Source organism: Pseudoalteromonas sp. S1727 (assembly GCF_005886375.1).
GTDB classification, from domain to species: Bacteria; Pseudomonadota; Gammaproteobacteria; order Enterobacterales; family Alteromonadaceae; genus Pseudoalteromonas; species Pseudoalteromonas haloplanktis.
The window spans coordinates 1-56,251 of record NZ_PNDT01000053.1 but is presented as its reverse complement, the minus strand read 5'-3'; the positions used below and the strand labels follow the sequence as shown (position 1 = coordinate 56,251).

The 56,251-nt window shown below is 40.9% G+C and carries 46 protein-coding genes and 1 pseudogene; 24 read left to right on the top strand and 23 right to left on the bottom strand.

The window, feature by feature from the left end; all coding sequences use genetic code 11:
- The 5 genes from CWB85_RS22970 to proB all read right to left on the bottom strand — a co-directional run.
- Positions 1 to 5,133: S8 family serine peptidase (locus CWB85_RS22970; protein ID WP_138555158.1), on the bottom strand; the 5,133-nt coding region annotated here is incomplete at its 3' end.
- A 431-nt stretch (positions 5,134 to 5,564) separates the two neighbouring features.
- Entirely contained in the window at positions 5,565 to 7,049 is a 1,485-nt protein-coding gene (gene gltX, locus CWB85_RS13375) for a glutamate--tRNA ligase (protein WP_138555157.1), read from the bottom strand.
- 83 nt (positions 7,050 to 7,132) lie between these two features.
- Positions 7,133 to 7,492: a glutaredoxin family protein gene (locus CWB85_RS13370; RefSeq protein WP_138555156.1), complete on the bottom strand. Its 360-nt coding sequence runs from the start codon at positions 7,490 to 7,492 to the stop codon at positions 7,133 to 7,135.
- A gap of 68 nt (positions 7,493 to 7,560) precedes the next feature.
- A complete protein-coding gene (locus tag CWB85_RS13365) occupies positions 7,561 to 8,535 on the bottom strand; it encodes a GGDEF domain-containing protein (protein WP_138555155.1) in 975 nt (324 codons plus the stop codon).
- Between the two features lie 68 nt (positions 8,536 to 8,603).
- Positions 8,604 to 9,707, bottom strand: a complete 1,104-nt coding sequence (gene proB, locus CWB85_RS13360; RefSeq protein WP_138555154.1) for a glutamate 5-kinase — start codon at positions 9,705 to 9,707, stop codon at positions 8,604 to 8,606.
- Positions 9,708 to 9,819: 112 nt separating this feature from the next.
- Between proB and CWB85_RS13355 the strand changes: the two genes are divergently transcribed.
- Positions 9,820 to 10,797, top strand: coding sequence for a DMT family transporter (locus CWB85_RS13355; RefSeq protein WP_138555153.1), 978 nt, complete (start codon positions 9,820 to 9,822; stop codon positions 10,795 to 10,797).
- Here the strand turns inward: CWB85_RS13355 and CWB85_RS13350 are convergent.
- From CWB85_RS13350 to pdsO, 3 genes and pseudogenes are all read right to left on the bottom strand, one after another.
- Positions 10,797 to 11,216: pseudogene (locus CWB85_RS13350) on the bottom strand (class GN sortase); the annotation flags it as partial. The gene CWB85_RS13355 and the pseudogene CWB85_RS13350 overlap by 1 nt on opposite strands.
- A 62-nt stretch (positions 11,217 to 11,278) precedes the next feature.
- Entirely contained in the window at positions 11,279 to 13,291 is a 2,013-nt protein-coding gene (locus CWB85_RS13345) for a marine proteobacterial sortase target protein (RefSeq protein ID WP_138555152.1), read from the bottom strand.
- Between the two features lie 39 nt (positions 13,292 to 13,330).
- Complete coding sequence (gene pdsO / locus CWB85_RS13340; RefSeq protein ID WP_138555151.1) at positions 13,331 to 14,068, bottom strand: sortase-associated OmpA-like protein PdsO; 738 nt, start codon at positions 14,066 to 14,068, stop codon at positions 13,331 to 13,333.
- A 227-nt stretch (positions 14,069 to 14,295) separates the two neighbouring features.
- On the opposite strand from pdsO, the gene pdsR reads away from it, so the two are divergent.
- From pdsR to CWB85_RS13325, 4 genes are all read left to right on the top strand, one after another.
- Positions 14,296 to 14,985, top strand: coding sequence for a proteobacterial dedicated sortase system response regulator (gene pdsR / locus CWB85_RS13335; RefSeq protein WP_016708576.1), 690 nt, complete (start codon positions 14,296 to 14,298; stop codon positions 14,983 to 14,985).
- Positions 14,985 to 17,117, top strand: a complete 2,133-nt coding sequence (pdsS, locus tag CWB85_RS13330) for a proteobacterial dedicated sortase system histidine kinase (protein ID WP_138555150.1) — start codon at positions 14,985 to 14,987, stop codon at positions 17,115 to 17,117. Before pdsR ends, pdsS begins: the two co-directional genes overlap by 1 nt.
- Before the next feature lie 107 nt (positions 17,118 to 17,224).
- Positions 17,225 to 17,383, top strand: coding sequence for a hypothetical protein (locus CWB85_RS22490; protein WP_016708574.1), 159 nt, complete (start codon positions 17,225 to 17,227; stop codon positions 17,381 to 17,383).
- A gap of 50 nt (positions 17,384 to 17,433) precedes the next feature.
- A complete protein-coding gene (locus CWB85_RS13325) occupies positions 17,434 to 17,667 on the top strand; it encodes a hypothetical protein (RefSeq protein ID WP_016708573.1) in 234 nt (77 codons plus the stop codon).
- Positions 17,668 to 17,688: 21 nt separating this feature from the next.
- Here the strand turns inward: CWB85_RS13325 and CWB85_RS13320 are convergent, their stop codons facing one another.
- The 4 genes from CWB85_RS13320 to CWB85_RS13305 are packed head-to-tail and all read right to left on the bottom strand — an operon-like array spanning position 17,689 to position 21,560.
- Complete coding sequence (locus CWB85_RS13320; protein ID WP_016708572.1) at positions 17,689 to 18,189, bottom strand: DUF1543 domain-containing protein; 501 nt, start codon at positions 18,187 to 18,189, stop codon at positions 17,689 to 17,691.
- 8 nt (positions 18,190 to 18,197) lie between these two features.
- Entirely contained in the window at positions 18,198 to 19,547 is a 1,350-nt protein-coding gene (locus CWB85_RS13315) for a sigma 54-interacting transcriptional regulator (RefSeq protein ID WP_016708571.1), read from the bottom strand.
- 2 nt (positions 19,548 to 19,549) lie between these two features.
- On the bottom strand, positions 19,550 to 20,092 hold the full coding sequence (locus tag CWB85_RS13310; protein WP_016708570.1) for a hypothetical protein: 543 nt from the start codon (positions 20,090 to 20,092) through the stop codon (positions 19,550 to 19,552).
- Position 20,093: 1 nt separating this feature from the next.
- Complete coding sequence (locus CWB85_RS13305; RefSeq protein ID WP_138555149.1) at positions 20,094 to 21,560, bottom strand: sensor histidine kinase; 1,467 nt, start codon at positions 21,558 to 21,560, stop codon at positions 20,094 to 20,096.
- Between the two features lie 318 nt (positions 21,561 to 21,878).
- On the opposite strand from CWB85_RS13305, the gene CWB85_RS13300 reads away from it, so the two are divergent.
- From CWB85_RS13300 to CWB85_RS13285, 4 genes are all read left to right on the top strand, one after another.
- A complete protein-coding gene (locus CWB85_RS13300; RefSeq protein ID WP_138555148.1) occupies positions 21,879 to 22,106 on the top strand; it encodes an EF-hand domain-containing protein in 228 nt (75 codons plus the stop codon).
- Positions 22,107 to 22,129: 23 nt separating this feature from the next.
- Complete coding sequence (locus tag CWB85_RS13295; RefSeq protein ID WP_016708567.1) at positions 22,130 to 22,357, top strand: hypothetical protein; 228 nt, start codon at positions 22,130 to 22,132, stop codon at positions 22,355 to 22,357.
- Positions 22,358 to 22,489: 132 nt separating this feature from the next.
- Positions 22,490 to 22,726, top strand: coding sequence for an EF-hand domain-containing protein (locus tag CWB85_RS13290; protein WP_016708566.1), 237 nt, complete (start codon positions 22,490 to 22,492; stop codon positions 22,724 to 22,726).
- Between the two features lie 12 nt (positions 22,727 to 22,738).
- A complete protein-coding gene (locus CWB85_RS13285; protein ID WP_016708565.1) occupies positions 22,739 to 22,975 on the top strand; it encodes an EF-hand domain-containing protein in 237 nt (78 codons plus the stop codon).
- A gap of 26 nt (positions 22,976 to 23,001) precedes the next feature.
- Here the strand turns inward: CWB85_RS13285 and CWB85_RS13280 are convergent, their stop codons facing one another.
- Entirely contained in the window at positions 23,002 to 24,633 is a 1,632-nt protein-coding gene (locus CWB85_RS13280; RefSeq protein WP_016708564.1) for a methyl-accepting chemotaxis protein, read from the bottom strand.
- 150 nt (positions 24,634 to 24,783) lie between these two features.
- On the opposite strand from CWB85_RS13280, the gene CWB85_RS13275 reads away from it, so the two are divergent.
- On the top strand, positions 24,784 to 26,442 hold the full coding sequence (locus CWB85_RS13275; protein WP_138555147.1) for an amidohydrolase: 1,659 nt from the start codon (positions 24,784 to 24,786) through the stop codon (positions 26,440 to 26,442).
- Positions 26,443 to 26,461: 19 nt separating this feature from the next.
- Here the strand turns inward: CWB85_RS13275 and CWB85_RS13270 are convergent, their stop codons facing one another.
- On the bottom strand, positions 26,462 to 26,686 hold the full coding sequence (locus tag CWB85_RS13270; RefSeq protein ID WP_249314868.1) for a uroporphyrinogen decarboxylase: 225 nt from the start codon (positions 26,684 to 26,686) through the stop codon (positions 26,462 to 26,464).
- Between the two features lie 269 nt (positions 26,687 to 26,955).
- Between CWB85_RS13270 and CWB85_RS13265 the strand changes: the two genes are divergently transcribed.
- The 3 genes from CWB85_RS13265 (at position 26,956) to CWB85_RS13255 (ending at position 32,180) form a co-directional block, all read left to right on the top strand.
- Complete coding sequence (locus CWB85_RS13265) at positions 26,956 to 27,612, top strand: Crp/Fnr family transcriptional regulator (RefSeq protein WP_016708561.1); 657 nt, start codon at positions 26,956 to 26,958, stop codon at positions 27,610 to 27,612.
- Between the two features lie 354 nt (positions 27,613 to 27,966).
- Positions 27,967 to 29,880 carry a hypothetical protein gene (locus CWB85_RS13260; protein WP_016708559.1) on the top strand — a complete coding sequence of 638 codons (1,914 nt, stop codon included), beginning with the start codon at positions 27,967 to 27,969 and terminating at the stop codon, positions 29,878 to 29,880.
- A 155-nt stretch (positions 29,881 to 30,035) separates the two neighbouring features.
- On the top strand, positions 30,036 to 32,180 hold the full coding sequence (locus tag CWB85_RS13255; protein WP_016708558.1) for a YjbH domain-containing protein: 2,145 nt from the start codon (positions 30,036 to 30,038) through the stop codon (positions 32,178 to 32,180).
- 208 nt (positions 32,181 to 32,388) lie between these two features.
- On the opposite strand, the gene CWB85_RS13250 is transcribed toward CWB85_RS13255, so the two are convergent.
- On the bottom strand, positions 32,389 to 32,955 hold the full coding sequence (locus tag CWB85_RS13250; protein ID WP_016708557.1) for a phosphoribosyltransferase: 567 nt from the start codon (positions 32,953 to 32,955) through the stop codon (positions 32,389 to 32,391).
- A 192-nt stretch (positions 32,956 to 33,147) separates the two neighbouring features.
- Positions 33,148 to 34,443 carry an aminopeptidase PepB gene (pepB, locus tag CWB85_RS13245; RefSeq protein ID WP_016708556.1) on the bottom strand — a complete coding sequence of 432 codons (1,296 nt, stop codon included), beginning with the start codon at positions 34,441 to 34,443 and terminating at the stop codon, positions 33,148 to 33,150.
- An 80-nt stretch (positions 34,444 to 34,523) separates the two neighbouring features.
- On the opposite strand from pepB, the gene sfsA reads away from it, so the two are divergent.
- Complete coding sequence (sfsA, locus tag CWB85_RS13240; RefSeq protein WP_138555145.1) at positions 34,524 to 35,243, top strand: DNA/RNA nuclease SfsA; 720 nt, start codon at positions 34,524 to 34,526, stop codon at positions 35,241 to 35,243.
- Here the strand turns inward: sfsA and CWB85_RS13235 are convergent.
- Positions 35,233 to 37,779, bottom strand: a complete 2,547-nt coding sequence (locus CWB85_RS13235) for a penicillin acylase family protein (protein WP_138555144.1) — start codon at positions 37,777 to 37,779, stop codon at positions 35,233 to 35,235. The two genes, sfsA and CWB85_RS13235, sit on opposite strands and share 11 nt — an antisense overlap.
- A gap of 144 nt (positions 37,780 to 37,923) precedes the next feature.
- Here CWB85_RS13235 and CWB85_RS13230 point away from each other — a divergent pair, with 144 nt between their 5' ends.
- The 10 genes from CWB85_RS13230 to mdoH all read left to right on the top strand — a co-directional run bounded on the left by CWB85_RS13230 (position 37,924) and on the right by mdoH (position 48,755).
- Positions 37,924 to 38,925 (top strand): AraC family transcriptional regulator, encoded by a 1,002-nt coding sequence (locus CWB85_RS13230; protein ID WP_138555143.1) that lies wholly within the window; start codon positions 37,924 to 37,926, stop codon positions 38,923 to 38,925.
- A gap of 273 nt (positions 38,926 to 39,198) precedes the next feature.
- Positions 39,199 to 39,642 (top strand): RNA polymerase-binding protein DksA, encoded by a 444-nt coding sequence (dksA, locus tag CWB85_RS13225; protein ID WP_016708552.1) that lies wholly within the window; start codon positions 39,199 to 39,201, stop codon positions 39,640 to 39,642.
- A gap of 16 nt (positions 39,643 to 39,658) precedes the next feature.
- Entirely contained in the window at positions 39,659 to 40,606 is a 948-nt protein-coding gene (gluQRS, locus tag CWB85_RS13220) for a tRNA glutamyl-Q(34) synthetase GluQRS (protein WP_138555142.1), read from the top strand.
- 390 nt (positions 40,607 to 40,996) lie between these two features.
- Positions 40,997 to 42,355 carry a polynucleotide adenylyltransferase PcnB gene (pcnB, locus tag CWB85_RS13215; RefSeq protein ID WP_232321854.1) on the top strand — a complete coding sequence of 453 codons (1,359 nt, stop codon included), beginning with the start codon at positions 40,997 to 40,999 and terminating at the stop codon, positions 42,353 to 42,355.
- 2 nt (positions 42,356 to 42,357) lie between these two features.
- Positions 42,358 to 42,843, top strand: a complete 486-nt coding sequence (gene folK, locus CWB85_RS13210; RefSeq protein ID WP_029216123.1) for a 2-amino-4-hydroxy-6-hydroxymethyldihydropteridine diphosphokinase — start codon at positions 42,358 to 42,360, stop codon at positions 42,841 to 42,843.
- Positions 42,844 to 42,874: 31 nt separating this feature from the next.
- The gene (gene panB / locus CWB85_RS13205; protein ID WP_016708547.1) at positions 42,875 to 43,669 is read left to right on the top strand and encodes a 3-methyl-2-oxobutanoate hydroxymethyltransferase; all 795 of its coding nucleotides are present in this window, start codon (positions 42,875 to 42,877) and stop codon (positions 43,667 to 43,669) included.
- Complete coding sequence (panC, locus tag CWB85_RS13200; protein WP_016708546.1) at positions 43,669 to 44,520, top strand: pantoate--beta-alanine ligase; 852 nt, start codon at positions 43,669 to 43,671, stop codon at positions 44,518 to 44,520. The genes panB and panC overlap by 1 nt, the downstream gene beginning before the upstream one ends.
- An 18-nt stretch (positions 44,521 to 44,538) precedes the next feature.
- The gene (locus CWB85_RS13195) at positions 44,539 to 44,778 is read left to right on the top strand and encodes a hypothetical protein (protein ID WP_016708545.1); all 240 of its coding nucleotides are present in this window, start codon (positions 44,539 to 44,541) and stop codon (positions 44,776 to 44,778) included.
- A 334-nt stretch (positions 44,779 to 45,112) separates the two neighbouring features.
- Entirely contained in the window at positions 45,113 to 46,804 is a 1,692-nt protein-coding gene (locus tag CWB85_RS13190; protein ID WP_138555141.1) for an OpgD/OpgG family glucan biosynthesis protein, read from the top strand.
- Positions 46,776 to 48,755: a glucans biosynthesis glucosyltransferase MdoH gene (mdoH, locus tag CWB85_RS13185; RefSeq protein WP_016708543.1), complete on the top strand. Its 1,980-nt coding sequence runs from the start codon at positions 46,776 to 46,778 to the stop codon at positions 48,753 to 48,755. The genes CWB85_RS13190 and mdoH overlap by 29 nt, the downstream gene beginning before the upstream one ends.
- Positions 48,756 to 48,839: 84 nt before the next feature.
- Here mdoH and CWB85_RS13180 read toward each other — a convergent pair whose 3' ends face one another.
- The 6 genes from CWB85_RS13180 to epd form a co-directional block, all read right to left on the bottom strand.
- Positions 48,840 to 49,808, bottom strand: a complete 969-nt coding sequence (locus CWB85_RS13180) for a PstS family phosphate ABC transporter substrate-binding protein (protein WP_016708542.1) — start codon at positions 49,806 to 49,808, stop codon at positions 48,840 to 48,842.
- A 98-nt stretch (positions 49,809 to 49,906) separates the two neighbouring features.
- The gene (gene phoR, locus CWB85_RS13175; protein WP_016708541.1) at positions 49,907 to 51,229 is read right to left on the bottom strand and encodes a phosphate regulon sensor histidine kinase PhoR; all 1,323 of its coding nucleotides are present in this window, start codon (positions 51,227 to 51,229) and stop codon (positions 49,907 to 49,909) included.
- A 44-nt stretch (positions 51,230 to 51,273) separates the two neighbouring features.
- Positions 51,274 to 51,963, bottom strand: a complete 690-nt coding sequence (gene phoB / locus CWB85_RS13170) for a phosphate regulon transcriptional regulator PhoB (protein ID WP_016708540.1) — start codon at positions 51,961 to 51,963, stop codon at positions 51,274 to 51,276.
- A gap of 664 nt (positions 51,964 to 52,627) precedes the next feature.
- The gene (gene fba, locus CWB85_RS13165; RefSeq protein WP_016708539.1) at positions 52,628 to 53,692 is read right to left on the bottom strand and encodes a class II fructose-bisphosphate aldolase; all 1,065 of its coding nucleotides are present in this window, start codon (positions 53,690 to 53,692) and stop codon (positions 52,628 to 52,630) included.
- A 213-nt stretch (positions 53,693 to 53,905) separates the two neighbouring features.
- Positions 53,906 to 55,081 (bottom strand): phosphoglycerate kinase, encoded by a 1,176-nt coding sequence (locus CWB85_RS13160; protein ID WP_016708538.1) that lies wholly within the window; start codon positions 55,079 to 55,081, stop codon positions 53,906 to 53,908.
- Positions 55,082 to 55,149: 68 nt separating this feature from the next.
- The gene (gene epd / locus CWB85_RS13155) at positions 55,150 to 56,166 is read right to left on the bottom strand and encodes an erythrose-4-phosphate dehydrogenase (protein ID WP_138555140.1); all 1,017 of its coding nucleotides are present in this window, start codon (positions 56,164 to 56,166) and stop codon (positions 55,150 to 55,152) included.
- Positions 56,167 to 56,251: the final 85 nt, after the last annotated feature.

Sequence of the window (56,251 nt, the reverse complement as noted above, 5' to 3'; positions counted from 1 at the left end):
ACCGGCTGTTAAGCCTGTTACTGTTGTTTTTGCTGCGCTGCTATCTGCAATAACACCATTGCCTGACCACATGAAAGTAATTTCATCACCATCTGCATCCATTGAGTTTGATGCATCTAAGGTAATAACCTCGCCTTCAGTGATAATCATTTCAGTTGTTGCAACGTTAACTGTTGGTGCATCGCTTTCATTAACCACTGTTAGTGTAAATGTGGTGCTTGCTGCATCAGTTGGGTTTTCAATATCCGAGACCACAACTTGAACTTCGATCTCACCAAAGAAATCTTCCGCTGGAGTTAACGTCACTGTATCGCCATTAACTACATAACTGACATTATCAGCCACAATCGATACTTGGTTTTTCGAGTTAACTTCATCAATGTAGTTAACATCAAAGGTGACCGCTGTTTCTTCTGTGGTGGTCATATCTGCAAGTGGCGCTACGGTAATGTTACCTGGAACCACAATGTCTTTAGTAATCACTTTATCAGCCATTCCAGACATAGATGTTGTAGCTGTAACGGCTAGGGTTTGTCCTGCTGCTGCTGGTAATACCTCAGCCCATGCTGTTACTTCAAACTGCGATGATTCAGGACCTACGTAATCCATACATACAATGTAGCCATCTTTGACAACTTCGTCGATGTTGTTATAAGCAAGATCAACACCTAATGGACCATTTAAAGCTCCAAATGTACCAACCAGACCTTTATAACCTTGTAATCCAATACTGCCATGGTTACCTGTACTACCGAAGTCAACATTATCGTAAGCGTAATAAATTTCGTGTTCATTTTTACCAAAACGAGTATTTACATTAAATACAACTTCGAAGTCAAAACTATTATCGCGTTTGGTGTAAACATTCTTTCTAAGGTCATAGTCATAAGTTTTATCACCATAGTCAGACGCATTATCCCACTCGATAATAGCCCAACCAGACGATGTACTTGCTAATGAGATACCTTCAGAAGCAGATAAACCTACATTCAACTCATCTTTAAGTATTGATTCTTGAGTTACATCATAGCCACGCCATAATGGTGCCAGTAACTCTGGCGGATAAGATTCTAACGGGAACTGCATATGTTGCGGCTGTAAGAAGCGCGCTGGAACAGGGCCAACTGTACCCATGCCTTTGATTTGCAAATGACCTGTTGACACATTTGATACATCGCCATTGTTATAGAGAGCGTAAGAATCATATTGCCCATTAAATAACGCATTGATAGATATTGAGTAGCCGAACCGATAGTTAGTCTCACCATTTTCTTCAAAGCCAGATAACAGCGGTAAAATACCAAACTCAGAAAGGTTAATATAACCACCTGGGTTACTATTGCCAAGGTTTGGTAATCGACACATTTCGTCCGTAATGTTATTAGTTACAATGTAATCAGGTGTTACTAAGCTAGTATCTTTTTGCGTACCAGAAATAATAACTTTACCATCTTGCACATCAATATTTACCCCTTCATCAGTTGAAGCTAGCACTGTATCTGGACGAATACTTAGACCTTCAGGGATAGCTAATTCAAATGAATAATCACGGTCATAACCTGAGTTATTCGCTAACACTTCAAATGTTAATGGCACAACTTCGCCAATTTTTGTTTTTGAGACCGGAATATCCACATTGATGCTATCAACACCACGATCTAAACGCAGTGGGATAGAACCGATATTGTCAGGATTTACACTTGAAGTTCCTAAGTCTATCAATGAATAATAAACCTCATCTTGCTTCATCGCCATATCCCAATTAAGAGTCATGTCAACAGGATCTCCGCCATTACTCGTAGGTAAAGATACACTTATATCACTTGCTGCTTCGTCTGTTACTACTGCAAATGCCACATCAAATGTTTCTTCCAAGCCTAAATGACCAGATACTCGCGCGTTATACACTATAGCCCAGTAGTCACCCTCTTCTGGATTGTTAATATTACAGAAGTTATTTGCAACAGGATGACTTGACGCACATAAAATTTCATCTTGAGGCTGAATAATGCCATCATTATTATAATCTTTACCTATATATAGATAAGGGTTACCTTTATTTGAAGTACCTTCAAGTTCCGATTCTGCATCTAAGACTTCAACAGTAAAGCGTTTAGCATTTGCAGGCACATGAGTGAACTTTGTAAATACAGCTTCATCTAACACTTCACCCGCAGCCAAATCACCTTCAGATGCACCAAGCATCCATGGGTAAGTACGATCATCATCTTTCGGAATTACAACTGTTTTAACGTCTGCTTTTACTGGTTTGTAAACTTTACCTACTGGCGCTGTGGTGTTCGGCAGCTGTAAACCTTTTGCAATATAGGTATCTTGATCAGAGTGGGCAATAACTGTCATTGATGAAGGTAAATCGGCACGTTCATATTTAAACACAACTGGCCAATGTGCTTCAGGTAGCTGACCGCCTTCTGGTGTGAAAATCAAATTACTGTGTAGCTCAACCTCTGAATTACTAGCATGGTCTTGCGTATCCATAATTGATGCTTTAACAATGATGGTTTGCGTCTCACCTTTTTTCAGGCTGAACGTGCTTGGCGTAACTTCAATATTAACGCCATTTTGTGCTGACTGGTTATTTACATCGTAATTCCAATTTACAACATCACCATGACTAACTGTCCAAGTACCATCTTCGGTTGCTTTGATAGTACGGATCCACTGACATTCTGGCTTACATGAAAAGTTAACTAAGTTCGGTAAATTTAACTTATGCGGTGTACCACCGTTGTCAGGGTTAGCAGCTAAGAAGTTTTCTGCTGTTTCATCCATTACAAAACCGATTTTAGCAGCATTTTCTACGTTGATACGACCTGTCCCAGCGCGATATATTTCTGCCGTATCAAGTGTATCAGATTCATTATTTTGACGATGATATTTAACAACATTATCAGCCGTCATTAGCAATGCTGATTGTATTTCTGCTGGTGTCCAAGTTGGGTGAATTTGACGCAACAACGCCATTGAGCCAGCAACATGTGGAGACGCCATTGAAGTACCACTGATAGACGCAAAATCTTGGCCATTTGGTACAGCGGCAAATACCTGCTCATCAGAGTACGCTGCTAGAATATTAACACCCGGAGCAGCCACTGCTGGCGCAAGTATTTCAACATTTGAAAATGACGGACCACGCGATGAAAAAGCAGCTAACCAGTCAGCATCTTCGCTATTTACACGACGCTCAATTAGTGTTGGCTTAATGGTGATCATATGACCTTTTTCACTTGAGCTATCAACCCAATCTTCTAAGCCTTGCGTAGTAGAAACACCGTTCCACTGTGCAGCAGTAAAATGAACACCTGGTAAAGAGTAGCTTTCAGGTACAGTCGCTTGCGCTGTATCTTTGTTATACATGATGAAACCATCAGCACCACCTGCTTTAACATTATCAACTTTTGCAGTACGTGCATTCGCCGCCGGATCTGTTGCAGTGTGACGCTGACAAACAACGATTACATTAGTCGTGCCTTCTGCAGCACCAGGAATTTCAGTACCGTCTTTAAAGAAATCAAATGTCGCCGTAGGAAATTCTGCTGTACAGTAGCCATTGCTATCTTTTAGGCCATTAACATCTTCATAGTCTTTCGCCCAAACAACTACACCAGTAATTTCGTCAGTATTAATTGAACCGCCTATAAGACCCGTCTCTGCCCATTGTGGTACTTCTGAACCAAATGATGGGTCTATAAAGCCAGCATATTCAACTGCGGTTTCAACTGCAACCGTACGTCCATGTGTAGTCGCAGCAACTTGAGCAAGCCAAGGTGACGAGTTATCTAAATAACCAAAGCACTCTGCTGCACCACACGCTTGGCCACTGTTACCTGCAGCCGCAGCAACATTGATACCCGCTTCACGAGCAGCCAAGAAAGCTAACTGAACCGGATCAGCCCAGATATTTGAGTCAGCACCGCCGATTGAGAAGTTGATTACATCAACGCCATCTGAAATTGCATCTTCGATACCTGCAATAAGTGCTTCACCAGGACAGCCAGCATATTGTTCGCTATTTGGGTAACAAACTTGATACGCAATAATGTTGGCATGCGGAGCCACACCAGAAATTTGTGGAAATAGTGCTTCTTTTAAGACCACACCATCCATTTGATCGCCAGTTCCAGCAACCATGTAAGGAACATCATAAAGTACGTTACCAGCAGCAGTCGATGCAACATGAGAGCCGTGCCCCTGGTAATCTTCACCAATCGCAGGCCAACCTGGGATCATTGCAGAGTATGAATCAGTGATCACATCATACGAACGTACACCGATTAATTTATTATTACATTGGATATAATCAGCATCCTCAACACAATCCCCCACATAGTTACCATCTCCAAATGGGTTTACATGTGCGTAGCCGTCATCACCAACAGCGGCAAACGATGGGTGATCTGAGTTAATACCGGTATCAATTATACCAACGATTTGCCCTTCACCTTTACCTTTAATACCGCTTGGTACACTGCTACCATCCCAGATTTTATCTGCGCCAATATGTGTTGGGCCTTCGTCTGAGAGTAGATCGTAATTTTTTGAACGCATTACAGATGTAACTGTACCAAGCGCAGCAACTCGTTCAGCTTCTGCTTCAGTCATTTTTACAGAGAAACCATTTAATGCTTTAGTAAATTGGTGGCGCATCTCTGTACGGCCCGTTACATTTGTAACTGACTGCATTACTGTATTTTGTTTAGTTAATAATTTATTTTGATATGCAACAACCTCAGCTGTCGCAGCTTGACCTTTTTCAAAAATTTTGTTTACACCTTGGCTACGAAGTGTACGCGCTAACGGTGAATCAAAACTTTGTGCTTCTAACGCTACAGAATTATCATTTAATTTGACGATGTAGACATGTTCACCATCAAGTCCTTCAGCTTTAAATTTATTATTTTGAGAATTTAGCTGCACGTTCAAGCCATCATTTTGCATCATAGTTGATGAACTAGACTCTTGAATTTTTTTAGTTAATGCTTTTACTTCTGCAAAAGTCGTATTAGCAGCTTGCGGTGTATCAGCCGTATTCACCTTAACATTTGCTGCATGTAATGCACTTGCACTGTACAAGGCTGCAACGACTGCAACCGATATTGTTTTCATTTTCATAACTTTCCCCAAGGATGTTTTTGCGAATTATAAATATTCAATAAATGTGAATATCCATTTCAACACTTAGGGGAATTCAACCACAATTTAAGTTAAATAAAACCCACAAACATGTAGCATTTTGTACACCCCAACAACATTAAAGTAACAGTTTAAACATAACAAACTCTAAAGTTATTGTAAGTTATTGAAGAAATTAAAAATCACTACCGAACAACAGATACGAAATAAAAAATTCCATAAAGTAAAATTACAATCAAGAAATGAATACGAAGGACATTAATAGTAAGAATTACAAAAACGAAGAATTAGATAATGAAAACCTGATCGCGAAGATAAATAGTGTGTTACTTAAAGCAATAATAAATAAAAAACCGAACGTTACGTTAGTAAGGTTCGGTTTTTTCTGTAAGTAACAGAGAATAGTTTAACTATGCAGCTGGGTACTCGCGATAAGCACGCTCAATATTTTTGGCTTGCTTTTTAGACATACCTAAATGTGCAAGCGCAACACGTAAGCGAGCGCGTGATAGGTCAGATCCTAGAATTTCCATAGCATCAAGTACAGATGTAGAAGACGTTTTGCCAGTAATAGCGACAAAAATCGGCTCTAAAAAGTCTTTTATCTTCAACTCATGGAAGGTTGCAACGGCTTTAGCAATGGCAAATATTTCTGGTTTCTCCCAGCTACGTAAACCTTCAAGCTGCCAGATAAAGAATTGTAATGCCTGACGAATAACATCTTCATCCGCCTTACCCGCAGTTAGTAGTGCAGGATCGTAAGTTGGAATGCCGCCAACAAAGTGCCCTGCTAAATCAACCATATCTGATAGTGTATTTATACGCGTTTTTGCTTCAGGTAACACTTTAGCAAGCATTTCACCGTTAAACTTCCAATCAACAAAGCGCTGGATTAACTCTGCATCAGTTAAGTTTTCGCGGATCCACATGCCGTTTAACCAGCTTAGTTTATCTACGTCAAAGACCGGGCCACCCAGTGATACACGTTTCATATCAAAGTGTTCAATCATTTCAGCAAGGGTGAATTTTTCACGCTCATCAGGCATTGACCATCCCATGCGACCAAGGTAATTAAGTACCGCTTCTGGTAGGTAACCCATTTCTTTATAGTAATTAATTGACGTTGGATTTTTACGCTTTGATAGCTTAGATTTATCAGGGTTACGTAACAATGGTAAGTGACCAAGTACTGGAGCTTGCCAGCCAAAATCTTCATAAAGCTTTAATAACTTAGGTGCTGAGTTGATCCACTCTTCTCCACGGAAAATATGGCTAATTTCCATGTGGTGATCATCAACTACATTAGCTAAAAAGTAAGTAGGGAAACCATCAGCTTTGAGAAGCACTTGCATGTCCACGTTTTCCCACGGGATCTCAATTTCACCACGTAAGTAATCGTTAAACTTAAAGGTACCCTCACTTGGAATATTCATACGAATAACATAAGGCTTGCCAGCGGCTAAGTTTGCTTTAACTTCGTCATCGCTCAGTTTTAAACCGCGGCCATCGTATTTAGGGCGCAGACCTTGTGCCATTTGCTCTTCACGCATTTGATCCAGCTCTTCACTGGTCGCGAAACAGTAAAATGCTTTACCATCGTCAACAAGTTGGTGAGCATATTTTTTATATAAGTCGCTACGTTCTGACTGACGGTAAGGGCCAAACTCACCACCTACATCAGGACCATGATCCCATTCAAGTCCTAACCAGCGTAAGCTATCCATGATCGCTTGCTCTGATTCTGAAGTGCTACGCACTTGGTCAGTATCTTCAATACGAAGTACAAATTCACCACCTTGTTGCTTAGCAAAGCAATAGTTGAACAGGGCAATGTAAGCGGTGCCAAGATGCGGGTCACCAGTGGGTGACGGAGCAACACGAGTACGGATTGTCATGGGTATATTCTCTTTAAAAAAGGACTATAAAAGTTGCCCAAATGCTAGCACAGCATGGGCTATTTTCGAAATGGTTGCGCGCTTTATACCGCGACTTTATCTAAGTAAGCAATAATGTCGTTTGATTCGTATAACCAAGTAACTTGGTTATCTTTTTCAATACGTAAGCATGGGACTTTTATTTTGCCACCTTGCTCTAACAACTCTTGGCGGTACTGCGGGTTATTTTTAGCGTCGCGAGTTTCAATTTTTAAGCCTTCACGTTTAATTGCACGGCGAACTTTTACGCAAAAAGGGCACGCTTTGAATTGATACAATTTAAATTGAGCTGTGAGTAGATCTAGCTGTTGTTGCTCATCCGCAGGACGTTTTTTACTGCGAGGGGTAAACACAAAATCAAAAAAAAGTATTAAAGAACCTAATAACCAACGAACTAATTTCATTAACTGAGCCCTGTTTACAACGATTTAAGGGCGTGGATTTTAGCACAGTTAAAGCAACTGCAAAAGATTCAAAAAAGCTCAATATCATCATCATTAGCGATATCATCAACGAGACCAAGATCACTATAAGCAGTCACTAGATTACGACCATTATTTTTCGATTCATACAATGCTAAATCGGCTTTATGTACTAAAGATGCAACCATATCAACATAGCTGAGTTCTAAAAATCCCGCACTAACAGTTAAGTTGCCTACTTGTGGAAAAGGGTATTCAGCGATATTCGCACGTAAACAATTTAACTTCTGTCGAGCCGCTACTTTATCGTAACTTTGAAACAATACGGCAAACTCTTCACCACCATAGCGAAATACATAGTCCTTAAAGCGGAAGTTATCTTTTAATAATCGTGATACCAACAAAATAACTTCGTCACCAATAACGTGACCAAAATTATCATTCACCCGTTTAAAATGATCAATATCGATAATCGCTAAATACCAACTTTGATTTTCAGTGGAGATCTCACCTTTGCCAGAAAAGTCCTCTTCGGAAAGTATTTCAATCACTTTTTTATCAAATGTTTGTCGATTAAGTAACTCTGTTAATGGGTCTAGTCGTGATTTATGGATCAAGGCGAGCTGATTAGCATAAACATTTAAAATATGTCGTGCTAACATCCCCACGTCTTCAGGTAATTCACCCTTTGATTCAACTATTAACAAGCCAATGACGGTGCCTAAATAATACATAGGGACATAGGTTGTCACACCAGCGAAAGCACAGCTTACACGTATTTTATTTTTGCTTACTTTCTCTAGTAGATGCATCAGTTCAACAGGTGAAAGCGGTGCTATTTGGCTATCGGCATTCAATAACGTGGGAGAAATTTGCGGATCAAAATGTTTATTAATATAGAGCGCAAAAACGTTGATCTCAGGCAGACCCGAAACAGCTGTGATAAGCGCGGTATCTAAAGACTGTTCTTCCACTTGTTGCGTTAAGAATACGATCCATTCATGTCCGCAAGGGGTTGTTATCATCTAAGCCAACCTAAACAAATACATATCACTAGTTTAGGTTAGCTTGGCAATTTTACTAAATTATTAGTTTAGAACAACACCAAATCATCGCGATGGATCACCTCACTACCGCAATCAAAGGCTAATAGCTTAGCAATTTCACTTGAGTGACAACCCTTTATAAGGTTGGTTTCAGCTTTACTAAAACGCACTAAACCACGGGCAACTAATTGCTGCTCACAAGTCACAAGTTCAATAAGGTCACCGCGCTCAAACTGACCATGTACTGCGCACACCCCTTTTGCTAATAAACTGGCACCTTGTAGTTGTAAAGCATTCACCGCGCCATCATCAATTATCACCTGGCCACTACTTTTAGGTCCTGCTAATAACCACTTTTTACGACCATCTCTGGGGGCTGTTAATTTTACAAAGCGCGTACCAGGCAACTGTTCGCTCATACAATTAAGAATAACATTTTCCCCGGCTCCTTTAGCAATGATCACTTCAACCCCTGCACGGCGAGCGATATCTGCTGCTTGTAATTTTGTTGCCATGCCCCCTGTACCTAAATTGGTACCACTACCACCAGCAAGTTGGCGTAACTCATCATCTATATGATTTACTTCATCAATAAGTTGAGCATTAATGTTTGTGCGTGGATCGCTGGTGAATAAACCTTCTTGATCGGTTAATAGCAACAGTTTGTCGGCATTGGCTAATATGGCCACCAGCGCAGAAAGGTTATCGTTATCACCGACTTTAATTTCCGCCGTGGCAACCGCGTCATTTTCATTAATAATCGGCACCACGTCATAATTTAATAACGCAGTTAATGTATCACGGGCATTTAGGTAGCGTTCTCTGTCGTCCACGTCAGCACGGGTCAGCAACATTTGCCCTACATTAACACCATATAAAGCGAATAAACTTTGCCATGTATGAATAAGTTGGCCTTGGCCAATAGCTGCCAGCATCTGTTTATCAATTAATGAACGACCACAGGGTTTTAATAGTTGTTCGCGACCCGCTGCCACCGCACCGCTTGATACCAATACGACTTGATGACCTAACTTTTTTAACTCACAACATTGGCGAACTAACTCTACCATGTGTGCTTTGTCGAGTTTATCGGTGCCGCCGGTGAGTACACTCGTTCCCAGCTTAACCACTATTACCTGTGCCCTTTGCATGCTTTTTACTACGGTTCAAAAATGAAGGATTTATTTATACCATTTATCGATTTTTGAACAAGTAAAAAATATTCATGCTAGGATTGCCTTTTACTACAATCATACGACGTTTATGCCAGCTAGCCTTTGTTTGATCATTGCCACCTTTTTATGGGGGAGTTCTTTTATCGCGTTAAAATACGCTATTGCGATTTATGACCCTGCTTTAGTAATTTTTTTACGCATGCTCACCACCTTGATGTTAGCACTGTGTTTATGGCGCTATGTGATCCGATTTGACTACTATAAAGGTGACTGGAAATACCTTGTTGGCATGTCACTAGCAGAACCCTGCTTATATTTCTTGTTTGAAGGTCACGCAATGGAATACACCTCTGCCTCGCAGGCAGGTGTTATTGTTTCTTGTTTGCCAATTATTGTGGCGCTTTTAGCTTATTTCATGCTTAAAGAGTACATCAGCAAAGCCATTGTGATAGGGTTTACCTTCTGTATTGGCGGCAGTATTTTACTTACTTTATTATCGCCGACTTCCGAGCAAGCCCCCAATCCATTACTCGGTAATTTTTTAGAACTAATGGCCATGGTATGTGCAGCATTTTACACTGTATCAGTAAAGCATTTAGCCGCCCGTTATTCACCGCTAACACTTATTGCATTACAAGGCTTTAGTGGCAGCCTATTTTTTGCACCTTTTTTGTTGTTTATTGATTTACCCAGCGAAAATCAACACGATTTAACCGCCTTATTAAGCATTCTATATTTAGGCTCGTGTGTCACACTCGGTGGCTACGGCATGTATAACTATGCGATTAGCAAAGTGTCGGTATTAACCGCTGCTGCCTTTTCAAATTTAATTCCTATTTTTACACTTATTTTGTCGGCAATTATTTTGGGAGAAGTCCTCACCTTAGGGCAATGGTTAAGTATTTTCGTGGTGTTTATTGGCGTGATGATAAGCCAACGCCATCAAGAGTTAGTTATTGATGTCAGTGACGAGGCTATATCGGATGAAACTTCATCAACAGATACCTTACTAGCTGAAACTAACAAGCGTAATTCAGTACCTGATGCCAGTGAGTTAAAAGGATAACAGGTCAGTAAGTACAAACCAGTTTGTGCTAAAAAGTCAAATTGGGATTGGTGAATCACATCAATCCCACGTACTCGGTATTGTTCAATCACACCATTTTGAGTTTGCAAACTAAATTGCTCGCCTACCTTCACGTTTTGTAAAAATGCAAAATGTGTATCATTATGCCCTGCGATCAATACACCACGCTCTGAGCCAAGTTCACCACTTGGTAAAAAGTGACTTGGCGCAAACGCTAAGTTACGCCCGCTGGCTCCCGCTAATAGTGTTAATGTTTGTTGTTGGCTTGGCCAATTAAGCTGCCCAGTTACATAGCTATCAGCATAAAACCATGGTTTTACCTGCTGCTTTGGCGTTGTTAGTGCTTTTTGCCAAGCCTGCTCTATAAGGCGTTGTGCCAACCATGCTTTGCCTTGCATATAACTTCCATGGCCAAACAAGCCCACGCCTGCAATTAATAAAACGATGCCAAACACTGTTTTCATTTTTTAAACCTAAGCACAGCAACCCCTGATAGCAGCAACAATCCCAACACAATAGATAGCCTGCTTTGTCCATCAGTTTGCGGTAATCGCATCGTTAATCCCTGTGGTAACTGATTTGCAACCTGTACATTATGCTCAGCAACTGTACTCAACGGTGTTTGCTCAATTGCAATAAAAGCAGTAAAAGGACTGAGTAATTGATGCTCAAGCGCCAAGCTCTCAACCTGTGCTTTTACTTGCTGTTGTTGATTATAAAGCAATAAAGATTTAATTTTTTGGCGTGCCCAAAGTCGTGCAACACCCTGCGCTGATTGCCCTTGTTGGGTGCTTAATTTTATTGCCAGTGGTCCTTGCGCCGTTTGCCCGGTTAATGTAATCGCAGCTTGGCTGTCAAGCTTAACGGCCACCATAACGGGCTCTGAAAAATACAAGTCAGGCAAAGGCGATGGCCAATATTCAAGTTGCTGATCAATGCCATCATTTATCAACGCAAGCTGTGTAATTGCCGGGTGTGCTAACTTATCAAACAGCTGCTGCATTTTGGGCTGTACTTGAGCTGTACTACCGATATGAGTAAATGTGCCACGTCCAACATCTGCGGCGCGGCGCATAAAATAACTATTTGGTGCACTGCCTATCCCCACAGTAAACAAACGGCTATCACCAAGTTCCGCGCTTATATGTTTAAACAAGGCGTCTTCATTACTAACACTGCCATCAGTTAAAAACACCACTTGGCGTACATAGCCGGTATGCGCTTGACCATCGAGCACACTATCCAACGCACCTTTAATATCAGTGCCGCCATCGGCTTGTAAGTCGTAAACAAAACGCTCTGCGCGACGTAGATTAAAATCGTTTGCTGGCACTGGTTGAGTACTCATCGGCATTACTTGGTCATCAAAGCCAATAATATTAAAGCTGTCGTTACTATCGAGTAATGATAGCGCATAATATAGCGCACTTTTGGCTTGTTCCATTGACTGCCCATGCATAGAACCCGAAGTATCAACGACAAAAATAAGCTCTCTTGCTAAACGCTGGGTTTGGGTAAAATGATCATCTGGCGGCAATAACATTAGCAAACCATAGCGCTCACCATTGTCAAGCTGCTCTGTAAAAAATGCCGCTTGCGCTTGCTCTTTTTGCAGTGGTTTAAACTCTAGTAAAAAGTCACGATTCATCGCATTAGATTCATTCAAAGCAACTCGATATCGACCAAAAGCAGGGTTCTCGATTGCAACCTTATGGTATTTTGACTGAATATCGACCAGCTCTAAGCCAACATCAATATTAATTGTTAAACTAAACTCACTTTGCGGGGCATCACCATGACGCGAGGTTGAGTAAATCGGCGCAATCCATGCTGACGGTGTAAACGAGGGCTGCTCATTACTGCTTGGATGATCACTTTGCTCTTGTGCTTGCAAAACAACATTAATAGGATGGTAACGCGGGGTTATTGTGGTTGGAAAGCGCAATGCAAATGTACCACTGCGATAATCAATCACTTCTTGATATTGCAGCTGTATTTGCACTTCCTCACCGGGGCCAATATTTGCAACATTACTTACAAACATATTCGCTCGTTGTTGGCGAACCAATGCAGCCTGTTGACCTGCTTGCTTAGCCTCTTGATAACGAGATTCAGCCACTGCTTTTTTATCAATTTCACCTTTGATCACCCGTTCGCCAATACGCATCGTCATGGCATGGACCGCACTTTCATCGGCCAGTGGAAATACATAACGCGCATTAACAGCAAACGGATTTTCGTTGCGATAATGTTGAATGACCACAACATGGTTTATCAATCCTGTAAGTGTCATAGTGGCATCACTTTTTAGGATAACGCCAGGTGCAGCCATTGCACCACTGCTGTCAAACATTGTTAGTTCTGGCGATGTGTTGGCATTACTCATCCCACTCACAAGCACAATAAAGGTAAAAAGGGTTCCCCGTAGCCATAAACGGCTACGGGTTAACACCTTGCTTGGTTTACTCAACATAAAAATCACTCCCTTGGCGGCTACTTGGCAAAATGGCAATTAATTACTCGCAGTTTGACTATACGGCTGAGTGCTTGGGCGAGTGGTTAAGGTCACACGGCGGTCAAACATGTTTTCTTCATAATTATCGCTATCAGCCACGGTCTGTTGCTCACCAAAAGCCGTTGCCGTCAAACGGGTATGTGCAATACCTTGCTTGATTAAGTAGCTTTGTACCGCTGCGACTCGTTGTTTTGAGAGAGCTAAATTAGCCAGTTCATCACCTCGCTGGTCAGCAAAGCCGTTTAAATCCAACTGCAAGTCAGGTTGGCTTTGTAGCAAATTCACCAACTGGTCGAGTTGACTGGCAAAGTGCGGCGCGATTTCACTTGAACCGGTTTTAAATTGAATCGTCATGGCCATTAGGTTATGCATTTGAGCCAGTGCCAGCCGTTCATTTTTTTCTTCTAATAAGCCAAGCTGATCACTCAGTTGTGCGTTATGAGCAAGGACATCTTGATAATCTGCGGTTTTATCTTGCATCACCAATAAAGCACGTTGTTGCTCGGCAATTTTATCTTCAGCGACTTCTTGCTCGCCAATCAAGCCACCAGCAAATGCACCAACAAACGCACCAATTGGCCCGCCAACAATACCGCCTAAAATTGCGCCAGTACTGAGTCCGATAACGGTTTCTTTATGCGTTTCCTTTGCTTTAACTACAGCTGCGTCAGCGTGCGCTAAGTTTGGTGCTGCAAAAATAGTTGCGAGGGTGCAAGCGATAATAATTTTCTTCATGATGTAATCCTTTTTTGCTTAGTAACTTAATAGTTGGCAACTCATGGGTTGGTAGCTGCCCGATTTGGAATAACGCTATTAAAACAAGCTGAAGTGGCAATAAAGGGGAGCAAAAAGGGCAAACTGCTGAGCAATTGTGGCAAAAAAATGGCAATTGCCTTTTTAACCTTACTTAGGTTAAAAACTTCGTTATAGTGCACAGCATAGACGATAGGATAATGATTAAGATGAAAAAAATAGCCATCATTGAAGACGAACCCGCTATTCGTGAAAATTACATGGAAATGCTCAGCGCGCAAGGTTATCAAGTCAGTGGTTATAGTGACCGCCAAAGTGCAGAGCGAGCCTTTAATGATGCCTTGCCCGATTTAGCCATTGTTGATATTGGTTTAGGCCATGAAATTGATGGTGGTTTTTTACTGTGCCAAACCCTGCGTTCACTTTCTAAAACGCTACCAATTATTTTTTTAACGGCTCGCGATAGCGAAATAGATACTGTGTGCGGCCTGCGCATGGGCGCTGATGACTACCTTACTAAAGACATCAGTATGGCGCATTTAGCTGCCAGAATTGGTGCACTATTTAGACGCATGGAAGCGCTGGAGCAACCAGCCGATATCAATGCCTTACTCAATCGCGGCCCATTGACACTGGATACTCAGCGTATGCAAGTGTTTTGGCAGCAACAAATAGTGGATTTAACTGTCACAGAGTTTTGGATGGTGCACTCGCTAGCGCAGCGTCCAGGCCATGTAAAAAGCCGTAATGAATTAATGAGTGATGCCAAAATTTATGTCGACGACAGCACCATCACCTCACATGTAAAACGCATTCGTAAGAAGTTTATCGTCTTAGATGCGCAGTTTGATTGTATTGATACCGTGTATGGTATGGGCTACCGCTGGGAGCAGGTGTAATGCTGCGTTTTGGTTTGCGCAGTAAATTTATATTGCTGTCATGCTTTTTGTTTTTATTACCTTGGCTTGGTTATGAATATGTGTGGGAAATGGAAAAATTCCTCCGTCAAGGGCAAGAAAAAACGCTCGTTGGCACCACTCGCGCCCTTGCAACTGCATTACATGAACGCCCGGCTTTATTTGACTCACAAACCAATTTTTTAGATCAAGTCGTCAAAGGCCGTGATCTATATGCCTACAACCTCAGCAACCCTATTCAACTTGATGGTAAATTATCTGACTGGCAGCCATACCAAAGCTTGATCTGGCACTATGATGAGCGATATTTGCAAGGTGATAAAGCAGATCATCAACGTACTGATCTATCGTTTGATCACATGGTTGGCAAGTATGAGTCGTTTTTATATGCAGTATTTAAAGTAACCGATGACTCACTCGTTTACCGCGCTAAGAATAGTTTGAGCTTAACCCGAAACGATCATTTACAGATCATGTTAAAAACGCCCCAAGGGGAATTTAAACACTACATCGTTGCCGCTCGCCAAGATGGCTGGGTGAATGCTTTTGACGCCGAAACTAAACTACCTGTTACTAAAATTCAGGGTTACTTTGTTAGTACAGCCACAGGCTACAACATCGAACTGCGCTTTCCTCTCACTATGTTAGGCAATAAGCTAGGTTTTGCCATAGAAGACTGGGACATTGATAAAGTTGAGCCACAATTAATGTCAACGTCAAATATACTCAACCCTAATGATATTGGCTCAGTACTCGTGCCCTCCCCTGAAATAAACCGCATTTTAAAAGGCATGGGACACAGCGGTAGTCGAATTTGGGTGGTTGATAATCATCACCGCGTACTGGCGCAATCAGGTTCGATTCATCATGCCGATGGTGTTTGGGCTGATGGTTTGAATGAGCAGCCCGCAAAAACCTGGTGGCAGCGCTTTGAAAAAAACTATTTACACCCACTGTACTATAAAGTACTTACCCGCCCTGAAAATGAATTTTTAGATACCTTGCACGATGTAGCCGCCATGCAAGGCACACACATAGGTAAAGCACTGCATGGTACGCCAGCCTCTGCATGGCGACTCACTCCCGACAATAAAGCAGTTATTTTATCGGCCGCTTATCCAATTTGGATCCAAGACCAAGTAATTGGTGCAGTAATTGCCGAAGAAACAACCAACGGTGTTCGCACATTGCGTAATAAATCGTTGGAGAAATTATTTAATGTCATTTTAGCTGTTATGCTGATTGGCACGGTAACGTTATTCTTTTTTGCCTCAAGAATTTCAAGTCGTATTCGCCGACTGCGTGATACCGCAGAGCAAGCTATTGATGCCCAAGGGCGTGTAACGGGTACTATTAATTATTCTGACTCAAACGATGAAATAGGCGATTTATCTCGCAGCTTTGCAAATATTGTTAGTCGCTTAGGAGGTTATACTAACTATTTAGAAACCATGTCGTCGCGATTATCTCATGAACTAAGAACCCCAGTTGCGGTAGTACGAAGTTCGCTTGAGAATTTACAAATGCAGCCGCAAAGTGAACTTAGCCAAAAGTACCTCGATCGAGCCAGTGAAGGGGTAGAACGTTTAGGTAAAATTATTACCACCATGAGTGAAGCAACTCGTCTTGAGCAAAGTATTCAAAACGCTGAAGCTGAACCATTTGATTTACGAAAAGTGATAACGGGGTGTATGCAAGGCTACCAACTTACCTACCCGCAACAGGCTTTTACTATCGATATCTGCGACTCTCCTTTAACTGTGATGGGGGCGCCTGAATTTGTCGCTCAGCTACTCGATAAACTCATTAATAATGCTTTAGAATTTAATCTTTACGATAGTGCAATTAGTGTCAGCTTAACTAAAAGCGACAACGAGGCCGTTTTAACGGTTAAAAATAAAGGACCATTATTACCTGAAGGGCTGGCCGAACATATTTTTGACTCAATGGTTTCTGTGCGCAGCCAACAACTACAACAGCAACCTCATTTAGGCTTAGGCTTATACATTGTACGTTTAGTCTGTGAATACCATAAAGGCAGTGTCATTGCGGTCAATAATCAACAAGGTGACGGTGTTGAGTTTATTGTTAAGATGCCATTATTTAAATGTTGAGGGTTACATTTCTACACAATTTGACCAATAAACGTTCACCTATAATTCAGGCTCACAGGCATACTCTTATTATCAGCAAGTTTTAGACTGATTATTAGGAGGTTAAAATGCAAACTGTATTAAAGCGCGAAGAAATCGATTTTATATTCGACCTGTATCATCATGCTGAGTGTGATGAGGCCACCACTGAAGACTTAGAGCCTGAAACTGAAAAACTTGATACAGCGCAATCAGCCACTATTTATAAAACAAGTTATTTGACCTAAAAGCGCTTTGCTCATTACAATGACGCACCTTGTAAAAGCACCGCCTAATAATGAAAACTCACTCAGCCAAAAAAGAACTTATTCTATTACCTATTCTCTTCATTGTGATCATACTCTGCGTTGCAGGGCATTTTTTATTACAAGCCAGCTTTGCTGACAGTAACCTGACAGAATACTTACTTGCTGCCCTCCCTTTTGCTATGTTTGGCTTAGTAATTATTGCATTTAAAATTGCCAGTAAAAGCGAAGATAAAGAGCGCGCGGAACACAGCGACCACGATTAGCCGCTTAGTCAGGTAACACTGTTATAAAATATGATAACCAAACCAGTCAGGCTTGATAACTTGAGATTGGCCACTTGGGGTGAGCTTGATGTGCAGTTGGCTGTCGAGTAAATCAACAGCAAAGCAATCATCTACGTCGTATAAGTCATCTTTATGAATATGGCTTAGGCCAGCCAGTAAATCCTGTTTTGCTCTTTGTTTAGCCTCATCACTACTGCTCGCTACATACAATGCAAAATCATGTTGTTCCGCTAAACTGTCTGCTCGGTAAGCGCCTAAATTTACGAAGTATAACTGCTCAGCTTGTTCAACAGGCTCATCAACCACACTAACGGCAAAACCATCGATATAATTGACCGCCATGTAACTATCCATATGCACACTATTTTTATCGCCAACCCACTGCGCTTTTAACTTTGTGTACGTTTGCTCGATTGATTCCCCTACCACAAAACGAACATCATGCATTTCAATATGGCATCCCTGAACTCGCCCACCTAAATACACCATAAATAATTGCATGTTTTCTCCTAGCAAATGCTATCAACGTCTATGTTGTGTTTTTTTATTAGCTTATAAAAATCTGAACGGTTACGTTTAGCCAGTTTTGCCCCTTCGGCCACATTACCACCCGCCATTTTCAAGGTGTTAATAACATAATCACGCTCAAACTCTTTTTTAGCATCATTTAGCGAAAGCGGCTCAACATTACTGTCATTACTATTAAGCGCACTCTCCACCAGTTGTACCGATATTACCTCACCTGGAGTGAGTGCAACAACCTGCTCAACCACATTTTGTAATTGGCGAATGTTACCAGGCCAATCATGGCGCACCAATGCATGCATAGCCTCGCTGGCAAAGCGCTTCTCTTTTTGTCCCATTCGCTTGGCAATGGTGGCGCTAAAGTACTGTGCTAATAGACTGACATCTTCTCTACGCTCAGATAAAGGCGGTAATTTAAGATTCACCACATTTAAGCGATAGTATAAATCTTCACGGAATTGTTGATTTGCAATCGCATCCGGTAAATTTTTATGGGTTGCTGAAACAATTCGTACATCTATCGGGATCTCTTCTTGAAAGCCCACTGGACGAATAGTTTTCTCTTGCAGAACACGTAGTAACTTAACTTGTAAATTAAGCGGCATATCACCAATTTCATCTAAAAATAAAGTACCACCTTGGGCTTGTTGAAATAACCCTTGATGATCTTTAACGGCGCCTGTAAACGCCCCTTTTTTATGGCCGAATAATTCAGACTCGAGCAACTCCCCTGGCACCGCACCACAGTTAATGGCTACAAACGGGCCATCACTGACATGACTGTGTTGATGAATTGCATTTGCTAATAACTCTTTACCTGTACCACTGGCACCTGAAATTAATACATTTACGTGTGTAGGGCCTAGCAATTTAACTTGTTCAAGCAAATGCAGCATAGCGCCACTGCGGGTTACAATATTACTACTTGCTGTGTTTTCATCAGCGCTTAAGCCATGAATTTCAATCGCTTTAGCTAAGCTATCGAATAATTCATCTTTATCTACCGGTTTAGTAATAAACGCGAAAATCCCTTGCTTCGTGGCCTCAACCGCATCGGGAATTGACCCATGCGCGGTCATCATGATCACCGGCAGTGCTGGGTAACGCTGCTGCAACTGACGGTGTAATGCCATACCATCCATTTCATCCATACGTAGATCAGTTACTACCGCATCATACACATGGTTTTTTAATAACTGCAAAGCCGCTATACCACTTTCACAGGTCGTTACTTGATAGCCTTTAGATTCAATACGAATAGCCAGTAACTTTAATAAACTTGCATCATCATCAACCAGTAAAATTCGTGCGCCTTGATTTTGCTCTATCGACATGATTACTGCTCCTTAGTTTCTTCGCGTAGTAATAATTGCTGCTCAATAGTTGCCAACGATGACAGGGTCTCTTGCATTTTATTATTCAGTGCTTGCTGCTCTTTCTTGGCGTCTATTTGTTGTTTTATTTGCTGTTTTTGTAACCATAAATACTGCTTTATATCATCAGGCCAATAATACGCCTGATCAAGCTTTAATAATTGCGTTAATACCTTTTCCGGCGCTAATACATTATTTTTGCAACTAAAATCAAAGTAGTTCTGAATCTCTTTGGTGCCAATATAAGAAACCTTACTCGCCACCACTTTAAAGCCTCCACAGGCCTTCGCATGCCAGCCGATGACGATTTCTGCCGGCGGATACATAGGATCGGTTTTTGGCCGAGGTTTTGGATTTGGTAAACCATCACCTTGTGGCTCAACCACTTTAACAACCTGCTCTGCTTCGGTATTATCTTCTTTTACTGGTTGCTCAGTTAACTCACACCCAGCGAGCCCTAAAGTGGTGAAACACACCACTAAAATGGTATTTAAACGCACGCCCATGCTAATTAACTCCTTGGTTTTTATTGGTTGGATTGATGATTGGGATTTGAATTATAAAACGACAACCTTGTGGTTCATTCTGCTCAAGCAGCAAAGTTCCCATTAATTGCTCAACAGATTCTTTAACAATTGTCAGCCCTAAGCCGCTCCCTTGCGCAGTCACATCTTTAGCATTTTTACCTTGATAAAAAGCACTGAAAATATGTGACTTTTCTTGCTCTTGAATACCTGTGCCCTGATCACTGACGATCATTTTTAAGGTAGAGCCCGCTAACGATAAATGGATATCAACTGCTTGCTGTTGCGGTGAAAACTTCAAGCCATTAGAAATTAGCTGTATTAAAATCATTTCAACAAGCTCTGCTGCTATTTCCAGCGGCTGCTCAGGTAAATCACAATGCCAACATAAACTTTGTTTGCGTGCCACTAAACGGTGCTCAAAGTGATTGTTTATTTTGGTTATTAATTGCGAAAAAACCAACTCACTTAAGTCCTCTTTACTGCTGCGAATTGCATTATAGCTGAGCAAACTGTCTATCATTGCTCGCAAGCGCACCATACTTTGGGTGATAAGCTCCAGTACGGCTTGCTGCTCTTTGTTAATTGGCCCAACGATTTCATCGGTTAATAAGTCGGTCCCTTCCACCATTGATGCTAAAGGAGTTTTCAATTCATGGGTAACATGGCGTAAAAAGGTATCTTTTTGTTGCTCTAATTGATGCAATTGCTCTTGCACCCATTGTAATTTATTACCCAGTTCAACCAGTTCAGCAGAACCCTGTACAGATATTTTTTGCTGCCAATGACCTTGTCCGAGTTTATCAATAACTGAGGTTAAGCCTTTCAATCGACCACTTATACGCCACAAAAAACCACCACCTACGAGTAACGTTAACGGAGTAAGGGCTATCAGCCAATTAATAAAAGAATTTTGTAATGCTTTTAACTGTTGCTGGTTTTTAGTTATTTGTAGTTCGTTTTGATCTCTTAGCCATAAGGTTTGACGAGCGATTAATTCACTCACCGGAATAAATAATTGCGCATCTTGTAGCCCTTCGCTAACAAGCTGTGTATGCGCTAGCTGCAATTCCTTGGCAAGTTGCTGCCATTGGTTAATATAATCCCCTGTAGGACTAATAAAAGTCAGTTCATCAATACTTTGCAACGACGATTGCCATTTATCAACTATCAATTCATCAAGCGATTCACTTTTTAGCACCCAGTTTTGTCGCGTTGCCCGCTCTAAACTATTAAGGTCTTGTTTTAGGTTATTAAATGACTTGGTTATTTGATAGTTATCACTGACGATTTGTTGAGTTACGGCAAGCTGTTTGTTCAACGCATTTAAAAACACAATCACTACCAATGACAATGGCAGTAAAGATAACAAAGTACTAAATAAAAACTGGCCAATTAAATTAGGTCGCCAACGAAGTAAAGCGCTGTACTTTTTAGCGAGTGAGGCCACTGTCGCTACTCCTTTAGTTTAAATATTGAATTATGAAAGGTGTTACTTATACACTAGCTGAATCAATAAGAATAATGAATAAGATGAACTTTATAGCCTCTGTAAAACTACTGACGCTAAATTGAAACAACTTAACCATTTGTTTTTAAGTAATTTTATTAAAAAGCACAAAAAACTGTTGCAAAAAAGACACAGTATTGAGTCATTATTTCACACTGAACTTCACCAAAAAACCATAAACCACTGATATTTAAATAAAAGTATTATTGGCATCATTTTTGTAATACCTGAAGCAACAACTGTTTATAAGGTAATTATATGAAAGTATTAGCTCCACTGTGTTTATGTTGCTGCGCCCTATTTAGCTTTAATAGCTTTGCAATGGATGTTGAGGCTACCTTCGCAGAGCTTGATAAAGACAGCAATGGCACATTAAGTGAAGCCGAAGCTTCGGAAGATGCAGTCTTGCATGAAAGCTTTGAGCAAATTGATAAAGACCAGAATGGTCAAATATCAATGACTGAATTTAAGCAGTTTTTACAATAACTTACCCATAAGGAAATTCAGTTATGAGACAACTTATCGCCGCCTTTTCATTAATGTTTTTAATCATTAGCGCCACCGTTTTAGCATCGCAGCTAAACGTTAAATTTGCACAACTAGATACTAACGCTGACGGACAAATATCATTACTTGAAGCGAAGCAAAATGATGCTTTATTGAAGCAGTTTACTGATCTAGATGATAACAACGACGAGGTGTTATCAGAGCAAGAGTTTGCTAATTTTAAAATTTAAAAGACTTTAAAGTATTTGCCATAATCCCGGAGGGAATGTGTAAACGGATTTAATGTTGGGATTTAAATTATGGCAAATACTTTATCTTTTTACTCGCTAACCTGACTCAAGTTAACTAAAAGGACCTTAACAATGAAAAGCATATTAGTACCATTAACTGTAATGTTAGCTAGCAGCTTTAATGCTATGGCGCTGGATGTAAAACAACGTTTTGATCATTTAGATAACAATAGAGATGGTTACTTAACCGAAAATGAGTTAGATGCCCAGCCACAGCTTATAAAACAGTTTCAGCGTTGGGATACTGACCGAGATAACAAGATTTCACTCGTCGAATTTAAGAACTTTTTAACTAATAACCTGCATTAATGAGTTTCACCAATGAAATACACCATACAATTAGGGTATGCTTTACTCCTTATTGTCAGCTGTAGCAGTTTTGCAACAACTGATAGCATTGCCGAACAATTCAAAAACTTAGACCGTAATCAAGACGGGTTGCTCACTCGCTCAGAGTCAGCGAAAGATCCTGCACTATGGTCACGCTTTAAAAATTACGACAGCGATAAAGATAACAAGTTATCGCTGGCAGAATTTAGCATGTACGCTAATAAGTAAGTGTAGATTATACCACTGTCGCAAAGTTAATTTAATTTAAAGAATGCAACTTGCTTTAAAACCAATTGACTTTGTTCGGCCATACTATTGCTGGTATTCGCAGTTTGTTGCGAAATATCAGCGGTGGTATCGGTTAGAGTGTGGATGGTATGCATATTTTGGCTAATATCAGCAGCAACCGCTGATTGCTCCTCTGCTGCTGTTGCTATTTGCTGTGTTTGGTCGTTTACTTGATTGATCATTTCCATAATCTCTTTTAATAAGCGATTACTTTCATCCATTTTATCTTCAGCTTGTGCTGCAACTCTTGTGCTATCAGCCATCATAGTCACTGCATTTTGACTTGCAGAACGAAGCTGCCCAAGCATTGTTTCAATCTCGTTTACTGAACTATGAGAACGCTGAGCTAAGGTGCGTACTTCATCAGCCACCACAGCAAAACCGCGCCCTTGCTCACCCGCTCTGGCAGCCTCAATTGCAGCGTTGAGTGCTAGTAAATTAGTTTGTTCGGAAATATTACGGATCACATCAAGGATCGTCTCAATTTTACTGGATTCACTTTGCAGTTGATCAACAACGTCTGATGTTTCGTTTAATGTGCCTAGTAAATGGCTCACCGCCTCTTTGGTTTGCTCAGACGCCTCTAATCCACTATTGGCAAGTTGCATCATGCTATCTGAAGCTGTCGCTGACTCAGCAGTATTTACTGCAATACTCTTACTGGTGACAGATAACTCTTCAATTGCAGTGACAGCTTGTGTTGTATGATCAGAGACCTCAGAGGTAGCCGTTTGAATTTGAGTGTTTGAACTGAGTAACTCATCACTATGATTATTAACCTGTGCTACAGAGTTATGAATAGTGGCCAGTGTGGTATTTAAGTGACGAATTGTAGCATCTAAGGTACGACTTAAATCAGCAACTTCATCTTCACCTTCTACTTGAGAGTAGTGATCTAATTCGCCGCGCTGTAGAGCATGGGCACTTTCGCTCACAATCGTTAATCCCATCACCACTTTTTGCGACAACATATGGCTAAATAACACAGCTAAACCAAGCGCAATTAAAATTGATAAATAAAATACTGTATTTGCAAAATCAATGGATTGCTGCGCCGCGGCTTGCGCTTTTGCAACTTGTGCGACATTGATTTTTTCAAACTCGTCAAAAAAATCGGTTAACGCATTGTGAGAGTCCACAAATTCACGATAGATAGCATAATCCGCTTTATTATCAGCTGCGCTTTCCATTGCCTGCTTAAATTGAATTGCTGCTTGCTCGTAGCGCTGCGAGTTATTTTTTAATCTGATAAGTAAATTAGCTTCACCTTTATACGCTTGGCTAATTTGTTGAATGAGTGGCATTGTTAGTGCAACATTTTTATCAATACTATTGAGTAACTCAGGTGCTTGTTCTTTTAAGCCGAGTAAGTAAACAACTTGCAATCCCCTTACCCCAGATAAAATGCCATCTTGAGCTTGCTTTAGATCTGCACTGAGCTTAGTTACCATAAAATTATGTTGATAGAAGCGCTCAAAACCTGCTGCTATTTGATTATTAGCAACTTTAATAAATGCCATCGCAACAATAAAAATGATGCATATTAAAGCTGATAAGAGTATGAATTTGCTACGCATAGCCAGTTGGTTAAGCTTCATTTATGTTCCGATTAAAATAAATTAATAATAACTAATTCATAAGCATAGCTTAAAATATTAAACTATAAATATTTTTAGGCTATTTAATTTGCAGGCTCGTCATTCTCTGTTACTGTTTAACTACCAAGGGCACTTAAAAGAATACTAACAATGAAATGCTTATTGAGCTGTTTGCTCTTTTTATCATTCTTTACTATCGCTGATACTAAAGTGGTTTATAACGCGAATGGCTACACACCAACTTATAGCGGCCAATTACAACAATTTTCTACCTTGGTTATTAAAGACGGTAAAGTTGTTAAAGTCGGTGACGATAAACTAAAAAGCAGCTTTCCTGATGCAGAGTCTTTTGATGCTGAGCAACAGACCCTGTTACCTGGTTTAATAGACGCCCATGGCCATGTTATAGGATTGGGTAATAATTTAACCCAGCTCGATTTACGCGGCACGACCTCGATTGCACAAATCCAGCAGCAGCTAGCACTATTTGCCAAGAATAAAAATGGCTGGATAATTGGCCGCGGCTGGAATCAAGAGTTATGGACTGACAAGCAATTTCCTACGGCAGCTGATTTAGATAAAGTTGTAAAAGATATTCCGGTAGTGCTTTCACGGATAGATGGTCACGCGATTTGGGTTAACAGTAAAGCGATAGAACTGGCAAAGTTAACCGCCGCAACACAAGCCCCCACGGGCGGTGAAATTATTCGCGACCAAACGGGTAAACTAAGTGGTATTTTCATCGATAAGGCCGAGCGCTTGATCACTGCACATATTCCAGCTCCATCCGATCAAGACGTAAGCAATGCATTAACTCAAGCAGGCCAACACCTTGTAAGTTTAGGAATAACTTCAACTCATGATGCCGGTATTGATAAACAAACCTGGCAAATTTATAAGCAAAGAGCGGAGCAAGGCACACTACCACTGCGTATAGTAGCCATGCTCAGTGCAACGGATCCTGCACTTGAAAGCATGCTCAGGGCTGGGCGCTACAAAGATCTTAACGACTTTATGTCAATACGCAGTGTAAAAATATACGCTGATGGTGCTTTGGGAAGTCGCGGTGCTGCGTTGCTAAATGATTACGCCGATAGAAAAAACCACCAAGGTTTAATGCTAGAGACTCAGCAAAAACTAGAGCAACTTTTCACATTAAGCTTTAGCCATGGTTTTAGTGCGAATACCCATGCTATTGGTGATAAGGCAAACCATATTGTATTGGATGCTTATCAAAACGTGTTTAAAAAAACGGGCGGTATTTTATTGCGTAACCGCATAGAGCACGCACAAATAGTTACCCCTGCTGATATTCCTCGTTTCAAAACACTTAAAATTATTCCATCAATGCAGCCTGTGCACGCCACATCTGATATGCATATGGCTGAGCAACGCCTTGCCGACACCCAGTTGCAAGGCGCTTATGCTTGGCAGACTTTTTTAAAGCAAGGCTCAGTTGTAGCCGCCGGTTCTGACTACCCTGTTGAACTGGCTAATCCATTTGATGGTTTGTATTCAGCAATAACTCGCCAAGATCACAATCAGTTACCAGCTGAGGGGTGGCGTGTTAGCGAAGCGCTCAGCAGAGAAGATGCGCTAAGAGCATTCACATTAGGTGCAGCCTATGCCGCACATCAAGAGTTTAAATTAGGCAGTTTAGAGCAAGGTAAATGGGCTGACTTTATTTTAATTGATAAAGATTATTTTAAAGTCCCAGTCGAAGACATTTTTACTATTACAGTTAACCAAACATGGATTGGGGGCGAGCTGCGCTATCAAAAAGCGCAAGAACAACCATCGGAGTCATAACAACTCGATTGGCGAGTTGTTATGACGTTTTTTGCTGACGATTAAGTTTTAATAAATGATATATATTCACAAATGTCAGTAAACCATTGGTAATAGCTACAGGCCAAGCAGCTATCGCAGCCCCATATGCTGTAAATGCAATACAACCGGCAAGGTTGAACCAGCGAAGTTTGCTCACATCACTCATGGTTAGAGAGACAATTAGTAAAGCCGAGGCTAAATAGCCCAAATATTCCCAACTCATTTGTTCTCTCCGATACTTTAGGTTAGCATTGCAAATGTTGTAGTTTACACAAAGATATTCCACAATATAGCAACAGTATAAAAAGGCTAACTTACTAAAAACCCAAAGCAGCTTTAAAGCACACTTTTTATAATCATTACACGGGATATAGGTATTAAGTTTAATTAATCTCGTTAACTAAACTAGTAAGTTAGCGTAAATTCTCAGAGTCTTAATGCTAGCGTCATTAAGGTGTAATAAATAGGACAATTGTCCGAAGGGCATTGTTGATGTTTCAATATCATTTTTCCAGCTATCTCGTCGACCAGCTACTTACGTTTGCTGGCAGTCGTTATCAACACTCAAAAAAAGAAGTCTTGCTCCACCAAGATCAGCCTCTGAGCAAATTAGTATTGGTCAGAAGTGGGACTATATCGTTTAGCTATGATGTAGGTAATGGTCGTCGCTTGCTACTAGGCCAGCTAGATTGCAACAATACCCTAATTGGCGAAATTGAAGCGCTTAACAATAACCCTTGCATTTATACTGTTACTTGCTTTAGTGATGTTAGCTACAACTTAATAGAGCTAAAACACTGGCGTGCTTTATTACTTGAAAAACCAGAGCTCAGTTTATACACAGCGCAAACTATTGCCGCTAAGTTTCAAGAAAACCAAAAAATTAACTTAGACAAATTACTATTACCATTAGGTTATAATATTGCTAAAGATTGCTTATTACGCGCAGAAAAAAACAACCCAACACTATTGCGTGCATACCCAACAGTTAATGCTGAAGCAGAACGCTTTGCCACCACAGAGCGGGCTTATCGTCGCGTAGTTTCTGAATTAGTAGAAAAAGGTTTAGTTGCTCGCTCAAATAATGGTCTAAAAGCGGTCGACTTGGATAGACTTAGCGATTACGTAGATAGTTTTTCACAATTATAGATGACTGAGCGCCAAAATTTAGCAGAAAAAAACAACGTTTCACTAACTATGATACAACTATTTACATTTACAAGCGCAGCCCACTACTTTAGCATAGCAACCTAACAACTGGATTACGCGAAACGCTCAAAAATTAAACAGTGAATTTTTACATTCCGCTGGTAACAATTTTCTTATTTAATTAATGAAAGTATATATAATGTTCACTTGACGTATATATAATGTGCGCTTATCCTTGATTAACCAATTATTGTATTATAGGTGCAAGCCTGATCTGGTACGTGCTTCGATACATTTATAGAACTGCAATTAAGTCTGTTTACTTTAAAGAGAAAGGAAAGAAAGGTAACGATTATGGGAAATAATAAATTCAAGCTCACCAAGCTAGCTCTTGCACTTGGTCTAACGGCAACACTAAGTGGCTGTTTTAGTGACAATGACAACAACGATTATGTTAAGCCTCCAGTCCCACCTGAAGAAACTGTTGATGTTGCTGTTCCACCAGTAGCGATAGAAGCTCAAGCTGGTTCAGTAACTGTTAATATCGTGGATGTAACAGGTGCTCCTTTAGCTGACACGGTAACAGCTATGATTAGCTTCACTTCATCTGAAGACGGCCTTTTAACAGCAGCAGGTAACGCTTTAGCTGAGACTGACAAGTCATCAACTGCTAGCTCGTTCGCATTTACTGTGGGTTCTATCCCTGCTCAAGGTGTTAGCTATGACTATGTTATTTCTGCTGATGGTTTTTTGAACAACTCAGGAACACTAACGCTGTCAACTACTGATAACGTTGTTGCCCAAGAGATTCGTTTAACACCTCGCACTCTTGCGAATTCTGATGTAGCCATTGTTGCTGATACTAAAACATTAGAAGAACTTGTACCTGCTGGGGAAAATACCACAGTATCGTACGACCCTGCATCGGGTTTATCAGTTTCTGGCGATAAAACAGAAATCGCTCTACCACAAGCAATTAACAAAGCGGGTGTTGCAGTTGGTGGCTCAACAGTTAAAATTAAAAGTGGCACGCAATTCCTAGCTAAAGATGGTACAGCATTAGCGACCGTTCCAAAAATGACAGTTGCCTACTTTGCGAATGAAGCAACACGTAATGATGAAGAAGCTGATTCAGCTGCTGCCACTTCATCATCGTTAGATGCATTTCCTGGTGGTCTAGCTCTATCTGTAGCATCTGATCCTAACAGTACTGAGCAAGTTGAAGGTTCATTCACTTCTGGTGGCTTTGTTGCTATTGAACTGGTTGATGATGCTGGTAACAAAGTAAGTACCTTTGGTAAAGATGCTAACGGTAATGACAATACAATTACTGTGGCTATGCAGGTAGATAAGAAAACATCGAACCCTTGTCCTGTAACTTTACCAGCTGGTACAGCTGATATTAAAGCTTATGCTGAAGCAAATGGCTTTAAAAATGGCGTATGTACAGTTTCAGCTCCTGTAGCTCGTAAAATTGCCGCTGGTGATATTTTCCCAGTTTGGAGCTATGATGAAGATGCTGGTAAATGGGGATTCGAAAGCTACGGTGAAGTAACTGATAGCGGCAATGCGTCAACATTTGATGTTTCAGTTGATGTAAATCACTTATCTTACTGGAATCTTGATTACTTTAACAACAGCAAGTGTTCAAGTGTGAAATTCAATATTTTAGATAATAATGGTGACGCTAATAAAGCTGAAACGACTATTTTACTTGAAGTTAATGGCTATAGAAGCTCTTATACTAGCCGTGACGGTAATTATGCATCAGCAACGTTTAGAAGACCGCCAGGTTTCCCTGTGAAAGTTAAAGTGTTACGCAATGGTCAAAACGTATTAGATGGCTTATCAACTAACACTGATGGCGCTCCATCTGCACTATCTGTAAGCAATATCTGTGATTTACAAGATAAAGATCTAACTCTTACAATTGCTCCACCAACAATTGTAACTAAGCAAATCAAAACTCAGTTAGTATGTAGTAACACGGGTGATTTTGAAGTCAATACTCCGCCTGTTGCAACACCTGCACTGGTTAGATTGTTTAAAGATGGTTCTTTCAAACAAACTATTTACTCTACAGGTACTTTCAACCTGAACTTAGAGCAAGGCGGAACTTACTCTGCTAGTTACCTTGATTACAACACGAATGTATGGACATCAACTCCTGTAGCGGCAAACACAACTGCAGCTACATTTGATATCCCTGTAGTGTGTGAAGTTGAAACCGTGCCAGTTTCTGGCTCAGGTTCTGGTTCAGGCTCTTAATCAAGGGTAGAACGATTTTTTATTAAAGCCGCGCATTTGCGCGGCTTTTGTTTATCTCGTTATTAGGTTATTTTTGGTTTATAGTATTTATAACTAAAATAATTACCGGGTTTTAAGGATTTAAAACCTAATTCTAATCTAAATTGGTTAATCACGTGACTTATAAGAAAACAACCCTCGCAACGCTTTGCGCACTTAGTGCCAGTACCTCCGTTTTTGCCGATCAAAACATTAATCATGGTATTGCATATAATGGATTTACAGGTATTTTTCATACCCCTACAGCTGAAGTAATTAATAAAGGTGATGTTGATATTGGTTATAGTAACCAGCTAGAAATTAGAGGAAAATACACCGACGGTCATAACTTTACCTTTTCTGCTGGGCTTTTTGATGGCTTGGAAGTAAGCGGACGAATTACTTCATCAACAATGCACGACATTACATTTAGCTATGAAAACAAAGATCAAATACGCGATCTATCATTTAATGCCAAATATCAAGTTCCTTTTATTCCAAAGGATTGGTTTAGTATTGCTATTGGAGCTAAAGATGTCGGTGGTGCCGCTAATCAATATGAAGCATTTTATGCTGTAGCTTCGAAACAATTATGGGACTTCCGCTTTAGTGCCGGTGTAGGCGCATCAGACACACTCACAGGGCAATTAGACGGTGTATTTGCAGGTATTGAATACCAACCTTTTAGTTGGCTCTCAGTGCTCGCAGAACATGATGCTGAAGCATTCAATTTAGGCGCACGTGTTACCGTACCTAAAGAGTGGCTATACGACATTGCGACTGTTTCATTTAATAGCCGCTTTTATTCAAATACTGAACTTGCTGACAATGATACTTATTGGGGCGTCAATATCAGCATGCCACTTAGTGATGAAGCGCAAGCGAATTACACAAAACCAAAGCCTGCGCCAGAACCTGTAGTTCACACAGCAGCTCCTGCAAATACAACTTCAGAGCTCACTGTAACCACCCATTCTAATCCAGGTTTACCCACTACTGTAAAAGAACCATCAACAAACCAAGCTGAAACGACAAATAGTGCTACAACAACTATTACGACTGAGCAAAATAACAACCATCAAATCCATAACCTTAAAAATAGCTTAGTCAACGATGGATTTGAGAATATTCGTGTTGGTATCAGTGACAATGCGAAAATCATAGTTGAGTTTGAAAACTCGGTATTTAATCGCAATGAAATTGATGCCTTAGGACTCGTATTAGGGCGTATTACCGAGAATTTTACTGACTCTAATAATGAGTTTATTGTTCGCTTATCAAAATTAGATATTCCGTTGCTACAAGTTAGTGGACGTTTAAACAATTATCGTCGTTTTATCGATGAGAATATTACCCCTGATTTAATGATCAGTACTCAATTTAGTGATGACAACACGACAGCAGTTAAGTGGGCAGGTAGTGCTGCAAACACCAGCCCTTACTTTGTGCCGCGAGTTACATTTTCACCATCGCTTTCATCTAGGTATGCAACCGAGCTGGGGGTATTTGACTACTCATTAGCCCTACAAGCTGATTTAAACGTGCCTCTATGGCAAGGTGCTGGAATTAATATCACTGGTCAAGTCAATGTAGCTAACTCCGATCATTTTGAAGAAGGTTCGGCTTTTTCAAACTCTCGTCAGGAAACCGGAATTAAACGCGCTGTGGCCTATCAAACATTCTCTCTCCCGTTCAATATTTATAATCAAACTCAAGTTGGCTTATTCCAAGACTATTATGACTTTATGGGGATCACCAATGAAACCGCTTGGCAAAGTCCTGCTGGAGCCCATAAATTAAAAGCTGAAATTGGCTATTTCGAATATAAAGATTACAACACCGACAAACGTGATTATTCATTACTTTCATATCGTTACTTATGGGCTGAAAAAGATGTGTCTTTCCATTTAACAGGGGGGCAGTTCTGGAATGAAGATAGCGGCTATAAATTCGAGACCAAGTTTTGGTTTGGTGATGCTAACTTAGCAATAATCTACAGCGATACAGACGTCCAAAAAGTAGGCATTGGTTTTAGTATTCCATTATCACCTCGCAAAGATATGGATGCTGGAAATTGGCAAGTTAAAGGCACGCAAAGTTGGACTCATAGTGTGAATACTATTATTAACCAAGATGTTAATTTGATTAATACTGCAAGTGCTATAACGCCTGCATCATCTATAGACCTCGATAAAACTTTCCTAAACCAAGATCGTATGTCGAGTAGCTATGTTTATGCTCACTTAGCACGATTAAAAGAAGCATACGAAACGTATAAATAATAACACATATTAAAAAAGGCCTATTCAGGCCTTTTTCCAAGAGTGTTAAGTTGCGGCTCATTCACAGTGGCAGATAAGCCAAGTGATAACCAAGCTGAATTTTAGCATGTAACTATGCGACTCAAAAATCACTAATGTTGTTTACGCTTTGCTCAGCCACTAGAATGGATAAGCACTTAATTCGCTTAACATTCCCCTGTATGAAGAGTTATTTTTCTAACAGTATATCGTGTATTTTTACTAAATCCGTTTTGCCAGCGATGATCTCATCAGGAGTTAAACCCGAGAGCTCATGTGGGAATACTAGCCACTCATCTGATTCATGAATATAGTAATCAGGCTTCATGTCTACTTTTGAGTTTTTCGGCTTATAGTATGGGCAAGCAACGCGAATATCTTGTGGTAAATTTAAACGCATCAACTCTGATAGCTTTTCTTTTAGTGCAAAAATACTGCGACCTGAGTCAAAAACATCATCAACGATCAATAATGAATCACCGGCATTGGCATTCTCAATAATATAATGTAAACCATGTACTTTTATTTCTTTAGATTGCTGGTTGATACCATAATAAGATGACGTACGCACTGCAATATGGTCTGTTTCTATTCCTTTATAATCATAGTATTCTTGCACTGCAATACCAATTGGAGCACCACCTCGCCAAATGCCAATTATAAAATCAGGACGAAAACCATCTTGGTAAACTTGTGCTGCAACACGAAAAGAATCTTCAAGTAGTTGCTGCGCTGTGATGTAAGTCTTATCAGACATAATAGAAACCCCAGTGTAAGTAGATCATTCAAGTGTAGTGTAAAGCAACCTTGAACAACAAAGTGGGGCGTGATTTTACAGTAAAAAAATAAGAAAAGCTTGTTTGAGTTTGTAATTACTATTTTTCAGATAATAAAAAAGCGCCTAAGTGAAGTAACTCACACACGTAGGCGCTTTATTCGCATATTAAATTTATGCTTTTTCTAACAAGGTACGTGCTACGGTTCGCATACCTACCGTTGTAGCGCCTGCCGCCCACTGGCTAGTACTGCCCATATTAAACGCCGCAGCTAAATCAATATGTACCCAACCTTTGCCATCATTGGGTACAAAGCGCGATAAGAAGCCCGCAGCATTTGATGCACCACCATATCCGCCACCTTTTTGCGCACGACTATTTGCAGTATCAGCATACGGCGAAGGACAGTTTTGTTGATGCCACTTTTCAAGCGGTAATGGCCATGCAGCTTCCATTTCTTGCTCTGCAAAACCTTCCACTTCACGTACAAACTCTTTATCAAGGCCAAATAAAGCATTGTACTCTTGACCAACAGCAACCAGTGCTGCACCAGTCAGTGTTGCCGCATCAATAATAAGTGGCGCACCAGTTTCCCCTGCAGCCATAAGGCCATCAGCAAGTACTAAACGGCCTTCTGCGTCCGTATTTACAATCTCAACAGTTGTGCCATTTTTATAAGTAAGAATATCACCTAGCTTATAAGCGTGACCTGAGATCAAGTTTTCAGCACAGCATAAAAATAATTTAATACGCTTATTAATTCCACGGCTAATGGCTAATGCAAGGCCAGCAGTCACTGTTGCTGCGCCCCCCATATCGCACTTCATGCCTAGCATACCTTCGCTGGCCTTAATTGAGTATCCACCCGAATCAAAAGTGATCCCTTTACCCACTAAAGCGGCATCTACCGGTGCGTTGTCATTACCTGTTGGGTTGTAATCAAGCGCTAGTAATACTGGCGGGCGCTCACTTCCACGACCAACCGCATGAATACCAATCCATTGCTGTTCAAGTAGCGCATCACCTTTAATAATTTGATAACTGACATGCTCAGGCGCCAATGATTGAATAAATTCAGCCGCCTTACCAGCTAAGCTCTCAGGAAAAATATCATCAGCCGTGCCATTGATCATTTCACGCGCCCAGGTAGCAGAGCGTAATAATGACTCAAGTTCTTTACTGTCGGTTTTTGCATTTTCTACAAACTCAACACCAGCTAATGTTTTAGGTGATACAAAACCTTGATAAAATGCCCATTGCGTTTCAGTACACCAACAATCACCCGCAAGTACTACATTCTTAACACCTTGATTGGCAATACTGCGCGCGGCTTTTTGCACTTTCATCAATGTGTCTTGCTCAGCTAAATGAACGGTTGCACCTTGCTCATTGAAAGATAATATGGCGGTTTCGCCCCAATGCGATGCAGCACCCTGCTCGCTTAATTGAACAACAAATTTTTCAGACATGTTAGAATACTCTTTGCGCTATATAGTGACACTGAGTCTACTATAGCTGGCACAACTTCCCAACCGAATGAGACTAAATAATGAAATTTGCTAAGCCATTACAACAAGCCACATTAATTAAGCGCTACAAACGGTTTTTAGCCGATTTACGCCTACAGGACGGCTCTGAATTTACAGCTCATTGTGCTAATACAGGAAAAATGACCGGCTGCGCTGAGCCTGACTTTGCCGCATTTTATTCAACAAGTGATAACTCCAAACGTAAGTACCCTCATTCACTCGAGTTGACCCAGAATCAATTTGAACAATTAATTTGTGTAAACACGGCGGTAGCCAATAAAGTGGTCGAAGAAGCCCTACACGCTAATCTGGTTACTGAGTTAAGTGGTTATGAGCAACTACAAAGTGAAGTGAAATACGGCCAAGAGAACAGTCGTATTGATTTTTTACTCAGTGATTCTAAACGCCCGAATTGCTATATTGAAGTAAAGTCTGTCACTTTACTGAGTAAAGACTCTCCTTTGAGTGGCCAAGGCTATTTTCCTGATGCGCAGACCTTACGCGGACAAAAACATATTCGCGAATTAATCGACATGGTTGCACAAGGCCAACGTGCTGTTTTATTTTTTGCTGTTTTACATGAAGGCATTAGCCAAGTTAGTGCGGCAAAACATATCGATGAAAAATACGCGCAACTATTAACCCAAGCAATTGCTGTCGGTGTTGAAGTACTGGCTTATAAAGCGAAAATTTCGGCCAAAGAGGTAACTCTGGCCGAAAGAATTCCATTTATTCCTTAGTTAGTGACACGTCCATCTCACCAATCAAATTAAGGTTTATATCTTCATCCTTGAACAGTAGTGGTCTAAGCGTCGCATTTTCAGAATAAAAACGTGATTGATCATCAAAGTGATCAGAGGTTGAGTCTGAACTTTGTGACATCGTCAATATCCCTTTAGCAACCGGACCATCATCGGTAAAGTTCATAACAAACATCCAACTTGAGCCATAATTCACTGGATAACCTGACGCTGTTAAATTAGAGCGCAAAGGCTGGCCAGTAATCGCATCATTTAGTGCTTGGTGATCAATATACGGGATCAAGGTTGAGCGCGTGGTACCGCTGCGATCATAACGATATACATTAAAACCACCTTCAACATGCATTGGCCCACTCCACGGTAATTTTTCGCCACTCGCGTTACCACCAGCCAATGTTTTCTCTACAAATTGCATTTGCGCAAGCGTTGCATCGAGTGCAATACCATTACTTTGCAATGTAGCAACAGCATGTGCCAACGTAACCAGTGCCGAGCCGTCAATACGTAAGGTGTTTGGTGTATTAGCAGGATCAGTTACATCAAAGTTATCACCAAGGTGGGTTTTAGGATCGAATAAATGTGCAAACTCCCTAATAAGCGCTGCACCTTTCGTGTCTAGATTCATAGCACCATTCCATTGCGCTAAAACGTCACATGCTTGAGTTAAATCAATACTATCACCGTTACTTAGCATGACTGGCGTATCGCCTTGTGCCTTACATTGTGTAATAAGCTGCTCAAACACCAGCTCACCAAGATAAATACGATCGCCTACCAGTGCGGTTTCGAGTTCATCTAAAGTAAATAAACCATCCTCACCAGCACCGTCTTTTAATAACTGTAATCCCATGCGAGTACGCAATGATAGCGGCTGATGTACATCACCATATTGCGCAGCAAAACCCAATAATGGCCGCTCAGGGTTAGTAACCCAGTAGCTGTCGTTGGAGTTTTGTACATAGTCGGTACGGTGCAATTGCGGGGCCTTTTCAAAAGGAACATTACCGTTACTTTCAAATATTTTTAAATTGCCGGGTACTAAATCAAACCCTGTTGATTCTCGCAGTGCAACAAGCTCAGGTTGGATACGAATAGCCATGTTAGCAGTATCACTCACATTTAATACCGTACTGTCATCAACATAAAATACATTGCCTGCTTTATCTGTTGCCATGGTGTTGTTAAACGCCACACCATCAAACTGAGCAAATGAGGCTTTCATATCATCAAGGCTGCGAGCTTGGTTTAAAGCCGACCACTGAGCAACTACATCCATATTAAATTCATTAGCATCTTTAATAGTAAATGCTTGGCTATCATCCCAACCTAAACCATTTGCAGCTGGCGTTTCGATCATCAAACCATGGTGGCTGTAATAAAACTCCTTCTCTAAATTAATGGTCATGCCTGGTGCAACAGCCACTTCCACGGTAACTTTTTTGCTCGTAATTGTGTGGTTATCACCTTCAACGCTGTAACTCATTCGGTCATTCTCATTCAACGCTAATTGATAAATTAAAAAGTGTCGCGCTGTAGAAAATGTATGAGTCCATGCAACGTGCTCATTAAAACCAATATTGATAACCCCTGGCATGCCTTGCAAACTGCCCCCCATTACATTCATAGCGCCAGGAATGGTTAAATGTGATTGCCAAAACCGTAAATTACCTTCATGTGGGAAATGTGGGTTAGCTAATAATCCTCCTTTGCCATTGGCCATTTTATCTTTACCAAGCCCCCAACCGTTTGAGCCAAGATGCTGGTACTTTTTCTCTAATTTAAAGCTTTTTGCTTGCTGGTTAAGATTTTTGACAACACTGGAGACCGCACTTGCAGCCGATGCAACTGGGGTTGGTAAATACTCATCGCCATCACCTGGGCTTGCTAAAAACGCTAAATCTAGAAAATTTGCAGAACTGGCTAATTGTACCGTTGCCATAGCGTAAGCCAACATGTCTTCTGGCGTTAATGCGAACACCCAAGGTTGCGATGCACACTCTGGAGCTAAGTTATCTACTCCTGTATCGCTTACGTATTTATTAAAGCCTTGCACAAACCCCTCATAATGCGCACGACTGTCTTCATTAAGTTCACTATAGTGCGCTTTGGCATACTCATTGACGCCCAATGCTTTGTAACCAAAGTCAGAAATTAAATGCCCAGAATCGCCACTACCCGGTACTTTATCGGGGCCATAAAACTTAGCTCGTTCACCACGTGTTTTAACAATTTGATCGAGTAACAAACACGCATGATCTTTTGCATAAGCATAACCACTGCCAAAAGCTAAGCTTTCAAGGTTATCCGCTGTAATATGCGGCACACCAAATGTGGTCCAACGAATATTAGCATCGAGCTTATTGTCGTCGTCAAAAGCGGTAATGGTTGGGGCAGGTTCTGGCGTTGGTTCCACAACCACAGGTGGTGGCGTAATAACGTTTTTATCGTCATCAGAGCTACATGCGCTGAGCAATAATGCCGCAGCAATACTAATTGAAAGTGTGTGAAGTTTCATTGGGGTTCCTATCCATTATTGTTTGTTCCATTGGCTACCTTGCCTTATTAAATGAACTAAATCTTGACCTTTCACGCAAAAAATTGACTTTGCGCGCCAACTAATGCAGCTTACTCTGTTATTCACTCTACAAAATAGCTCGCTATGTACGTTGTTAGTAGTCAAATTATTCGCGCACTCGTGCACTTTTTAATAGCACAAGGCATTGCACCGGCCAAACTTACAGCCGTACTGACAACACGTGCTCGTTATTTAGATGAAAGCAATTATCGATTTCCAGTCCAAGATTATGAGCAACTAATGAGTTACGCAGAGCAGTCATTACAGTGTGATCATATCGGTTTAAAATTTGGGCAATCATTAAAAACACAAAGTTGGGGACTGCTAGGCCATATAGCATTGGTCAGTGAGTCATTAGCAAAGGTCTTATTACACGCTCAAAAACTCAACACTCTTGTTCGCAATATTGGCACCATTACCTTGCGTAGTGAAGGATCGCTAAGTTATTTAACTTGGCAACCCAACGTCGACATTCAACATCACATGGTCGATGAACTATTTAGCAGTTGGTTATCGTTTGCTAAGCATTGCTGCTACAACACAGCTGAGTTAGCACTAGAGAAAGTACAGCTTAGGCGCTTGGAACCAAGCTCGACGAGCTTGCGAGCTTATAAAGCTGTATTTAATTGCCCTATTGAATTTTCCGCGAACCATAACTGCTTATGTTTCAAAAGTAGCTTATTAACTAGCCCATTACATAATGCCAATAAAGACCTTGAGTATTTACTTGCCGCTCAGGCAAGTACATTAGTAAGCGAACACGACGAAATTAATCAACTCAAAGCATTTATTACCGCTCACTTTCCACACGTGCCTACCGTCGATCAAGCCGCTTATCACTTAGGGTTCAAAAAACGCAGTTTTCAACGCTACTTACACTCACAAAACTGTAGTTACTCACAATTGGTTGATGAACTGCGTAAGTACCATGCCAAACTAATGTTGCAACAAAAAATAAGTGTTCTGGAGATTACGAGTCGTCTAGGTTTTTGTGAGCAAAGTGCTTTTCAACGTGCCTTTAAACGCTGGTATGGCTGTACCCCTAAAAAGTTTTTAACCTATAAACCATGCCAGCGGCAGAATTAACCTTAAGATATTCGTCATCCAGAACTAGGTAATTACAAGAGATGTAAAAAAATTGAGTTGCTTTTCATTTTTTTGCCCATATAACTAGGCCAGTTAGAAAATAGCTAACTGGTTAAACAGCCATTATAATTTTTTCAAATTGTGTTTTTAACCAGTGAAAATTATTTAACCGCAGCCAATAAATTAAAAATAAATTTGCCTAGGCCATAGGATTCTGTTATTTATAGCCGCCGGCTAAAGCTGGGCATTATATTAAGGATTTAGGAGAAAGTTATGCCAGACCAAAAAAAATTAGGGTTATTGGCTCAGGCCGGATTAGAACCGTATCAGGAAAAGCCGGGCGAAGAGTATATGAATGAGGCACAACGCGCTCATTTTAGAACTATTTTGGAAGCATGGCGCAACGATTTACGCAATGAAGTTGACCGTACTAAATCGCATATGCAAGACGAAGCAGCTAACTTCCCTGATCCAGTTGACCGTGCCGCACAAGAAGAAGAGTTCTCTTTAGAACTGCGTACTCGTGACCGTGAACGTAAACTGATCAAAAAAATTGAAAAAACAATTATCCTCATTAAAGAAGATGATTTTGGTTTTTGTGACTCGTGCGGGATTGAAATTGGTATTCGTCGTTTAGAAGCACGTCCTACAGCAGATTTATGCGTAGACTGTAAAACACTTGCGGAAATCAAAGAAAAACAATCTGGACGCGGTTAATTTTTGTAATTAATCAATGTCTACCACAGCCGTTATTACTGCGCCTATGCGCAACTACCGCGGTCGATTTGCACCGTCACCTTCTGGGCCACTTCACTTTGGTTCACTTGTGGCGGCTGTGGGCAGTTACCTTGACGCTAAAAGCAACCAGGGAACTTGGTTAGTCCGAATAGAAGACATTGACACCACACGTGTCGCACAAGGGGCAGCCAAAGATATTCTAACAACCCTTGAAGCCTATGGCTTACATTGGGATGAAGAGGTTGTCTATCAAACCCAGCGTCACGATTTATACGCACACACCATTGAGCAATTAAATAAGCAGCAACTTATTTACGCTTGCCACTGCTCACGCAAACAGATCAAAGCGCTCGGTGGAATATACCAAGGCCATTGCCGTCACCTAAACCACTCGCAACGCCACAGCGCCTTACGCTTAATACAGCAGCACCCCATCAGCCAGTATCATGACCTTATCCAAGGTGCAGTAACAATAAACCAAGAATTAGCCCGTGAAGATTACTTAATAAAACGCAGCGATGGTTTATTTGCTTATCAATTGGTGGTGGTTGCAGATGATATTGCTCAAGGCATAACTCATATTGTGCGTGGCGCTGATTTACTTGAACCGACTGCTCGACAACTCAGCTTATTTAAACAGTTAAATCATACAGCCCCACATTACGCACATTTACCATTAGCAGTTGCACAACCTGGTTTTAAATTATCGAAACAAAATTATGCCCCAGCGATTGCCAAAGACAACCCAAAACCGGCACTGTTCAACGCATTTGAATTTTTAGGTTTGACCCCACAAGCTGAACTAATTGAACTAAGTATTGAAAAAATGCTGTGCTGGGCTATCACTCATTACAGCTTGCAAAGCGTGCCTAAAGTGGCCGAAATTCAAGTTTCACAAAACCCACACAGCCAAGCAACCCTATTTACGCATATAAACAAATAAAAATTCGCTAAAAATGGTGAATTTTAAAGCCTTCAACTTAATTTTTGAGCTGTGCTGGTATATGATAGCCAACCTTAAATGTGCAATTCATTTAGTAATACCCATTGCGATAAATGAGCAAGCAATACTAGCACCACTAAAACGGTTCAATAACAAAATAAAATCTACAACATTAGCCTGTTGTAACGTTTTAATGCTGTTAATGGTAACTTTAACTCGCTAGATTAAGCGAAACTCTAATACAATAGGTATCACCAAGTAATTACATAGCATAGCGATCACTCTCGTAGTGCGACTATACTTGGTTTAATTTTTGATGGCGTCCATCAAATAACCAGATTCTGTAGGAGACAGATTATTATTTCCAAGCTTTTTCAATTTTGTCGGCAAATCATAGGCCCAACCGCCTCAACAACAGCCGAACATACTCAAGTCTCTGCGCAGCCTTTAATAATTGGACGCAATGAGCATGGTATTTCTCGCAAACAATTTAGCCCAAATGCAATCAAGGTATTATATCGCCTTAAAGATGGTGGCTTTGATGCCTACCTCGTTGGTGGTTGCATTCGTGATATTTTGTTAGGTCAACAACCAAAAGATTTTGATGTAGTCACCAATGCCACCCCAGATCAGGTTAAAAAGCTGTTTCGTAATTGCCGCTTAATTGGTCGTCGTTTTCGCTTAGCGCATATTGTCTTTGGTCGTGAGATCATCGAAGTTGCCACCATGCGTGGTCATCACGAAGCTGCCGATGATAAAAACCAAATCAGCCAATCAAATGAGCAAGGTCAACTACTACGAGACAACGTATTTGGTAGTATTGAAGAAGATGCGGAACGTCGTGATTTTTCAATCAATGCTTTATATTACTCAATTAATGACTTTTCAATTCATGATTATGCTAACGGGCTAGCTGCTATCAATGCTAGACAAATCGAAATGATTGGTGATCCGCAAACGCGTTACCGCGAAGATCCGGTACGTATGCTACGCGCAGTGCGTTTTGCCACCAAGTTGGACATGTCAATTGCACCAGCAACGGAGCAACCATTAACAAAATTAGCAAACCTACTCGATAATATACCGCCAGCACGTTTATTTGAAGAAACATTAAAACTGTTTTTAAATGGTAAAGCTGAAGCTAACTTTTTAATGCTACGCAAATATGGACTTTTCAAGGCATTATTCCCAGCGCTTGATCGTATTTTAGATAGCAACCCTGATGGCTTAGAATTTGCTTTTATTCGTCAAATGTTCCGCAATACTGATGCACGCATAAATGCAGAAAAGAAAGTAACACCAGCCTTTATTTTTGCCGCCTTGCTTTGGTTTCCATTATTAAAGATCACTAAAACCTTGCAAGCACAAGAGCAACTATCTGAATACGATGCATTTGCGCAAGCAATGAACAAAGTACTCAGTGAAAATGCCCAGCACATCGCAGTGCCGAAGCGATTTACTTTGGGTGCCCGCGATATTTGGCATATCCAACATCGTTTAGATAAACGCTCAGGACAACGTGCATACCGCTTAACTCAGCAACCACGCTTTAAAGCCGCCTACGACTTTTTATTACTCCGTGTAGAAGCCGGAGAAAAACAACATCAGGAATTAGCAAACTGGTGGACTGACTATTTAAAACAAGACATTAATGGTCAAAAAGACATGGTGAAAGCGTTAGGTAATCAAGGGGCAAGCAAAGGCCGTCGCCGTACTCGCCGACGCAGCCCAAAGCCAGCATCTGAATGAAAATGCAAACAGTCTATCTAGGTTTAGGGGCTAATTTAAATAGCCCACGTACGCAACTCGATCATGCGGTAGCTGCATTGCGCGCATTAGCTGATTGTGAATTTATTGCTGTTTCGCATTATTACGCAAGCAAACCGATGGGCCCGCAAGATCAGCCTGATTACGTAAATGCCGTGGCGGCCTTAAAAACAACACTACAGCCTGAGCAACTACTTGATTTAACACAACAAATAGAACTTCAACACGGCAGAGTTCGAAAAGCCGAGCGCTGGGGGCCGCGCACCTTAGATATTGATATTTTATTATTTGGCGATCAAGTCATAAAGAGTGAGCGCTTAATTGTGCCCCATTATGGCTTGACCGAACGAGAGTTTGTGGTTTACCCACTGCTTGAGATCGCCCCAAATATTACGCTGCCAAATGGAACAGCACTGCACAGTGTTACTGCTACTTTGGCATTAAACGAATTACACCAATTACCTCTGTAATTAATTTCAGGCCATTGCCTACGAGGATATTATGTCTAAAATAACCGTTTCTACGCTCAATAAAATGAAAGCAGAACAGCAAAAAATCACTGCTTTAACTGCTTACGACGCAAGCTTTGCTAAGTTATTTCACGATAACGGCGTTGATGTCATTTTAGTTGGTGATTCATTAGGCATGGTGTTACAAGGTGGTGACGATACACTAGCAGTGACAAATCAAGATATTGCATATCATACGCGCAGTGTACGCGCTGGTAGCCGCGAGTTATTCGTTATAGCTGATATGCCATTTATGACCTACTCAAACCCAGCAGAAAGTTGTAAAAATGCGGCTGAGTTAATGCGTGCAGGCGCTAATATGGTCAAGCTTGAAGGTGGTGAATGGTTATATGACTCAATTGTCGCGCTTACTCAACAAGGTATTCCTGTATGTGGTCACTTAGGTTTAACACCACAATCTGTGCATGTTTTTGGCGGCTTTAAAATCCAAGGCCGTGGTGCAGAGCAAGCTCAGAAAATGATTAGCGATGCCAAAGCATTGGAAGCTGCTGGCGCACAAATGATTGTCCTTGAATGTATTCCAACAGAGCTTGCAAAATTAATCACCGAAGCTGTATCAATCCCAACGATTGGTATTGGTGCTGGTAATCAAACCGACGGGCAAATTCTCGTTATGCATGACTTAGTGGGTATCTCCGCAGGTTATATTCCTAAATTTTCTAAAAACTTTTTACTCGAGACAGGCAACATGCCAGATGCAGTTAAAAAGTATTGTAACGATGTTAAAAGCGGTGCTTTTCCAAGCACAGAACATGAGTTTAAATAATGCAGTCGATCACTGAAATAAAATCCTTACGCAGCCAAATTAAAGCATGGCGTCAAGCCGGTCTAAGCGTCGCCTTAGTGCCGACCATGGGTAACTTACATCAAGGCCACTTCTCGTTAGTTGAAAAAGCTAAGAACATGGCCGATAAAGTTGTCGTGAGTATTTTCGTAAACCCAATGCAGTTTGGCGCAAACGAAGATTTAGATAACTACCCTCGCACCCTAATTGCTGATAAACAAGGGCTCGCTGAGCTAGGTACTGATATTGTATTTACACCGACCGTGGAAACCATTTATCCAAATGGTTTAGATGCCCAAAGCTTTGTGGACGTACCGGGAATTTCCATGGGATACTGTGGAGGCTCTCGCCCAGGTCATTTTCGTGGTGTTGCCACAGTTGTAACTAAGTTATTTAACTTAGTTCAACCTGATTACGCTTGCTTTGGTGAGAAAGACTTCCAGCAATTACAAGTGATTAAAACCATGGCTCACGACTTATCTATTCCTGTTGAGATCATTGGTGTTGCTACCAGCCGTGAAGTCTCAGGTTTAGCAATGAGTTCTCGTAATGGCTACTTATCAGACATTCAAAAAGAAACCGCCACAGAACTATTTAGAACGCTAAATTGGAGTGTTGAGCAACTAAATGCAGGACAGCGCGACTTTACTGAAATATGCCAGCAAGCTAAACAACGATTACAGCAGGCAGGGCTAAAACCAGATTACTTTGAAATAGCGCAGCGCGATACACTAAAAAAAGCTACACTCAATGATAGCCATCTAGTGATATTGGCCGCAGCATTTTTAGGCCCTGTTAGGCTTATAGATAATCTGCAAGTTGATATTACATAACAATAATTAGGGATAAACATGAATTCATTACTAAAATTATCAAGCATAGCGCTTTGTGTTGGGGTACTTGCGGGATGCCAAAGCCAGATAGAAAACCCTGAAATGCAGCAATGTGCGCAGCAAAACTATCAATGCGAAGTAAATTGTGAACAACAAAGTACCGGTGAAGGTATGGTTCATAAAGTGTGTAGCACAAAATGTATTGAAGCGTATAACCAATGTAAAGCAAATGCTGAAGCATTAGGTAATGTTCAATAATCAATTAAAACTTACTTGCCAATTATTAAAGTGATTGGCAAGTTCCCCCTCTCTTCCCCTTCGCTAATTACCCGTAAAACAAAGTCTGTAAAATGCCTTTTCATTCACTTTAGAGCAAGGTTGCATCTAGTAACATCTACTTACATTAGTAAGAAGTAGTCATACATTCCATGTAATTATTTCCCGCTTATACAAAGAAAGTACATCATCCTCACGATAAGCGAAACTAAAGCCATTGAAATATAAGTAATTATTTCAGGATCGCTTCTTGCAAAAATGAATGTAACTTATTGCAAAATTTAAAATTAATTAGGTAACAGCTAAAGGAAGCCTCATGGAAACGAAAATGCGAGCAGTTCTGTCTTCATCATTTAAAAAAAAGAGTGTGTTAAGTGCCCTCTTAGCTTTGTCTGTTTTTAATGCAGGCGCAGCCGAAGAGCCAACTAAAAAGCCAGAAGCAGCCGCACCTGTAGCAGCTAAAAAGCCAGATACTGCTGCGCCAGTCTCTGTAAAACAACCAACGCTGCTTACCATTCCTTCAGAAAGATTATTTGAAGTGATCACAGCAAGAGCGAAACAGTTAGCAGCAAACGACTACGTCGCAGCACCTGAAATAGCAATAGATACGTTAAATAACATTAACTATCAAGATTATAGAGCAATTCGTTTTCGCCAAGATCATGCCATTTGGAAGGATCAAAGCTTGTATGAAGTGCAGCTTTTCCATCCTGGTTTTCTTTATAAAAACCCTATCGCTATCAACACCGTGGATACCGATGGTAAGGTACAAAAGCTGCCTTTTAAAACAGATTACTACCGCTATGATAGTACTGCAGCTCCACTTGAGCAGGAAATTAGCGCAGCCTTAGGCAACACTCAATTAGGTCACGCAGGCTTTCGACTTCATTTCCCGCTCAATAATAACGAGTACAAAGATGAAGTCGCAGTATTCCAAGGTGCTTCTTACTTTCGTTTAGTAGGCCCACAGCAAGTGTACGGCATTTCAGCTCGTGGCCTTGCCGTTGATACTGCACTTAGCTCTGGTGAAGAATTCCCCGTGTTTAAAGAGTTTTGGTTAGTTAAACCAACAGCAGAAGACACAAATATTGTGCTTTATGCATTGCTAGACAGCCCGTCTGTAACAGGCGCCTATCGTTTTGAGATAAGTCCATCGACTAACACTGAAATCACAACGCAGATGCAAATATTTGCCCGTAAAGATATTAAAAAGCTTGGCATTGCTCCACTTACAAGCATGTTTTATCACGGTGAAAATAGCACTAAATTCTTTGATGATTACCGACCAGAAGTACATGATTCTGACGGTTTATTAATGCAATCTCAGGATGATAAATGGGTATGGCGAGCGCTTAATAATCCTAAGCAACTTAGCGTAACTTCATTCAGTTATGATAACCCGAAAGGTTTTGGCCTCGCGCAACGTGACCGTGAATTTAATAACTACCTTGATACCGAAGCGCATTACCATGCTCGTCCAAGCTTGTGGATTGAACCAAAAGGTGAATGGGGTAAAGGCCGGGTTGAGTTAGTGGAAATCCCCACGGATACAGAGACTAACGACAATATCGTTAGTTACTGGGTACCAGAGCAGCCACTTAAAGCGGGTGAGACACTAAGTTACAGCTATAAGTTGTCAACTTTTAATACTGCACTTGCGAGCCAAAATAAAGCGCGCGTTTTACGCACACGTATTGGCAGTGCAGCCTTGCCAGGTGAAAAAAATCCACCACCAAAAAGCCACCGTCAATTTACGGTCGATTTTACAGGTGACACAATTAATAGTTTATCAGCCAATATTAAACTACTCGCTAATTTAACTCTCAATTCAGGAAAGATAAGCGATAAAACAGTACAACAATTACCAAATAATCAAGGATGGCGTGTTGCTTTTAAAATCGCGCCTGAGGGAGATAAGCCTGTCGATATGCGCTTATCATTAACACTACGTGACAAAGAAGTAAGCGAGGTATGGAGTTATGTCTGGTATCCAAATGACGTCGAATAGCAACAGCACACACAATACTGCAATGCCTTTTAAAAAGGCGCGAGTATGGTTATTTTCACTGTTAGTGTTAGCCATCTCGGCCTACGGCATGTGGATCATGTTTGATATTTTAAATTCAAATGGCATGACCCCACTTGAGTATGCATTACTGGCACTGTTTTCAATCACCTTTACGTGGATTGTCACCGCGTTTTGCAGTGGCTGCATGGGATTTATTTTACAATTGTTTAGAATCGATCCCTTAACGCTCAAGCGCCAAAAGGCAATTAAAATTGATGAACAAGCACTGAGTAAAACCAGAACAGCGGTTGTCATGCCTATCTACAATGAAGATACCCAGCGTGTTATCGCAGGTTTTGAAGTAAGCATGCGTTCACTGATAAAAACAGGTCAATTTGCTCATTATGACTTTTATTTGCTCAGTGACACTCAAGATCCAGAAATAGCCAATAACGAGCTAAAAGCGTGGCACGCCCTAAGCGAGCGATTAGGCGATGATGTTGCGAAACAAACTTTTTATCGTCGCCGTGAAGATAACAAACACCGTAAAGTAGGTAATCTAACTGATTTTTGTGAACGTTGGGGCAGTAAATATGAGCACATGATTGTGCTTGATGCTGACAGTATCATGACTGGCCAATGTATGCTTGAACTCACCTCAAGTATGATCAACAATCCACAAACAGGGCTTATTCAAACCATTCCTATTCCAGTAAGACAAGATACTTTCTTTGGCCGTTTTTTACAGTTTGCCTCTGTTTTGTACAGCCCTATGCTGGCGACTGGTTCTGCTTTTTGGCAAACCAATCAGGCTAATTACTGGGGCCATAATGCCATTATTCGTGTTGAAGCGTTTATTGATTGCTGCGGTTTACCTGTACTTGAAGGTAATGCCCCATTCGGCGGTGAAATTTTAAGCCATGACTTTGTCGAAGCCTCATTATTACATCGTGCTGGCTGGGATGTGTTATTGCTTAGCGATATTCAAGGTAGCTACGAAGAAGTACCAAGTAATATTCTAGACTATGCCATTCGGGATAGACGCTGGGTGCAAGGTAATATTCAGCATTTAGGTTTATTACCTTCATCAGGTTTAAAAATGATGAGTAAACTGCACTTTTTACTTGGTGCAACAGCTTATATTTCGTCATTGATTTGGTTATCAATGTTAGTGCTTAGTACCATTGACGCCGTTACTCGTGCAATGAATAGTAATGTCTATTTTAATCAGGCATATCAATTATTTCCGACTTGGCAAATTGCTAAAACAGATTTAATTAATTCCCTGCTGTTTGTCACCATCGTACTGTTATTATTACCAAAGTTAATGGGGATCATAGTTACCTTGATCCATCGTAATAAGCAATTTGGAGGCTCATTCAAACTAATTTTGGGCTCAATTATTGAGACCGTGTTTGCAATCATCATCGCACCACTCATGATGGTATTTCATAGTTACTTTGTGGTGTGTGTATTTTTAGGTAAAAAAGTAACCTGGGATGCGCAACCAAGAACGGGTCGAATGGTGCCTTGGAAAGAAGCAATTGGCTATACGTTAATAGCGACTTTAGTAGCCATTGCTTGGGGTAGCGTTGCTTATTACTATACACCCACTTTCTTTTGGTGGTTGTCACCGATTTTAGTCGGATTAATTTTAGCAGCGCCTATTGTTCGTTATTCAAGTAGCATTGGCTTTGGGGTTAAGTTACGGAAAATGGGGATATTCATTTGCCCAAGTGAAGTAGATAATGACGACACACTTGCCGCTTTACGTGTTCATGAGCAAGAAATTACATTACCTAGTGATGAGGTCGCCAATTTCTCAATCCCAGAATTGCCACCAGAGCATGCGAGTGTAATGCCAATCCAAAGCTTTAAGCGCCAAGGGTTAAGTAAACGAAAACGCGTTTTAAATGCCCACCAACAAATCAAGAAGAAACTATTTAACTAGTTTAAACTTGACTCGTAAACATAAAAAACCGCGCAATTTGCATTGCGCGGTTTTTTATTAACTCATTATTAGGATGAGTTGAGTTTAAAGCAGACCTAACTTCTTAAGTTCGCTCATCGCCATTTTGCCAGAAAGCGGCACATAACCATCTTTCTCTACAATTTTTTGGCCATCTTGTGATAACACCATTTTTAAGAACTCAGCTTCAATTGGTGCAAGTGGTTTGTTCGGGTGTTTATTCACATACACATATAAAAAGCGCGACAGTGGATATTTACCTGTAGCAACGTTTTCAAGTGTTGCATCAACAAAGTTATCACCTTTTTTCGCCAGCGGCACTGTACGTACACCAGAAGTCTTATAACCAATACCTGAGTAACCAATTGCGTTCACTGATGATGAAATTGACTGCACCACAGAAGCAGAGCCTGGTTGCTCATTTACATTGTTGCGGAAGTCACCTTTACAAAGTGCTTTACTTTTAAAGTAACCATATGTACCCGACACAGAGTTACGACCGTAAAGCTGAATATCTTTAGCAGCCCAATCACCCGTTAAACCAACGTCACTCCAGCGTGTTACATCAGCATTTGCGCCACATTTACGTGTTGACGAGAAAATCGCATCAACTTGATCAATTCGCAGGCCTTCAATTGGGTTATCTTTATGTACAAACACTGCTAATGCATCGATAGCTACACGCACTTCAGTAGGCTTATAACCGTAACGTTTCTCAAACGCTTCAATTTCTTTTGATTTCATTTTTCGGCTCATAGGGCCAAAATTAGACGTGCCTTCTGTTAATGCCGGCGGCGCTGTTGATGAACCTGCAGCCTGAATTTGAATATTTACATTTGGGTAAATACGCTTATATTCTTCTGCCCAAAAAGTCATCATGTTGGCTAACGTATCAGAGCCCACAGATGAAAAATTACCTGAAATACCACTGACTTTTTGATATTCAGGAATGCTTGCATCCGTTGCCATTGCTTGTGCAGACACAAATGTTGTTACTGCCACACCCATTGCGGCGACTAGATTTTTAAATTTCATTGGGTTACTCCAATTTGGTTCGTCCATTTCTTAACTGCGCTCTACTGTAAAGAGAATAGATGACAGTTAGATTACTCTAAAATGACAGTTTTATGACTTTATACTTTCTCAGCTAAATTAGTTAGTAATAGCGTTTTATCGCTATTGAAGGCAAACGAAAATGTTGAGCCTTCACCTAATTTACTGGTTATTTGTAACTTACTTTCGTGACGAGTTAATACATGTTTAGTGATCGCCAAACCTAGCCCTGAACCACCAGTAGTACGACTACGCGCTTTATCCACTCGGTAAAAGCGCTCTGTTAAACGATTTATATGCTCAGGTGCAATACCATCACCATTATCAACCACCGAGAAATGTGCTTGTTTATTTTTTAACTGCCAACTTACGGTAATTCTACCGCCGGCTTTAGTGTAGTGAATGGCGTTAAACACTAAGTTAGAAAACGCACTGCGCAACTCTTCTTCCGAACCTTTAATATCAAGCCCTGCATCAATATCGAAAATCAACTCATGGCCTTTATCTTGGTTCAAAGACTGTGCCTCAGTTTTTACATAAGTGAGTAATTGCGGTACGTTAACCGCTTTATCGTTGTCTTGACGCCGAGCGCCTTCAATACGTGATAACGACAACAGCTGGTTTACGAGGCTATCCATACGCTTACATTGCTCAAGCATAGTGCCCTGGGCTTTATTCCACATCGCTGGCGGCGGCATCATGTCACCATCAAACATTTCTAGATAACCCGTAACGACCGTCAGTGGCGTGCGTAATTCATGTGACACATTGGCTACAAAATCTTTGCGCATTTGCTCTAGTTGCTTCAAGCGTGTCACATCCCTGACTACTACCATTAATTGTGAACTGGCGTAAGGCATTACCCGAAACTCTAAAACGTGTTCAACACTGTGACCACTTTCCAGTTCAAGTGCCTCATCAAACAATCCCATTTGCATATACTTTGCAAACTTAGGATCCCTCACAAGATTATCAAGGCGTTGACCATGATCCGTCGGCCACTGTAAACCCAACACCTTTAGCGCCAATTGGTTGCACCAAACAATACTTAAGTCACGTTGCAATACCACAACAGCATCAGGAACCGCTTCGGCACCATCACGAAAGCGGCGGATCAGATCCGCTAACTCATTGCGCTTTTTTCGGTTGCGGTGCTGCAAATGATAGATCCCCTCAAACACCTGCTCCCATGCTCCCTCACCTTCAGGAGGATTGAAACTGCGTTGATTCAATAACCAATCACTAAGCCGATATAACTGATGATAATGCCAAATAAGCAGTGAAAATGAACCTAAAAACAAAAGCAAAAATGGTGCGCCAATCAACACACCCACTAATAATAAAGGTAGGAAATAGATAAGCAGACGCTTAGCTAACGCCTGCTTATTGACAACTCGATACATACACTCACTTTACCTTAGAGCAAGACCGACCTTGGCCTGAATGTTTATAGTTTACTCGAAAAACGATAACCTGCACCACGTACAGTTTGTACTAAACGGTCATGACCAAGCGGAGCAATCGCTTTACGTAAGCGACGAATATGCACGTCTACGGTTCTATCTTCAACATAGACATTAGTCCCCCACACGTTATCTAGCAATTGTTCACGGCTATACACTCGCTCAGGGTGAGTCATAAAGAAATGCAATAAACGAAACTCAGTTGGTCCCATATCCAGCTCGCTACCTTGTGAAGTAACACGGTGTGAAATAGGATCAAGGCGTAAACCATGTACATCAATCGCTTCTTCCAATGACGTTGGTGAAACACGACGAATTACGGCTTTAATACGCGCCATCAATTCTTTAGGTGAAAATGGCTTAGTAACATAATCATCTGCACCGACTTCAAGTCCACGAACTTTATCTTCTTCTTCTCCGCGGGCCGTCAGCATGATAATCGGGATCTGCCGAGTATATTCGCTTTGCTTAAACTTTTTGGCTATTTGAATTCCGCTACCACCTGGCAGCATCCAATCGAGTAGCACCATATCAGGATAAGGTTCTACCATAGCAGCAATTGCTGAATCATAGTCTTCAGCTTCAATTGCTTGAAAACCATTTTGCTCTAATACAAAAACCAGCATCTCTCTGATCGGTGCTTCGTCATCGACGACAAGTACTTTACGTGACATTCCAATTTATCTCTTTCGTTATCGAACTAGTTTTCATTATTATGACTAAGTATGACATTTTTATGAAAGTGTAACGTGTAAATCAAAATGCAGGGAAAAAAACAGCAATTAACCGATATCAGGAACTAAATAAGCGTAAATAAGCTCAGTCCAAGCAATTAAACCAACCCTTTTTTACTAGTTGAAATATTTTAGCTCGTATCAACTTTAACTAAAGGCACTCTTATTTTATTTCTCTGACGAGGGGTGATTCTGCTTCCATAGCCATTGTTCATCATTATGGCGGGATCGAACTTTGCATAATTATGAATATAACACGGGTTGCTTTGATCATTTATAGAGATCAAAATTCTACTAAGCATTGAGTTTGGGATCACGCTTTTACTAACCAAGCTCGATCTGGGATCACTGTTTTACCTAGCAAAATCTGTAAGTTGTTGATCATTTAAACAAGCAAGCTGTGAAGTGGTTATTTATACAACAAAAACTCTCACAACAAAGCTGATCCTTAGTAAAAATCTGATCCCAATTATATCAAGTTAGTAAGTCAGTGATCCCAAATTCAATGCTTGGTAAAATAATGATCTCTGTTGATCAACGACAAAAAAAGCCAGTAACATAACGCTACTGGCTGTTTATTTATTAAATAACTTAATGAGTTAACTTATTTAATCTGTGGATCTAATTCACCAGTTAAATACTTAAGGTGCATATCATCCAATGAAATTGGCTTGATCTTACCAGCTTGACCTGCAGTACCAAATGACTCATAACGTGCAACACAGATCTCTGTCATTGCTTTTGTCGCTTCGGCTAAATATTTACGTGGATCAAAGTTGGCTGGGTTCAACGCCATATGACGGCGAATAGCCCCAGTTGATGCTAAACGTAAGTCAGTATCGATATTCACTTTACGTACACCAAACTTAATACCTTCGATGATCTGCTCAACTGGTACACCGTAAGTTTCAGGGATCTCACCACCGTATTGGTTAATGATCTCAAGCCATTCTTGCGGTACCGATGACGAACCATGCATTACTAGGTGAGTATTAGGGATACGCGCATGAATCGCTTTAATACGATCAATTGCTAAAATATCATCTGTCGGTGGACGGGTAAATTTGTACGCACCATGTGATGTGCCGCAAGCAATTGCCAGTGCATCCACGTGAGTTTTACTGACAAAGTCAGCTGCTTCTTCAGGATCGGTAAGCATCTGATCTGTGGTTAATTTGCCTTCTGCGCCAACCCCATCTTCTTCGCCAGCTTCACCTGTTTCAAGTGAGCCAAGTACACCTAATTCACCTTCAACAGACACACCACATGAGTGCGCAAGTTCAACAGTTTTACGTGTAACATCAACGTTATAGTCGTAGCTTGATGGTGTTTTACCATCAGTCATTAATGAACCATCCATCATCACTGATGAAAAGCCTAATTGAATTGAACGTTGGCAAACGCCAGGTGAAGTGCCGTGATCTTGGTGCATAACCACAGGAATATGTGGCCACTCTTCAATGGCAGCTAAAATCATGTGACGAATAAATGGGGCACCAGCATAGGCACGAGCGCCAGCTGAACCTTGTACTATCACAGGGCTGTTAGTTTTATCAGCCGCCATCATAATAGCGCGGATTTGCTCTTGGTTATTAACGTTAAAAGCAGGTACGCCATAACCGTGTTCAGCTGCATGATCAAGAAGTTGTCGCATACTGATTAAAGCCATTTGGTATTCTCCAAATTGTCGATAGCAGTGCACGCACCACTACCTAGTTCGAACGGAATAGTTGAGTTCGGTGCAATCACTGCACCTCGATAGCCTCGGCTTATGCCAAATTTACCGTTATACATAACCAGTAATTAAATAAGGGTGAGAGGTATTTAATAACTGGTCGTACTCAGTGTGCTTACTTAAATAAGCACACTAAGCAAACGCTAATTACTTAGCGCGTTGTTCAAGCATAGCAACTGCAGGTAGTTTTTTCCCTTCTAAGAACTCAAGGAAAGCGCCACCGCCAGTTGAAATATACGAGATTTTATCGGCAATGCCATATTTATCAATGGCTGCTAACGTATCACCGCCACCGGCAATTGAAAATGCGTTAGAATTAGCAATCGCTTGTGCAATCGCACGCGTGCCATTACCAAACTGATCAAATTCAAATACGCCAACCGGGCCATTCCAGACGACAGTTCCCGCATTTGCAATAATTTTTGCAAGTTGGTTAGCCGTATCTGGGCCAATATCAAAAATCATATCTGTGTCTGTTACATCGCTAACATCTTTTAATGTTGCCACTGCAGATTCAGAAAACTCATTAGCAACAACAACATCTGTTGGTACTGGGATTTCGCCATTATTGCTTTTCGCCGCTGCACTTAACTTATTTGCTTCGTCAATTAAGTCAGCTTCGTATAATGATTTACCTACAGGGTAACCCGCTGCAGCAATAAAAGTATTCGCGATACCGCCGCCAGTTACAAGTTGATCAACTATCGTTGACAATGAATCAAGTACCGTTAATTTAGTTGATACTTTTGAACCACCAACAATTGCCACAAGTGGACGTGCAGGGTTATCAAGTGCTTTGCCTAACGCTTCTAATTCTGCGGCTAAAAGTGGCCCCGCACACGCAACATCTGCATATAAGCCAACGCCATGGGTAGATGCTTGCGCACGGTGAGCCGTACCAAATGCATCCATTACATAGACATCACATAATGCCGCTAGTTTTTTAGCTAGCGTTTCATCGTCTTTCTTTTCACCAACGTTAAAGCGTACGTTTTCAAAAACCACCACTTCATTATCAGCAATTTCAACGCCATTTAAGTAATCTTTTTCAAGACGTACATTTTGCTCAAGTGCTTCATTTAAATAATCAACAACCGGAGCTAAAGAAAACTCTTCGTTGTATTCCCCTTCCGTAGGGCGGCCTAAATGTGACATCACCATTACTTTAGCGCCTTTTTCAAGAGCAAGCTTAATACTTGGTAATGCAGCACGAATACGTGCATCTGAGGTCACTTTACCTGCTTTTACTGGTACATTTAAATCTTCACGAATTAACACGCGTTTGCCGTTTAAATCTAAATCTGCCATATTTATGACCGACATGGACTTCTCCTTAGTTAACGATACTGACTTGAAATATATAGGTTTTATTTTATGGTATAACTTTTATATTAATTACTTGCTGCCATCATTACTCGTGCTGTATCGAGCATCCGATTAGCGAAACCCCATTCATTATCACACCAGACTAACAACTTTATCAGCCGTTTATGACTGACTCGTGTCTGTGTGCCATCTATAATACAAGAATGTGGGTCATGATTAAAATCAACGGATACTAATGGCTCTTCGGTATAGCTTAAAATACCTTCTAAACGATCTTTCGCTGCAGCTTTTAATACTTTATTCACCGCGTTTAAATCAACATCTGCGTTGACTGTTACACTTAGATCCATCGCTGTCACATTGATAGTAGGCACGCGTACCGCAATGGCTTCAAAACGGCCATGAAACTTAGGTAAAATCCGTTCAATCCCACGAGCTAACTTAGTATCAACAGGAATAATAGACTGACTTGCAGCACGGGTACGACGTAAATCATGGTGATAAGCATCAATCACTTGTTGATCATTCATTGACGCATGAATAGTGGTAATCGCCCCTGACTCAATAGCAAACGCATCATCAAGTACCTTGATAACTGGCACGATACAGTTAGTCGTACATGAACCATTAGACACAATCGTATGCTCAGTAAGCAGCTCATCGTCGTTGATACCATACACTATCGTGGCATCCACATCTGCATCAGCTGGCTGAGAAAATAAAACTTTTTTGGCCCCTGCATCTAAATGCAATTGCGCGTGTTCACGAGAATGATAAACACCGGTACACTCTAAAACCACATCAATATCAAGTAACTGCCATGGCAGCTCAATTGGATTTTGCTCAGAAAATAATGCAATGGTATCGCCTGCAACATTTAGGGAGTCTTCCCCCAACGTAACTGGATACTTAAAACGACCATGAGAGGTGTCATATTTCAGTAAGTGAGCAATCCCTTGAGGATCGGCGAGTTCATTAATCGCAACAATTTTAATATTGTCACTAAGTCCCGATTCATAAAGCGCGCGGACAATATTTCGACCAATTCGACCAAAACCATTAATTGCAAGTTTGATTGCCATTAGAAAGAAAATCCACTCTAGTTGCTTGCAGATAAAGGCAACCTGCCTTTGAGATGGCGGTATTGTAATCGACCTTGAGTTTGAA

Bases quoted from the DNA above. Each gene is read 5' to 3' on its own strand.
- gltX (WP_138555157.1), bottom strand. From the start codon at position 7,049: ATGACAATCCGTACTCGTGTTGCTCCGTCACCCACTGGTGACCCGCAT.
- CWB85_RS13370 (WP_138555156.1), bottom strand. From the start codon at position 7,492: ATGAAATTAGTTCGTTGGTTATTAGGTTCTTTAATACTTTTTTTTGAT.
- CWB85_RS13365 (WP_138555155.1), bottom strand. From the start codon at position 8,535: ATGATAACAACCCCTTGCGGACATGAATGGATCGTATTCTTAACGCAA.
- proB (WP_138555154.1), bottom strand. From the start codon at position 9,707: ATGCAAAGGGCACAGGTAATAGTGGTTAAGCTGGGAACGAGTGTACTC.
- CWB85_RS13355 (WP_138555153.1), top strand. From the start codon at position 9,820: ATGCCAGCTAGCCTTTGTTTGATCATTGCCACCTTTTTATGGGGGAGT.
- CWB85_RS13345 (WP_138555152.1), bottom strand. From the start codon at position 13,291: ATGTTGAGTAAACCAAGCAAGGTGTTAACCCGTAGCCGTTTATGGCTA.
- pdsO (WP_138555151.1), bottom strand. From the start codon at position 14,068: ATGAAGAAAATTATTATCGCTTGCACCCTCGCAACTATTTTTGCAGCA.
- pdsR (WP_016708576.1), top strand. From the start codon at position 14,296: ATGAAAAAAATAGCCATCATTGAAGACGAACCCGCTATTCGTGAAAAT.
- pdsS (WP_138555150.1), top strand. From the start codon at position 14,985: ATGCTGCGTTTTGGTTTGCGCAGTAAATTTATATTGCTGTCATGCTTT.
- CWB85_RS22490 (WP_016708574.1), top strand. From the start codon at position 17,225: ATGCAAACTGTATTAAAGCGCGAAGAAATCGATTTTATATTCGACCTG.
- CWB85_RS13325 (WP_016708573.1), top strand. From the start codon at position 17,434: ATGAAAACTCACTCAGCCAAAAAAGAACTTATTCTATTACCTATTCTC.
- CWB85_RS13320 (WP_016708572.1), bottom strand. From the start codon at position 18,189: ATGCAATTATTTATGGTGTATTTAGGTGGGCGAGTTCAGGGATGCCAT.
- CWB85_RS13315 (WP_016708571.1), bottom strand. From the start codon at position 19,547: ATGTCGATAGAGCAAAATCAAGGCGCACGAATTTTACTGGTTGATGAT.
- CWB85_RS13310 (WP_016708570.1), bottom strand. From the start codon at position 20,092: ATGGGCGTGCGTTTAAATACCATTTTAGTGGTGTGTTTCACCACTTTA.
- CWB85_RS13300 (WP_138555148.1), top strand. From the start codon at position 21,879: ATGAAAGTATTAGCTCCACTGTGTTTATGTTGCTGCGCCCTATTTAGC.
- CWB85_RS13295 (WP_016708567.1), top strand. From the start codon at position 22,130: ATGAGACAACTTATCGCCGCCTTTTCATTAATGTTTTTAATCATTAGC.
- CWB85_RS13290 (WP_016708566.1), top strand. From the start codon at position 22,490: ATGAAAAGCATATTAGTACCATTAACTGTAATGTTAGCTAGCAGCTTT.
- CWB85_RS13285 (WP_016708565.1), top strand. From the start codon at position 22,739: ATGAAATACACCATACAATTAGGGTATGCTTTACTCCTTATTGTCAGC.
- CWB85_RS13280 (WP_016708564.1), bottom strand. From the start codon at position 24,633: ATGAAGCTTAACCAACTGGCTATGCGTAGCAAATTCATACTCTTATCA.
- CWB85_RS13275 (WP_138555147.1), top strand. From the start codon at position 24,784: ATGAAATGCTTATTGAGCTGTTTGCTCTTTTTATCATTCTTTACTATC.
- CWB85_RS13270 (WP_249314868.1), bottom strand. From the start codon at position 26,686: ATGAGTTGGGAATATTTGGGCTATTTAGCCTCGGCTTTACTAATTGTC.
- CWB85_RS13265 (WP_016708561.1), top strand. From the start codon at position 26,956: ATGTTTCAATATCATTTTTCCAGCTATCTCGTCGACCAGCTACTTACG.
- CWB85_RS13260 (WP_016708559.1), top strand. From the start codon at position 27,967: ATGGGAAATAATAAATTCAAGCTCACCAAGCTAGCTCTTGCACTTGGT.
- CWB85_RS13250 (WP_016708557.1), bottom strand. From the start codon at position 32,955: ATGTCTGATAAGACTTACATCACAGCGCAGCAACTACTTGAAGATTCT.
- pepB (WP_016708556.1), bottom strand. From the start codon at position 34,443: ATGTCTGAAAAATTTGTTGTTCAATTAAGCGAGCAGGGTGCTGCATCG.
- sfsA (WP_138555145.1), top strand. From the start codon at position 34,524: ATGAAATTTGCTAAGCCATTACAACAAGCCACATTAATTAAGCGCTAC.
- CWB85_RS13235 (WP_138555144.1), bottom strand. From the start codon at position 37,779: ATGAAACTTCACACACTTTCAATTAGTATTGCTGCGGCATTATTGCTC.
- CWB85_RS13230 (WP_138555143.1), top strand. From the start codon at position 37,924: ATGTACGTTGTTAGTAGTCAAATTATTCGCGCACTCGTGCACTTTTTA.
- dksA (WP_016708552.1), top strand. From the start codon at position 39,199: ATGCCAGACCAAAAAAAATTAGGGTTATTGGCTCAGGCCGGATTAGAA.
- gluQRS (WP_138555142.1), top strand. From the start codon at position 39,659: ATGTCTACCACAGCCGTTATTACTGCGCCTATGCGCAACTACCGCGGT.
- folK (WP_029216123.1), top strand. From the start codon at position 42,358: ATGCAAACAGTCTATCTAGGTTTAGGGGCTAATTTAAATAGCCCACGT.
- panB (WP_016708547.1), top strand. From the start codon at position 42,875: ATGTCTAAAATAACCGTTTCTACGCTCAATAAAATGAAAGCAGAACAG.
- panC (WP_016708546.1), top strand. From the start codon at position 43,669: ATGCAGTCGATCACTGAAATAAAATCCTTACGCAGCCAAATTAAAGCA.
- CWB85_RS13195 (WP_016708545.1), top strand. From the start codon at position 44,539: ATGAATTCATTACTAAAATTATCAAGCATAGCGCTTTGTGTTGGGGTA.
- CWB85_RS13190 (WP_138555141.1), top strand. From the start codon at position 45,113: ATGGAAACGAAAATGCGAGCAGTTCTGTCTTCATCATTTAAAAAAAAG.
- mdoH (WP_016708543.1), top strand. From the start codon at position 46,776: ATGTCTGGTATCCAAATGACGTCGAATAGCAACAGCACACACAATACT.
- CWB85_RS13180 (WP_016708542.1), bottom strand. From the start codon at position 49,808: ATGAAATTTAAAAATCTAGTCGCCGCAATGGGTGTGGCAGTAACAACA.
- phoR (WP_016708541.1), bottom strand. From the start codon at position 51,229: ATGTATCGAGTTGTCAATAAGCAGGCGTTAGCTAAGCGTCTGCTTATC.
- phoB (WP_016708540.1), bottom strand. From the start codon at position 51,963: ATGTCACGTAAAGTACTTGTCGTCGATGACGAAGCACCGATCAGAGAG.
- fba (WP_016708539.1), bottom strand. From the start codon at position 53,692: ATGGCTTTAATCAGTATGCGACAACTTCTTGATCATGCAGCTGAACAC.
- CWB85_RS13160 (WP_016708538.1), bottom strand. From the start codon at position 55,081: ATGTCGGTCATAAATATGGCAGATTTAGATTTAAACGGCAAACGCGTG.
- epd (WP_138555140.1), bottom strand. From the start codon at position 56,166: ATGGCAATCAAACTTGCAATTAATGGTTTTGGTCGAATTGGTCGAAAT.